Origin of the sequence: Azospirillum brasilense (genome assembly GCF_008365405.1) — a bacterium.
Lineage (GTDB): Bacteria > Pseudomonadota > Alphaproteobacteria > Azospirillales > Azospirillaceae > Azospirillum > Azospirillum brasilense_D.
Genome location: NZ_QOKV01000010.1, coordinates 55515 through 110348, shown reverse-complemented (window position 1 = coordinate 110348; position 54834 = coordinate 55515). Strand labels below are relative to the sequence as shown.

The window sequence follows — 54834 nt, the reverse complement described above, 5'->3', positions numbered from 1 at the left end:
CGCGCCGGACATCTGCCACTGCACGTCGGTCAGGGTGGCGAGTTGGAAGACGATGGCCTTGGTGCCTCCGGCCAGACCGGCCAGGGCGGCGGACAGGACGAAGGCCATCAGTTTGTAATGGTCGGTGCGGTAGCCGAGCGACACGGCGCGCGGCTCGTTCTCGCGGATCGCCTTCAGGACCTGCCCGAAGGGCGAATGCACGGTGCGCCAGATCACCACGAAGCCGAACAGGAACACCGACAGCACGGTGTAGTACATCGCCATCGGCTGGCTGAGGTCGATCACTCCGAACAGATGCCCGCGCGGCACCGCCTGGATGCCGTCCTCACCGCCGGTGAACTTGAGCTGCAAGGCCATGAAAAAGACCATCTGCGACAGGGCCAGCGTGATCATGGCGAAGTAGATGCCCTGCCGCCGGATCGCCAGCGCCCCGAAGGCCAGTCCGAGCGTCGCGGAGAAGGCCGTTCCCAGCAGGATGCCGAGTTCCGGCGGCAGTCCCCAGACCTTCACCGTGTGGGCGGTGATGTAGGCCGCTCCGCCGAAGAAGGCGGCGTGGCCGAAGCTCAAGAGGCCAGCGAAGCCGATCAGCAGGTTGAAGGCGCAGGCGAACAGCGCGAAGCACAGCACCTTCATCACGAAGACGGGGTACAGCACGTACGGCGCGGCGATCAGGACCAGCAGCAGCACGGCGAGGGCCAGCAGGCCCGGCGTCGCCGGTCGTCCGGTGGCGGGAGCCGCGGTGTCGCGGCGGACGGCGTGGATCTCGGTCGCCATGGGTCACCTCTCCCGCCCGAACAGGCCGGCGGGCTTGATCAGCAGCACCACGGCCATGATGACGAAGACGACGATGTTGGACGCCTCCGGATAGAACACCTTCGTCAGGCCTTCCAACAGCCCGAGACCGTATCCGGTCAGCACCGCCCCCAGAATCGACCCCATGCCGCCGATGACCACCACGGCGAAGACGACGATGATGAGGTTGGAGCCCATCAGCGGCGACACCTGATAGATCGGCGCCGCCAGCACGCCGGCCAGCCCGGCCAGCGCCACGCCGAACCCGTAGGTCGCCGTGATCATCAGCGGCACATTGATGCCGAAGGCCTGGACCAGAACCGGGTTCTCGGTTGCGGCGCGCAGGTACGCGCCGAGCTTCGTCCGTTCGATGGCGTACCAGGTGGCGAGGCAGACGACCAGCGAGGCGACGACGACCCAGCCGCGGTAGTTGGGCAGGAACATGAATCCAAGATTCTGCCCGCCGCGCAGCAGGTCGGGGATCGGGTAGGGCTGGCCCGACACGCCATAGAAATGGCGGAAAATCCCCTCCACGATCAGCGCGAGGCCGAAGGTCAGCAGCAGGCCGTAGAGATGGTCGAGCTTATAGAGGCGGCTGAGCAGCGTCTTTTCCAAAAGCACGCCGAAGGCACCGACCACCAGCGGCGCCAGCAGCAGCGCCCACCAGTAGCCGATCCCCGCCGTGGTCAGCAGCAGCCACGCCACGAAGGCCCCCAGCATGTAGAGCGCGCCGTGGGCGAAGTTGATGACGTTCAGCATGCCGAAGATGACCGCCAGCCCGAGGCTGAGCAGCGCGTAGAAGGACCCGTTGATCAGCCCCAGAAGAAGCTGCCCGAACAACGCCTGGGGCGGGATGCCGAAGATGGTGGACATGTGTGGTTCGCCTCCGGCCGTTCTCCGACCGTTTTGCGCGGCGGGTGATCGCCCCGGCCCCCGGCCCCGCACGCGGCGGCGGAAGGAACGCCGGGGCGGGCGGGAATCAGCCCGGCAGCTTGCAGCCGCTTTCCGCCAGGGTGGCGAAGGCCTCGTCGCCGGGGATGGTGCGGATGATCTGGTAATAGTCCCACGGCCCCTTGGACTCGCTGGGCTTCTTCACGCGGGCCAGATACATGTCGTGGACCATGCGCCCGTTCGGCAGGATCTTGCCATTCTTGGCGAACATGTCGTTGACCGGCATCTCCTTCATCTTGGCGGCGACGGTCGGCCCATCGTCGGTCCCCGCCGCCTCGATGGCCTTCAGGTAATGCTTCACCGAGGAGTAGCTGCCGGCCTGCACCATGGTCGGCATCTTGCCGGTCTTCGCCTTGTACTTCTCCGACCAGGCGCGCTTCTCGTCGTCCATGTCCCAGTAGAAGCCGGTGGTCAGGACGAGGTCCTGCGCGACCTGGAGCCCCAGCGCGTGCACGTCCGACAGGAAGATCAGCAGCCCGGCCAGCTTCTGCTGCCCGCTCTGCGTCAGGCCGAACTCCGACGCCTGCTTGATCGAGGTGATGGTGTCGCCGCCGGCGTTGGCGAGGCCGATGACCTGGGCGCCCGACGATTGCGCCTGCAGCAGGAAGGAGGAGAAGTCCGCCGTGTTCAGCGGCGCGCGCACCGCGCCCACGACCGTGCCGCCGGCCTTCTTCACCTGCGCCGCCGTGTCGGTTTCGAGCTGGTGGCCGAAGGCGTAATCGGCGGTCAGGAAGAACCAGCTCTTGCCGCCCTCCTTCACGATGGCCTGACCGGTGCCGACGGCCAGCGCGCGGGTGTCATAGGCCCAGTGGAAGCCGGTGGGCGAGCAGGCGTCGCCGGTCAGACGCGAGGTCGCCGGACCCTGCATCAGAAAGATTTTCTTCTTCTCGCGCGTCACCTCCTGCACCGCCAGGGCGACGCCGGAGTTCGGCACGTCGACGATGACGTCCACCCCGTCGCGGTCGATCCATTCGCGGGAGAGGTTGGACCCGATGTCCGGCTTGTTCTGATGGTCGGCCGCGATGACCTCGATGGGCTTGCCCAGAACCTTCCCGCCCGCCTCCTCCACCGCCATGCGGACGGCGACCGCGGAGCCTTCACCGCCGAGGTCGGCGTAGAGGCCGGAGCGGTCGTTGAGGACGCCGATCTTCACGACGTCGCCCGAAACCTTGCCCTGCTGGGCCTGCGCGGAACCGACGGCCAGCGCGGCGAGCGCCGCTCCGGCAAGCAGACGTGCAATCATTCCATTCCTCCCGGTTCGAATTCGAACGTTTCTGCTTGTTGATTCAGACACCCAGATACGTGTGCAGCTTCTCCATGTTGGCGGCGAGCTGGTTGTTCGGGATCATGTCCACCACACGACCTTCCTCCATCATGTAATGGCGGTCGGCAATGGTGGCGGCGAAGCGGAAGTTTTGCTCCACCAGCAGGACGGTGAAGCCACGCTGCTTCAATTTACGGACGGCCACCCCGATCTGTTCGATGATCACCGGCGCCAGCCCCTCCGTCGGTTCGTCGAGAAGGATCATCGTGGCGCCGGTGCGCAGGATGCGCGCGATGGCCAGCATCTGCTGCTCCCCGCCCGACAGGCGGGTGCCCTGGGTCGAGCCCCGGCCCTGCAAATTGGGGAACAGCTCGTAGATCTGCTGGACCGTCATGCCGCCGTCCTTGACGACGGGCGGCAGGGTCAGATTCTCGTCGACGTTCAGCGAGGCGAAGATCCCGCGCTCCTCCGGCACATAGCCGATGCCGAGGCGCGGGATCCTGTGCGGCGCCATGCCGATCAGTTCCTGCCCCTGGAAGCGGATGGCGCCGGTCCGCTTGCCCACGATGCCCATGATGGAACGCATGGTGGTTGTCTTGCCGGCGCCGTTGCGGCCCAGCAGGGTCACCACCTCGCCCTGGCGGACCTCCAGGTTCACCCCGTGCAGGACGTGGCTTTCGCCGTAGAAGGCCTGGAGATCGGAGATTTCCAGCATCGCGGCCTTCACCGCAGCGCCGTCAGGCATGACCGCTCCCCATATAGGCTTCGCGGACCTTCGGGTGGCGCGACACGTCGGCGTAGGGGCCTTCGGCCAGGATCTCGCCGCGGGCCAGCACGGTGATCCAGTCCGACAGGTTGGAAACCACGGACAGGTTGTGCTCCACCATCAGGATCGTGCGGTTGGCCGAGACCCGCTTGATCAGCGCCGCGATGCGGTCGATGTCCTCGTGCCCCATGCCGGCCATCGGCTCGTCCAGCAGCAGCATCTCCGGTTCCAGGGCCAGCGTCGTGGCGATCTCCAGCGCACGCTTGCGGCCATAGGGAAGCTCCGCCGCCGGCCGGTGGGCGTAACCGGTCAGCCCGACATCCTCCAGCAGTTCCATCGCCCGCCCGTTCAGCCGGTCGAGCACCGATTCCGATTTCCAGAAGTGGAAGGAGTTGCCGAGCGGCCGTTGCAGCCCGACGCGCACATTCTCCAAAACCGACAGATGCGGGAACACCGCCGAAATCTGGAAGGAGCGGATGATGCCAAGGCGCGCCACGTCCGCCGGCTTCACCGCGGTGATGTCGCGCCCGTTGAACAGGATGCTTCCGTTGCTGGGCTGAAGGAACTTGGTGAGCAGATTGAAAACGGTCGTTTTTCCGGCCCCGTTGGGACCGATCAGCGCATGGATGGACCCCCGTTTCACCCGCAGGCTGACGTCGCGGACGGCGACGAAGCCCCGGAATTCCTTGGTCAGTCCGCGCGTCTCCAGAATGACGTCACTTGCCATATCCTCCCCATTCCCTGTTTTCAGCGGCCCGTCGCGAGACCGCCCGTTGTTTGGTTCAGGTTTTCAGCAATCTGTCACACGTACAGCTTACGGAAAGAACTTAATTCCGTCCATCCGGAAGCATCGAAGGCGTGACAAAGCATGGCCGGATGGCGGAGCCGTCGGCAAAAGGGGGCCGTGGGAGGCCGAAACGCGGACATGAAAAAAGCGGCCACGCAGGGCCGCACACCGACTCGCGGCACGCCGCCGGACTCAAGGCCGGAGGCGTGCCTTTCTCTTTCGACGCAGGAGCCGGAAACCGCGGTACCGATACGACTCAGGCGGTCGCGGATCAGGCCGCCGAGGTCAGCGGAAAGCCGCTGTAGTCGAGCGACGCGGACCAGAAGCGTTCGAGCTTGCGCAGGGTCTCGTTCGCCTTGACCAGCTCCTCGTCGCTGAAGCCGGCCTTCTCCAGCGCCGTCAGGTGGCGCTCGAACATGCGGCTGATCTTCTCGCGGAGATCAAGGCCCTTCTCCGACAGGCGGACGCGCACCGACCGGCGGTCGTGCGGCGAACGCTCCTGCCCGAGATAGCCGTTCTCGACCATCTTCTTCACGTTGTAGGACACGTTGGAGCCGAGATAATAGCCGCGCGCCGTCAGTTCGCCGACGGTCATCTCGTCTTCGCCGATGTTGTAGAGAATCAGGCTCTGGACGTTGTTGATGTCCTGGATACCGAGCCGGTCAAGCTCGGTCTTCAGCACCTCGAGAAAGTGGCGGTGAAGCCGTTCGATCAAGAGGATGCTTTCATAATAGGGTTTGCGCACCGCGGTCTCCTTTGGCTCGTACCGGACATGGGCCGACCTGTGGCCTTTCCGGGGTCCTTAAGGGGAGATTAACCGATCATTGTCCGGCAATCACCTCAATAATGCCCCAAAAGCACAGCCCGGGTTGTAGAACAGCCTGGCTCTGCGGAATACCCCCGTCCTGCCGTGCCAAGCCCCGTCGCGCGCCAGGATGTGCCTGGAATCCAGGCACCCCGGCGGCGTTCCCGCCCGGCGAACCGGGCGGCAAGCCGACCCGTCTCATCCGACCCCCGACAACAATGGTCAGGCCACAACAACGGTCAGGTTTGAGACAAGTCCCGCAAGGATTTCCCCGATACTAACGCAGAAACGCGCGGAATGTGCCCGTATCCGTGCACGTTCAGAGTGCAATAAAGGGGAGCGGGCCTCTTCATTCGGTAAAGTGCAAATCCCCGCCAACGGGCTCGGCGAAGTAACCGGCCACCTCTTCAGCCGTCACTTCGGCCAAAGAGGCCGGCGACCAGCGCGGATTCCGGTCCTTGTCGACCAGCGCCGCGCGGATACCTTCGTAGAAATCATGGTGGGCGAGGAAGGCGAGGCTGAGGCGAAGCTCCTGGATCATGCAGCCGTCGAAGTCCAACTTGGCGCCGCGGCGCAGCGCCTCCAGCGTCACCTTCAGGCTGGTCGGCGACACCCGGTTCAGCGTGGCGAGCTGGCCGGCGGCCCACTCCGTGCCTTCGGCCTCCAGGGCGGCGACAATGGCCTCCACGCCGTCATGGGCGTAGCAGCGGTCGATGGCCGCGCGGTTGGCGGCGACCGGCGGTTCCCCGGCTTCCTCACGATGGCGGGCGACCGCCTCGTCGGCCGGCACGCCGTCGGCCAGCTCGGCGATCAGGGACTCCAGCTTGGCGCTGGGGACGAAGGCGTCGGCGGCGGCGACTTCGATCATGTCGGCCGCCTTCAGACGGTCTCCGGTCAGGCCCAGCCAGATGCCGACCTGTCCGGGCAGGCGCGGCAGGAAGTAGGTGCCGCCGACGTCCGGATAAAGCCCGATCCCCGTCTCCGGCATGGCGAACATCGTCCGCTCGGTCACGATTCGGTGCGATCCATGCACCGACAGGCCGACGCCGCCGCCCATGCTGATGCCGTCGATCAGCGCCACATAGGGCTTCGGGCAATTGTGGATCAGGCGGTTGAGGATATACTCCTCGCTGAAGAAGGCGCGGATGGGCGCACCGTCGCCCTCCCCCGCCTTGGCGGCCTTGCCCGTCTCGTACAGGTTCACCACGTCGCCGCCGGCGCAGAAGGCCTTCTCCCCGGCGCCCTGCACGACGATGGCCTTGACCGCCGGATCGGCCGTCCAGGCGCGCAGTTGCGGGTCGAACAGACGAATCATATCCAGCGTCAGGGCGTTCAGCGCCTTCGGGCGGTTCAGCGTCACCAATCCGATGGAGCCGCGGCGTTCGAACAGGATCTCGGCGAACTGGATCTCGGCAGGGTCGCTCATGGTTCCGGTCGTTTCCATTTGTTCGTTTGTGGGGCGAATTGATCGGTTTCGGGCGATGATACGGGCGGCGGGCGGCGTGTCAAACCGCGGTTTCGCAGCGCAGCGTCGCGGAACACCGCCCCGGCTTCAGCCGTTGCCGCACCCACAGTCATGAGCGGGACAGTTCCATGATGGCAGCCTCAGCAGCGCAAGCGTCACGTCGGGAGGGACCGGGCCGCAAGACGGCCATCATCCTCAACCGGTCCGCGGGAACGCTGGCCGGACAGCCGATCGACGACACGGTGGCGGCGATCCGAAGCGCCTTCGAGCGGCATGGGGCGGAAGTGTCGCTGACCGCGGTGGAGCCGGCCGATTGCGAATCGGAAATCCGCAAGGCCATCGACTCCGAGGCGGAGCTGGTGATCGTGGGCGGCGGCGACGGAACCATCCACACCGCGGTCAACATGATCCTGCCCACCGGCAAGATCCTGGGCATCCTGCCGCTCGGCACCATGAACCTGCTGGCGCGCGATCTGAAGACGCCGCTGGACCTCGACGAGGCGTACGAGGCCCTGGCCGCCGGGGAGGTGAGCAGCATCGACGTGGCGGAGGTGAACGGCGAGGTCTATCTGAACAGCTCCGTCCTCGGCTTCTACCCCCAGGTGGTCCAGGAGCGCGAGGAGAAGCGCAAGCGGCACCGCCTGCTGAAATGGCCGGCGATGGCGCTCGCCATGGTCCGCACCTTCCGGCGGCTGCCCCTGCTGGACGTGCGGATCGATTGGGGCGACGGGCCGCGCCGCGTGCGCACCCCGATTCTGGTGGTCTCCAACAACCCCTTCGACGGCGAAGCGGGCAGCATGCTCCTGCGCCGCGACCGGCTCGATTCCGGCAAACTCGGCGTCTATGTGGCGCGGCAGCGCGACCCGTGGGGGCTGCTGCGGCTGATGGGGCGCACCGTGCTCGGAACTTGGCAGCAGGATGAGGAGTTGGAAACGCTGACGGCCACGCAACTGACGGTGCACAGCCGGCGGCGGCGGCTGAAAATGGTCAACGACGGCGAAATCCTGCAGATGGAGCCGCCGCTGAACTACCGCATCCGCCACAAAGCGCTGAAGGTTCTGCTGCCCAAGGCGGCCCCCGAGGCGAACGGAACGGCGGACGGCGCGTGACGGGAATGACTGCCGGGGAGGTGTCGTGAAGAAGCTCGCCCACATCTCGGACCTGCATTTCGGACGAATCGACCCGCTGGTGGTCGACGGCCTGCTGGCCGACCTGACGGCGGCGCGGCCCGACCTGATCGTCATCTCCGGCGATCTGGTCCAGCGCGCCAAGGCCCGCCATTTCCTGGAGGCGCGGGCCTTCCTGGAGAAGCTGCCCTTCCCCTACCTGGTGGTGCCGGGCAACCACGACATCCCGGTCTACAACGTGGTGCGCCGCTTCCTCGACCCATTCGGCAACTACAAGCGCTACATCACAAGCGACCTCAGCCCCTTCCACATCGATTCGGAAATCGCCGTGCTGGGGATCAACACGGCGCGCTCGGTCATCACGGATTTTTCCGAAGGGCGCATGAACAAGGCCCAGATCAAGCGCGTGCGCGAGGTGTTCTGCGAGGTGCCGGACACCGTCTTCAAGGTGCTGTTCACCCACCACCCCTTCCTGCCGCCGCCCGACGCGCCGAAGACGAAGCTGGTCGGGCGGCACAAGCTGGCCCTGCCGGCGCTGGAAAGCTGCGGAGTGGATCTGCTGTTGGCCGGGCATCTGCACCGCGCCTATTCCGGCGACATCATGACCCACCACACCCAGGTGGCCCGCTCCATCCTCGTCGCCCAGGCGTCCACCGCGACCTCCACCCGCCTGCGCAACGAGGCCAACGCCTACAACCTCATCGCCATCGAACCGCCGCGCGTCACCTTCGAGGTGCGGTCCTGGGAGGGGGCGGCCTTCACCGGCGGCCTCGTCTCGCAATGGCGAAAGGATGGGCACCGCTGGGTCATGGAGATGCAGGACTCGGGATTCAGACCTGTGAGCGGTGCGGCTTGAGTCGCGGCGGCCATGCGGCGTAGGATCGCGCCGCAAGTTTTAAGAGCACATCAGGTCCCTCGCATGTCCGCTTCGCATTTCCGGTCCCCGGCGTCCTTCCCGCGCACCCGGCTCCGCCGCAACCGCGCCGACGCCTGGACCCGCCGCCTCGTCGCCGAAAACCGCCTGACCGTGGACGACCTGATCTGGCCGGTCTTCGTCATCGAGGGGCAGAACCAGCGGGTGCCGGTGGCCTCCATGCCCGGCGTCGAGCGGCTGACCATCGACCTGCTGACCGAGGCGGTGGCCGCGGCCGGCGACCTCGGCATCCCCTGTGTCGCCCTCTTCCCGGTCGTCGGCGCCGAGGGCAAATCGGAGGACGCGGCCGAGTCCTACCGCCCCGACAACCTGATGAACCGCACCATCCGCGCGCTGAAGGCCGCGGTGCCGCATGTCGGCATCCTGGGCGACGTGGCGCTCGACCCCTACACCACCCACGGCCACGACGGGCTGATGCGCGACGGCTATATCCAGAACGACGAGACGGTCGAGGTTCTGGCCCGGCAGGCGCTGTCGCAGGCCGACGCCGGCGTGGACATCGTCGCCCCGTCGGACATGATGGACGGCCGCATCGGCCTGATCCGCGACCGGCTGGACAGCCATGGGCATGAGTTGGTGCGGCTGTGCTCCTACGCCGCCAAATACGCCTCGGCCTTCTACGGCCCGTTCCGCGACGCGGTGAATTCGGGCGGTTTCCTGAAGGGCGACAAGAAGACCTACCAGATGAACCCCGCCAACACCGACGAGGCCCTGCACGAGGTCGCCCTCGACCTGCAGGAAGGGGCGGACATGGTGATGGTGAAGCCCGGCCTGCCCTATCTGGACGTCATCCGCCGGGTCAAGGACACCTTCGCGGTTCCGACCTTCGCCTACCACGTCTCCGGCGAATACGCGATGCTGCGCGCCGCCGCGCAGAACGGTTGGCTGGATTACGACAAGGCGCTGCTGGAAACCCTGACCGGCTTCAAGCGCGCCGGTTGCGACGCGATTCTGACCTACGGCGCCGTCGACGCGGCGCGGCGGCTGCAGGAGGGTTGAGCCTCCCGCGCGAGGCCGCGCTCCGGCGCGGCCTCCGCTCGCTCTTCCGTTACTTCGGCGTGCCCTTCCACACCTGGAACTGCGGCGTTTCCAGCAGCAGGTCGGCGTGGCCGAAAGCCGTCTTGAACAGCTTGCCGACGCCCGCCGTCCGCTGAGTCACGGCGACCAGCGAGCCGCGCAGCTTCAGATACTGCTTGGTGCCGGCGACCAGGGCCTCCAGCATCCCGAAATCCTCGTCCTTGCCGCGGTGGAGCGGCGGGTTCGAAACGATCAACCCGAAGCGTTCCCGCGCGCCGAGCCCGGCCAGCCCGTCGCTCAGCACGCATTCCGCGTCCGGCACGTTCTGGCGGGCGGCGTGCAGGGCCACCGCGTCGATGTCGAGCAGGGTCAGCCGGGCGTCCGGCGTGCGCTCCCGCACCGCCCGGGCGATCACCCCGGCGCCGCAGCCGAAGTCCAGGACGGCGGTGCCGGCCGCGATCTCCGGCAGGACCTGGAGCAGACATTCCGTGCCGGTGTCGAGCCGGCCATGGGCGAACAGGCCGGGGTAGGACACCAGATCGAGCGCGTCGTCACGCCCCGGCAGCGGCAGCGCGACGGTCTCCCGCCAATCCTCCAGGTTGCCCTTGGCCGAATCGTTGGTCCGGCGGGTTTCCAGCAGGCGGGCGCGGCGCTTGATGGTCAGCGTCTCCACGCCGTCCGCCAACCCGTCGAAGCGCTTCGGCGCCGAGGTGATGCCCTCGTCGTTGCTGCCGGCGATCCACAGCGGCGCCCCCGCCGGCAGGCGGGCGGCCAGGGCGTGCAGCGCCATCTCGAAGGCGGCCCAGCCGCGCGGCAGGCGCAACACCGCGCCGTCGAAGGCGCCGTCCGCCGGCCAAGCAGTGGCCGGCTTGCCGTCTAGCCCCAGGCGGTGCCAGGAAACGACCTCCGCCCCGCCCTCGGCCAGGGCCTCTTCCATGGCGCCGTCGGTGTCGCCGGCCACCAGGATGCGGCCCTGCGGGCGGCGGTCGGCCAGGGCCTCCGCGGCGACGCCGGCCACTGTGGAATCGCGGTCGGTCGCGCGGTTGGACAATCGGCTCACAGGCTCTTTCCCTTTATCCCCTGGTTCCTCAACCCTTGTCGCGCATCAGGCGCGCCTTGTCGCGCTGCCACGACCGTTCCTTCTCGGACTCGCGCTTGTCGTGCTTCTTCTTGCCCGTGGCGAGGCCGACCTCGACCTTGGCGATGCCGCGGTCGTTGAAATAGACGGTCATCGGGATCAGAGTGATCCCCTTCTGCTTGATGGCGCCCATGAGCTTGCTCAGCTCGCGGCGGTGCACCAACATCTTGCGCGGGCGCTTGGTCTCGTGCTGAAGCCAGCGTCCCGCCTGCCCGTATTCCGGGATGTAGGCGTTGAACAGGTACAGCTCCCCGTTCTTGAGGCCGGCGTACGCCTCGTTGATGCTGGCACGGCCGCCGCGCAACGACTTCACCTCGGTGCCGGTCAGGATCAGACCGGCCTCCATGGTGTCTTCGATGAAATAGTCGAAGCGTGCGCGGCGGTTCTGTGCCGCCATGCGCCTTGGTTCGGGCTCGCGGGCGGCCACGGATCCTCCTTCCCTGGGGCGGGGTGCTGCCGTCCCTTAGGACAGCAGCCCGGCCTTCTTCATCGCGTCGCGGACGATGGTCCGCGTGCTTTCCGACGCGGCGACCATCGGCAGGCGAACCTCGTCCGAGGATTTGCCGAGCAGGCTGGCGGCGTATTTCACCGGCGCCGGGCTCGTCTCAACGAACATGGAATCGTGCAGCGGGGTCAGCAGGTCGCGGTACTTATAGGCGGTGGCGAGATCGCCCTTGCGCCAAGCCTCTTGCATCGCGGCGCACTGGGCCGGCGCGATGTTCCCCGTCACCGAGATGCAGCCGACGCCACCCTGCGCGTTGAAGGCCAGCGCCGTCGCATCCTCGCCCGAGAGCTGGATGAAGTCGGGACCGACCTCCTGCAGCAGGCGGACCGGGCGGGCGAGATCCGCCGTGGCGTCCTTCACGCCGATGATGTTCGGCAGCTTGGCGAGGCGGGCCATCGTTGCCACCGACATATCCACGACACTGCGGCCGGGAATGTTGTAGATAACGATCGGCAAATCCGCCGCGTCATGGATCGCTTTGAAATGCTGGTACAGACCTTCTTGCGTCGGCTTGTTGTAATAGGGCGTGACGACCAGCGCCGCGGTGGCGCCGGCCTTCTTGGCGTGCTGGGTCAGCGAGATCGCCTCCTCGGTGGAGTTCGACCCGGTGCCGGCGACGACCGGAACCTTCCCGCCCGCGGCCTCGATGCACAGCTCGACGACCCGGTTGTGCTCCTCGTGGGAGAGGGTCGGCGACTCACCCGTGGTGCCGCACGGCACGAGACCGTGGGTGCCCTGCGCAACCTGCCACTCGACGAAGGACTGGAAGGCGGCCTCGTCCACTTTCCCGTTTTTAAACGGGGTCAAAAGAGCGACGATGGAACCGTACAACATGCCTGCCACCTCCGACGGACTTCAAGAAAAGTGTCGCGCACCTTAGCCGCACCCGTTCCCCCGAGCAAGAGCGCCCGGATGATCATCCGACATGCCGCCCGTTCCGCCACCCGTTCCGCCATTGCCGCCGCCCTGCTGGGGCTGATCGTGCTGGCCCAGCCCGCCGGGGCGGCCAGCCTGACGGCGCAGGACCTCGCCGTCTACCGGCAGGCCTTCAAGGCGGCCGACAACGACCGCCACGACGAGGCGCTGCGCCTCGCCGCCCAGGCGTCCAACAAGCTGCCGGCCAAGGTGATCCGCTGGATGGCCCTGGCGACTCCCGGCGGCGGCAGCTTCGACGAGATCGCCGCCTTCATCCGCGAGAACGGCGACTGGCCCAACCAGGCGCAGCTCCGCCGCCAGGCGGAAAAGGCGATGCCCATCGACCTGGACGAGGACCGGGTGCTCGCCTGGTTCAAGCAGTACCCGCCCCTGTCCAACGAAGGCTTCATGCGCCACGCCGACACGCTGCTGGCGACCGGCAACGCCGAGCGCGCGGTGCGGATGGTGCGCGACCGCTGGGTGGAGGCGAACTTCACGTCGGCGGACGAGGAGCAGTTCCTGGCCCGCTACCGCTCGCACCTGCGTCCGCAGGAGCACAAGGCACGCATCGACCGCCTGCTGTGGGAGCGCCAGGAAGCCGCGGTGCGCCGCATGCTGCCCTTCTTCGACGAGGCTTACGACCTGCTGATCGAGGCGCGGATCGCGCTGGACGGCGACGCCAAGAACGCCGACGCGGCGCTGGCCCGCGTCCCCGCCTCGCTGCGCAACGACCCCGGCCTGCTGTTCGACCGCGCCCGCTACCGCCGACGCAAGGGCGACGACGCGGGCGCGCTGGAGATCATCGCCCAGGCGCCCAAGGACATGGGCCGCCCTCAGGCCTGGTGGACGGAGCGCCACATCCTGGCCCGCCGCGCCATGGTGAACGGCGACCACAACCTCGCCTACCGCTTGGTGACGGCGCATGGGCAGACCGAGGGCAGCGGCGCTGCGGAAGCGGAGTTCCTCGCCGGCTTCCTGGCGCTGCGCTTCCTCGACGACCCGTCGAGCGCCTTCAACCACTTCCACAAGCTCTACCGCTCCGTCGGCGCGCCCATCAGCAAGGCGCGCGGCGCCTACTGGTGCGGGCGCGCGGCCGAGGCGCTGGGCCAGACGGCGCAGGCCAAGGACTGGTACACCAAGGCCGCCCAGTACGGGACGACCTTCTACGGCCAGCTTGCCGCCCGCCACGCCGGCAACGGGCGCATCGCCCTGCCCGCCGAACCGCGGGTGTCGAACGCCGACGCCACCGCCTTCGAACGGCGGGAGGTGGTGCGCGTGACCAAGCTGCTGGCCGAAATCGAGGGCAACACCGACGAGCGGGTCACCGCCTTCCTGCGCCGCATCAGCCTCGACGCCAAGGAGCCGGCGGATTACGTGCTGGCCGCCAAGCTGGCCCGCGAGGTCGGTCGCCGCGACCTCGCCGTCGCCGCCGCGAAGGACGCCGCGCAGAACGACGTGTTCCTGGTGGAAGCCGGTTATCCGATGATCGAGAGCCGCCCGTCCGCCCCGGAAATCGCCCTGGTGCACGCCATCATCCGGCAGGAGAGCACCTTCAACACCCGCGTGGTGTCGTCGGCCGGAGCGCGCGGCCTGATGCAGCTCATGCCCGGAACGGCGCAGCTGGTCGCCGGCAAGCTCGGCGTCAAGCACGACACCGCGAAGCTGATCAGCGACCCGGACTACAATGTGCGGCTCGGCTCGACCTATCTGGCGGACATGATCGACCGCTTCAACGGCTCCTACATCATGGCCATCGCCGCCTACAACGCCGGCCCGACCCGCGTGCGTCAATGGATCGACACCTACGGCGACCCGCGCGGCGAAGCCATCGACGCCGTGGACTGGCTGGAATTGATCCCGATCTACGAAACCCGCAACTACGTCCAGCGGGTCATGGAGGCCATGCTGGTCTACCGGGCGCGCATCCAGGGCGCCAAGGCCGAGCTGAACCTGGACAAGGAAATCCGCCGGTAAGTGGCGAACGATCCCTCTCCCGACCCGGGAGAGGGATCGATACGCTTCGATCAAAGCCGAATATTCGAAAGTCTCAAAAGCCGGCTCATCTCTGTCACATACCAAAATCGAAATCGTCCAAATTTCGTCATTTTCGTCTGAAGTGGTAACTCTTCTTCCTGTCCGGAAGATGAATTGCATTTAATTCTCTATTAACCACAAGCCGACAGAATTCTCATGCACGGACGGACCGTGTTTCTCTTTATTCCGTGATTGGGAGCCTACCATGCCAGCACCGATGGTCGCCGATGAAGTCCGCCAGGCGTGCCGCATCCACGCGCGCCTTTTAGACGCCTTCATCACCTTGACGGAACAGGAACTGGCGCAGCTCGCCCCCGGTTTCGCCGAGGAAAGCCTGATGGAATCGCTGGAGAAGATGCGGGCCGCCCGCAAGAGCTACGGCGCCCTGGGCGGTGTCGTTGCCTTGGAAGTGGTGGCGTCAAACGCCGCCTGACCAATAGGCCTTCCGTTCGGCGGACTTTCGATTGGGAACAGGGGACCGCTAGTCCTGCGGCGAGTCCCCGTTGCCCGCACCACCGGACTGCCGACGCTGCACCTCGCGCCATTTGGCAACGTTCCGGTTGTGATCCGGCAAGGTCTTCGCAAAGACATGCCCGCCGCCGCCATCGGCGACGAAATACAGGAAGTCGTGCTTTTCCGGATGCAGTGCCGCCTGGATGGACGCCCGCCCCGGATTGGCGATTGGCCCCGGCGGAAGCCCCGCCGCAACGTAAGTGTTGTAGGGTGACTCGAACTTCCAGTCGTTGCGGGTCAGGGCCCGGCCCAGTTCCCCGCTGCCGTCGGTCAACGCGTAGATCACGGTCGGGTCCGACTGGAGCTTCATGCCGGTTTCCAGACGATTGACGAAGACGCCCGCCACTTTGGCGCGCTCCGCCGCGACGCCGGTTTCCTTCTCCACGATGGACGCCATGGTCAGCGCCTGCTGCGGAGTCTCGTAAGGCAGGTCCGGACCGCGATTCTTCCAGGCGTCGTTCAGCGCCTGGGTCATCGCGTGCTGCATCCGCTCGACCAGGGCCGAGCGCGAATCGCCGTAGGAATAATGATAGGTTTCAGGCAGTACGGCGCCGTCCTTCGGAACCGTCTTCAACTCGCCGGTCAGCGCCGGCTCGGCATCGAGAAGCGCCACCACCTGGGCGGAGGTCAGCCCTTCCGGCACCGTGAAGCGGCGAACCACGGTCTTGCCCTGGCGCAGCATCTCCAGCACGCCGTCGACGCTGATTCCCGCCGGGAAGGCATACTCCCCGGCCTTCAACGGCCCCTGGAGCTTGGCCGCGAAGAGGAACAGGATCGGGGACTCGACGACCCCCGCATCCTCAAGCGTCAGCGCGATCGCTTCCAGCCCGCTGCCTCGCGGAATGACCACCGTCTCGGCATGCTCAAGCGGTCCGGGGGCCATCACACGGAGGGCACCCCAGAACACCAACCCGCTGCCCGCGGTGAGGACGGTCAACGCCCCCGCCGCGACTCGGAGGCCCCAACCCATCGGCGGTCTCCGCGATGCTTCGCCGTTCAGGCGAATTCCTTGAAGATCAGGGAGGCGTTGGTGCCGCCGAAGCCGAAGGAGTTCGACAGCGCAGCCCGCACGCGGCGCTCCTGCGCAACCTTCGGAACGAGGTTGACGCCGAGGCAGCTCTCCGATGGGTTCTCAAGGTTCAGCGTCGGCGGAACCAAGCTGTGGTTGATCGCCTTGATCGAGTAGATCGCCTCGACCGCACCGGCGGCCCCCAACAGGTGGCCGATGGCCGACTTGGTGGAGGACATGGCGAGGTTGTCCATCGCAGCACCGAACAGACGCTTCACCGCGCCCAGCTCGATCTCGTCGCCGAGCGGCGTCGAGGTGCCGTGCGCGTTGACATAGTCGATGTCCGACGGGTCCATCCCAGCCCGCTTCAGCGCGTTGCGCATGGCACGGAACCCACCGTTGCCGTCCTCCGCCGGAGCGGAGATGTGGTGGGCGTCGCCGGACATGCCGTAGCCGACCACCTCGGCGTAGATGTGGGCACCGCGCTTCTTGGCGTGCTCCAACTCTTCGAGGACGACGACGCCGGCGCCCTCGCCGATCACGAAGCCGTCACGGTCCTTGTCGTAGGGACGCGACGCCTTTTCCGGCGTGTCGTTGAAATTCGTGGACAGGGCGCGCATGGCGGCGAAACCGCCGACGCCCAGCCGGCTGACCGCCGCTTCCGTGCCGCCGGCGACCATCACGTCCGCATCGCCCAGCATGATCAGACGCGAGGCGTCGCCGATGGCGTGAGCGCCGGTCGAGCAGGCCGTGACCACCGCGTGGTTCGGACCCTTGAAGCCGTGCTGGATGGAGATGTGACCGGACGCCAGATTGATGAGGCAGGCCGGAATGAAGAAGGGGGAGATGCGGCGCGGGCCCTTCTCGGCCAGGGTGACCGCACCCTCGGCGATGCCCGGCAGACCGCCGATGCCCGAGCCCACCATGACGCCGGTGAGTTCGCGCTCCTCCTCGGTCTGGGGAACCCAGCCGGAATCCTTGATCGCTTCGTGGGCGGCGGCGATGGCGAAGATGATGAAATCGTCCATCTTCCGCTGGTCCTTCGGCGGAACGAAGGCATCAGGGTTGAACAACCCGTCGCCATCCCCGCGCGGGACCTGCCCGGCAACTTTCGAGGCCAGATCGGAGGCGTCAAAACCCGTGATGGCGCGGATGCCCGATTGGCTGGCGGTCAAACGCTCCCAGTTGAGCCTGTGGCCGACACCGAGCGGCGTGACCAGACCAAGGCCGGTAACGACGACACGTCTCATGGGGTATTCCTTGACCTTTCCTCGGAAAACTCAGCGACGGCCAGGCCACTTTGGAAAGCTGCCTGGCCCTCTTGCGCCAGCGCCTGATCAGGCGGCGGCGTTCGCCTTGATGAAGTCGATGGCGTCCTTCACCGTCAGGATCTTCTCGGCGGCGTCGTCCGGAATCTCGCAGCCGAACTCTTCCTCGAAAGCCATAACCAGCTCGACCGTGTCGAGGCTGTCGGCGCCGAGATCGTCGATGAAGGAGGCGTTCTCCGTCACCTTCGACTCCTCGACCCCGAGGTGGTCCACAACGATCTTCTTAACGCGCTCGGCGACATCGCTCATTTTTTAAGACCTTCCAATCCTTGAGACCGCTCGGGCGAATTCGGCCGGCTCAACACGCGGCTGCGTGCCTTCCTGCCACAAAAAGCCCCGTCCGATAACACATTTTTACAGCCTTGACCAGCGCCCGCGGGAGCCGGTCCGAACCTGTGGTTCAGGCAGCGAATCCGCCTCAGATCATGGCCATACCGCCGTTGATGTGCAGCGTCTGGCCGGTGACATAGGCGGCCTCATCGCTCGCCAGGTACACGACTCCGGCGGCGATTTCCCCCGGCTCGCCCATGCGGCCGGAAGGAATGGCGGTGAGCAGCTTGTCCTTCTGCTCGGAATTCAGGGCGTCGGTCATCGCCGTGGTGATGAAGCCCGGCGCGACGCAGTTCACGGTGATGCCGCGCGACGCGACCTCCGCGGCCAGCGACTTCGACATGCCGATCATGCCGGCCTTGGAGGCGGCGTAGTTGGCCTGGCCGGGGTTGCCGGTGACGCCGACGATCGAGGTGATGCCGATGATGCGGCCCCAGCGGCGCTTCATCATGCCACGCAGCACGGCGCGCGACAGGCGGAAGGCGGCGGTCAGGTTGACGTCCAGCACCGACTGCCAGTCGTCGTCCTTCATGCGCATGGCCAGTTGGTCGCGGGTCAGGCCGGCGTTGTTCACCAGGATGTCGATCTGGCCGAGCGCGGCCTCCGCGTCCTTGGCGAGCTGCTCGGTCCCGGCGGCGTCGGCGAGGTTGCCGGGCACCACCAGAACGCGGTCGCCCAGTTCGGCGGCGAGCGCCTCCAGCGGGGCGACGCGGGTGCCGGACAGGGCGACGGTGGCGCCCTGCGCGTGCAGCGCGCGGGCGATCTGCGCCCCGATGCCACCCGAGGCGCCGGTGACCAGCGCCTTCTTTCCGGTCAGGTCGAACATGGAATGCCTCACAGGGTCTTCAGGAACGATTCGACGTCGGCCGGACCCTGCACGGAGGCGCCGGCCAACTCCTTGTCGATGCGCTTGGCGAGACCCGACAGCACCTTGCCGGAGCCGAGCTCGACCAGCGTGTCGACGCCCTGCTCCTTCATATAGAGCACGCTCTCGCGCCAGCGAACCATGCCGGTCACCTGCTCCACGAGAAGGCGGCGGATCTCGTTGGGGTCCGACACGGCCGACGCGGTCACGTTGGCGACCACCGGAACCGCCAGCGCGTTGATGGTCACGTTGGCCAGGGCCTCGGCCATGGCGTCGGCGGCGGGCTGCATCAGCGGGCAATGGAAGGGCGCGCTGACCGGCAGGCGCACGGTGCGCTTCAGCCCGCGCTCCGCCGCGATCACGATGGCGCGCTCGATGGCCTCGGCGTGGCCGGAGATCACCACCTGCCCCGACGAGTTGTCGTTGGCGACGGTGCAGACCTCTTTCTGCCCCGCGGGGGTCTTGGCGGCGTCGGCGGCGATGGCCTGGGCCTGCTCCAACTCGGCGCCCAGCAGGGCGGCCATGGCGCCCTGCCCGACCGGCACGGCCTTCTGCATGGCTTGGCCACGCAGCTTCAGCAGGCGCGCGGTGTCGGCCAGGGTGAAGGCGCCGGCGGCGCACAGGGCCGAATACTCGCCCAGCGAATGGCCGGCGACGAAGGCCGCGTGCTTGCTCAGGTCGAGCCCGCCCTGCTCCTTCAGCACCCGCATGACCGCGACGCTGACGGCCATCAGGGCCGGCTGGGCGTTCTCGGTCAGCGTCAGGTCGGCCTCGGGGCCTTCGAACATCAGGCGGGACAGGCGCTGGTTCAGCGCGTCGTCCACCTCTTCAAAGGTGAGCCGCGCGACCTCGAACGCCTCGGCCAGCTCACGGCCCATGCCGACGGCTTGGCTGCCCTGGCCCGGAAAGACGAACGCCCTGGTCATGCTGTTTGGGAACCCTAGTAAAAAGGCGCGCCACCCGCGGCGCTGCCGTTGAATTCGGCGACAGTCATACCCGGCCTTTCGGGCAAGTCAAGCGATGCTCAACGTTGAAGGGCTGGAATTGGTGCCTTTCTGTTGCTTTTCCGGCGTTTTTTCATTGCTGCAATGCAAAGACGAACGGAGAGGACGGCCTGTCCATGGCCTGCCGAAGACGACATCGCCGGAATCGCGGGCCGGCCGATGTTTCCGCTTGTCGGGATAGGGCTTTTGTGCATACTGCGCCGCTTCATAACTCCTTGCCGGTGGCTCGCGTGCCGTCGGCTAGGCCCGGGCGGCTGATCCTGTCCATAGGGGATGGGGCGCAGCGCCGGACCATGAACAGCCATGGGGAGTATAATGGCTCTTTACGAGTGCGTGCTGATCGCGCGCCAGGACATCTCGGCCGCCCAGGCCGAACAGCTCGGCGAGCAGTTCGCCCAGATCATTCGCGACAACGGCGGCCAGGTCGCCAAGACCGAATACTGGGGTCTGAAGACGCTCACCTACAAGATCAAGAAGAACCGCAAGGGTCACTACACCCTGTTCAACCTTGACGCCCCCGCCGCCGCCGTCCTCGAGATGGAGCGCAACATGGGCATCAACGAGGACGTGCTGCGCTTCATGACCGTCCGCGTCGATGCGCTGGACGCCAACCCGTCGGTGATGATGCAGAGCCGCGGCGAGCGTGGTGACCGCGGCGATCGCGGCGATCGCGGCCCGCGCCGCTTCGACGATCGTGGCCCGCGCCCGCCGCGTCGCCAGGAGCCCACCGTTGCCGAAGGGGAGAACGCCTAAATGTCCGACAAGCAGACCTCGGGCGCTCCGGCCCGCACCGGTGGCGGTCCCCGCCGTCCGTTCTTCCGCCGCCGCAAGACCTGCCCGTTCTCGGGCGCAAACGCCCCGGCGATCGACTACAAGGACGTCAAGCTCCTGTCCCGCTTCATCTCCGAGCGTGGCAAGATCGTGCCGAGCCGCATCACCGCGGTTTCCGCGAAGAAGCAGCGCGAACTCGCCCGCGCCATCAAGCGCGCCCGCTTCCTGGCCCTGCTTCCCTACGTGGTGAAGTAAGGACCGAAGCGGACAACAGGCAAAGGCAATCCCATGGCCTCGCCCCTGGCCGCCCCTCTGGCGGCTGCCATCGGTGTCGGCGTGGTCAGCGCTTTCTTCTACCTCGCCGTTCTGTTCGGCGGGTTCGGAGCGCTGATCCTGGGCTATCTGGCGCCGCTGCCATTGTTCCTTGCGGGACTGTGGCTCGGCTCCACCGCCTCCCTTCTCGCCGGTGCGGCGGGGACGGTGGCGGTCCTGGCGGTGTCGTCCAGCCTTCTGGTGTCTCTCGCCTATCTGGTGACCGCGGCTGTCCCGGTCATCCTGGTGGTGCGGCAGGCGCTGCTGGCGCGGGCGGCTCCCGACGGGAGTGTGGAATGGTATCCTCCGGGCCGGCTCCTGATGGCGCTGACCGGCATGGGACTGGCGGGCCTTCTGGGCGCCGCGGTTCTGACGCTCGATCAGCCCGGCGGGCTGGAGGGAGCGGTGCGGGAAACGCTGGGCCGCATGGCGGACCAGATGTTCTCCGCGCAGGGCCAGCAGGCCCCGGACCCGCAGGACATCTGGATGGCCGAGGTGTTGCCGGGCTTCGCGGTGATCTCATGGCTCGTCATGACGATCGTCAACGGAGCCCTGGCGCAGGGCGTCCTGATGCGGTTCGGCCGCAACAAGCGCCCCGCCATGCGGCTGGACGACCTGGAACTGCCGCGGTGGCTCGCCACGGCGTTCCTGCTGGCCATGGTGGCGGCCTCGCTGGCGTCGGACCCGGTCGGGTTCCTCGCGGTCAACGCCGCGCTGATCCTGGCCCTGCCATTCGCCTTTGCCGGGCTTTCGGTGGTTCATGTGTTCGCCCGAAGCCGGTCGGCCAAGCTGCCGATCCTCGTCGGGTTCTACATGTTCCTGTTTCTTTTCGGTTGGCCGATCGTGCTGATGGTCGGTCTTGGCATGATCGAGCAATGGATTGGGCTGCGTCGCCGTCTCCGGCCCGCCGGCCCCGATCAGGAGGACGAGTGATGGAAGTTATTCTGCTGGAGCGGGTCGAGAAGCTCGGCCAGATGGGCCAGGTCGTGAAGGTGCGTCCCGGCTTCGCCCGCAACTATCTGCTGCCGCAGAAGAAGGCCATGCGCGCCACCAAGGCGAACATGGCGTTCTTCGAGAAGCAGAAGGCCCATCTGGAGGCCGTCAACCTGGAGCGCCGCAAGGACGCCGAGCAGGTGGCCACCAAGATGAACGACGTGTCGGTCGTCGTGATCCGTCAGGCCGGCGAGACCGGCGTTCTGTACGGTTCGGTGACCCCGCGCGACGTCGCGGACGCCCTTGACGCCGCCGGCTACAAGGTCGACCGCAAGCAGGTGTCGATCGAGACCCCGATCAAGACGCTGGGCCTGTTCAAGCTGCGCGTCGTCCTGCACCCCGAGGTGAGCATCTCCGTCACGGTGAACGTCGCCCGCTCGCAGGAAGAGGCTGAACTCCAGCGCTCCCGCGGCGGCATGGTCACCGCGGCCGACCTGCGCGACGACGAGGACGAGATCGAGGAGGCCCCCGAGGCCCCCGAGGCCGAGGTTTCCGAGGAGGGCTGACCGCCCGCTCAACGAGACCAGTCCGCTCGTCCGGAAGCCGCCCGCCCCCGAAAGGGGCGAGGCGGCTTTTCCGCTTTCGGCGCCCCGCATCATCCGGCCCTCCCCCATCCGGATGCGCCCGACGCCCCGTTCCCTGCCCCGTCCGGCGGGTTGCCTCTCCCCGCTCCGAACTCCGACTCTCGTTCCCGGTTGATTCGCTTGCGGCGAACATCCGAACCGAGTCGCGTTCGACGGACGTGGAGATGCCCGATGCTGCTTGCCCGCCTGCTCAGCCCGGCCCTGACCACCGGTGCTCTGGACATCGTCGGTGCCGATGGGCGGAGGCACCGGGTCGGGGTCGGCACCCCGTCCCTCACGTTGCGCCTGCACGACAGGGCGTTGCACCGCGACCTCGTGGTGAATCCGCGGCTTCGATTCGGCGAAGCCTACATGGACGGCCGCCTGACCATCGAGGGTGGCTCCGTCTATGATTTCCTGGCGCTGCTGTGCGCCGGGCCGGACAATGTCCAGGGCGCGCTGGGCAGAATCCGGGAAGCCCTCTCCCCCGCGCTGCGGCTCTTCCAGCAGAGCAATCCCCTGCGGCGGTCGCGGCGCAACGTCGCCCATCATTACGATCTGTCGCGGGCCTTCTTCGAATTGTTTCTCGACCGCGACCTGCAATATTCCTGCGCCTACTTCCCCACCACCGACGCCGGGCTGGAGGAGGCGCAGGAGGCCAAGAAACGGCACGTTGCGGCGAAGCTGCTGCTTCGGCCCGGCATGCGGGTGCTGGACATCGGGTGCGGCTGGGGCGGCATGGCGCTCTATCTCGCCCGCATGACCGGCGCCCAGGTCACCGGAATCACCTTGTCCCGCGAGCAGCTCGCCGTGGCGCGGGAGCGGGCGGCCCATGCCGGGCTGGCCGGTCAGGTCCGCTTCGAGCTGCGCGACTACCGGCAGATGGAAGGACGCTTCGACCGCATCGTCTCGGTCGGCATGTTCGAGCATGTCGGGGTGCCCTATTATCCGGTCTTCTTCGCAAAGCTGCGCGACCTGCTGGCCGAGGACGGGGTGGCGTTGCTTCACGCCATCGGACGGTCGGATGGACCGGGGTCCACCAACCCGTGGTTCCGCAAATACATCTTTCCCGGCGGCTACTCGCCCGCCCTGTCGGAGGTGATCCCGGCGGTGGAGAAGGCCGGGCTGTGGAACACCGACGTCGAAATTCTGCGCCTTCACTACGCCGAGACCCTGCGCCACTGGCGGGAGCGCTTTGCGGCCCGGCGGAAGGAGGTCCTCGACATGTACGACGAACGTTTTTGCCGAATGTGGGAGTTCTATCTGGCCGGGGCGGAAATCAGCTTCCGCCACCAGGGACATATGGTCTTCCAGATGCAGTTGGCCCGCTCGCTGGGCGCCGTTCCGCTCGTTCGCGACTACATGCATCGCACTGAAGCAGCCTTGGCCGATGCGGTGCCGCCACCCTTGCGCACCGGCCGGACGATCGGCGCCAACAACGCTTGACCAGCGGCGTTCGCGCCACATCGACACACAGAGTTTGCCAAGGTCCAACACCTTGATGTGACGTTTGAATTTGCCGTTGCCCCCAGCTTTCACCGGCTGTGGATGAAAGTTACTCACAGGATTGTGGGTATTCTTAACCCGATCGCACAGCTTTGCGTGCCGCCCTTTGCTAAAGTGCCGCCATGGATGACAAGACCACCCAGCTTTTCGAGCCGCGCCCCCTCGACGGCGGGCTGTCCCGTGCCGGTGCCGCGAAGCCGACGGCGGAATACCGCACGCCGCCGCACAACGAGGAGGCGGAACAGGCGCTCCTCGGCGCCATCCTGGTGAACAACAAGGCGTATGAGAAGGTCGGCGAGTTCCTGCGCGCCGAGCATTTCTACGACCCGGCGCACCAGCGCATCTACTCGGCCATCGCCAAGATGGTGGAGCGCGGCCAGATCGCCAATCCGGTGACCCTGAAGGCCTATTTCGACAACGACGTCGAACTGGCGCCGGACGGCGGCGCCGGCTATCTGGCGCAGCTCGCCGCCAACGTCGTGACGGTGGTCAACGCGGGCGATTACGGCAAGACGATCCACGACTTGTTCCTGCGCCGGCAGTTGATCGAAGTCGGCACGGACATGGTGAACGAGGCGTACCAGCACGACCTCGACATCGACGCCATGGACCAGATCGAAACGGCGGAGAAGCAGCTGTTCGACCTCGCCTCGACCGGCGACGTGCGTGGCGGCTTCATCGCTTTCTCCGAGTCGCTGAAGGCGGCCATCGCCACGGCGGAGACGGCCTTCCGCCGCTCCAGCCACGTCACCGGCGTCACCACGGGCCTGCGCGACCTCGACCGCAAGCTGGGCGGCCTGCACCCCTCGGACCTCGTCATCCTCGCCGGGCGCCCCTCCATGGGCAAGACGGCGCTCGCCACCAACATCGCCTTCAACGCCGCCAAGGCGCACATGCGCACCAACGGCGGGGAGGGCGCGCCGGTCGGCTTCTTCTCGCTGGAAATGTCGGCGGAGCAGCTCGCCACCCGTATCCTGGCCGGCGAGGCCGAGGTATCGGGCGACAAGATTCGCCGCGGCGAGATCAAGGACAGCGACTTCCCCAAGTTCGTGGCGGCCAGCCAGGAACTCAGCCGTGTCCCCTTCTTCGTGGACGACACGCCGGCCCTGACCATCGCGGCGGTGCGCACCCGCTGCCGCCGGCTGAAGCGCACGCACGGGCTGGGCATGGTGGTGGTGGATTATCTCCAGCTGCTGCGCGGCGGCTCGACCAAGGGCAACGAGAACCGCGTGCAGGAAATCTCGGAGATCACCCGCGGCCTGAAGGCCATCGCCAAGGAGCTGGAGGTGCCGGTGCTGGCGCTGTCCCAGCTCAGCCGCGCGGTGGAAATGCGCGAGGACAAGCGGCCGCAGCTCGCCGACCTGCGCGAATCGGGCTCCATCGAGCAGGACGCCGACGTTGTGATGTTCGTTTACCGCGAACAGTACTATCTTGAGCGTGCCGAGCCGGCCCGCCGGCCGGAGGAGTCGGAGGACAAGTACAACGACCGCTACGCCAACTGGCAGAGGCGCGCCGCCGAGGTGCACAACACCGCGGAGGCGATCATCGCCAAGCAGCGCCACGGCCCGATCGGCAGCGTCCGCATGTTCTTCGACGGCCAGTTCACCAGATTCGGCGACCTCGACACGACCCATGACTTCGGCCCCACTGAGTGATCCGCTGGCCCGCGCCGGCGCCGTCCTGACCATCGACCTCGGCGCCGTGGTCGCCAACTGGACGCAGCTCCGCGACCGGGTGGCGCCCGCCGAATGCGCCGCCGTGGTCAAAGCGAACGCCTATGGCCTGGGGGTGGACCGCGTCGTTCCGGCGCTGGCTGCCGCCGGCTGCCGGACCTTCGTCGTCGCCCAGTTCGAGGAGGCCCTGGCCGTCCGCGCGGTGGCGCCGCCGGAGGCCCGCGTGCTGTCGCTGGGCGGCCTGCCCGCCGGCACCGCGCCGGACTTTACGGCCCACCGTATCCTGCCGGTTCTGAACCATCTGGGCGACATCGCCGGGTGGCAGGCCCACGCCAAGACGCAGGGAACGGCCCTGCCCGCCGTCGTCCACATCGACACCGGCATGAACCGACTCGGGGTCGGTCCGGACGAGCTGGACACGCTGGTCGGTGATCTCTCCCGGCTGGAGGGAGTGGATGTCCGGGTGTGGATGACCCACCTCGCCTGCGCCGACGAAGACTCGGTGATGAACAGCCAGCAGCTCGGGCGCTTCCGCTCGGCGATCGGGCGCCTGCCCGCGGCCGCGGCGAGTTTCGCCAATTCCTCCGGCATCTTCCACGGAACGGCCTTCCATTTCGACCTCGTGCGGCCCGGGTGCGCGCTCTACGGCGTCAACCCGACGCCCGGTGCCGTGAACCCGATGCGGGACACCATCCGGCTCGACGCCCGGCTGCTTCAGGTGCGCAACGTTGACAGCCCTATGACCGTTGGCTACGGTGCCACGCACCGCGTTGCGGCGAGAGGAAAAATCGCAACCATCGCAGTGGGTTATGCCGACGGATATCTGCGCTCGCTCAGCGGGTGCGGCCATGTCTTCGTCAATGGCGTGGCCGCTCCGGTGGTTGGGCGTGTTTCGATGGATCTGGTCACGGTGGACGTCAGCCACCTTCCCGACGAGGCGGTGACGCCCGGCGGGCTGGTGGAACTGATCGGCCCGAACCGCCCGGTGGACACCGTGGCGAGCGAGGGCGGAACCATCGGCTACGAGATCCTGACCTCGCTGGGCGCGCGTTACCACAGGGTCTACCGCGACCCGCCGCCGCCTGAGGTCGCTTGATGGGTTTCCTTGCCGCCACCGGACGGGCCTTCCTGATCTTTCTGGAAGCCACCGGAAAGCTCGCCATGTTCACCGGCGCCGCCTTGTCGCACTGCGTGCGTCCGCCGTTCTACCCGCGGCAGATCCTGCGGCAGATGATCGACATCGGCTACTACTCGCTGCCGGTGGTCGGGCTGACCGCGCTGTTCACCGGCATGGTGCTGGCGCTGCAGAGCTATTCCGGCTTCTCCCGCTTCCAGGCGGAGGGCGCCATCGCCACGGTGGTCGCCCTGTCGGTGACGCGGGAGCTGGGGCCGGTGCTGGGCGGCCTGATGGTCGCGGGACGCATCGGTGCCGCCATGGCCGCAGAGATCGGCACCATGCGCGTGACCGAGCAGATCGACGCGCTGTCGACCCTGTCGACCAACCCCTTCAAGTATCTGGTGGCGCCCCGCCTGATCGCCGGGCTGGCCATGCTGCCGCTGCTGGTGCTGGTGGCGGACATCATCGGCGTGTTCGGCGGCTTTCTGGTCGGCGTCTACCGGCTGGACTTCAACCCGGCCTCCTACATCGGCCGGACCTGGGAGTTCCTGGAACCGGTCGACGTGATCTCCGGCCTCGTCAAGGCGGCGGTGTTCGGTTTCATGGTGTCGCTGATGGGCTGTTACCACGGCTACCATTCGCGTGGCGGCGCCCAGGGCGTGGGTGCGGCGACGACCAACGCGGTGGTGTCGGCCTCCATCCTGATCCTGGTGTGGAACTACCTCATCACCGGCATCTTCTTCTCGACGAAGTGAGCGCAGAGCAATGAGCGAGTCCATGTCGCAGGTTCCCCCCGCTCATCCGCCGAAGATTTCGCTGAAGAACGTGCACAAGGCGTTCGGACCGAAGGTCGTGCTCAACGGCATCGACCTGGAGGTCGGGCGCGGCGAGTCGCTGGTCGTCATCGGCGGGTCGGGCACCGGCAAGTCGGTGATGCTGAAGTGCATCCTGGGCCTTCTGTCCCCGGACAGCGGGTCCATCCGGGTCGACGGCGAGGAGACGACGAAGCTGCGCCCGCGCGAGCGGGAGAAGCTGCTGCACAAGTTCGGCATGCTGTTCCAGGGTGCGGCCCTGTTCGACAGCCTGAAGGTCTGGGAGAACGTCGCCTTCGGCCTGATCCAGGGCGAGCACATGCCGCGCGCCAAGGCCAAGGACATCGCCATCGCCAAGATGGGCGCGGTCGGCCTTGGCCCGGAGGTCGGGGAACTGTTCCCGTCGGAGCTGTCGGGCGGCATGCAGAAGCGCGTCGGCCTCGCCCGTGCCATCGCCGACGAGCCGGAGATCATCTTCTTCGACGAGCCGACGACCGGCCTCGACCCGATCATGGCCGACGTGATCAACGAGCTGATCGTGAAATGCGTGAAGGACCTCGGCGCCACCGCCGTGACCATCACCCACGACATGGCCTCGGCCCGCAAAATCGCCGACCGCGTCGCGATGATCTACCAGGGCCGGATCATCTGGACCGGCCACGCCAACGACATCGACCATTCCGGCAACCCCTACGTCGACCAGTTCGTCCACGGCCGGGGCGAAGGGCCGATCAAGATGCAGGTGCGGGCGCTGTAAGGCGCCGCAACGCCGGTTCGTGCAAAATTAACCTGCCGCCCGGTAGGGTCGGCCACAAAGCACGCCGGCCACCACGGGCCGGCGCCCCATCGGAGAGACGAGTATGGCGGACATCACCACGAACGGACTGGCCTTCGCGAGCTTCATGCTGAGCGCCAAGATTCTGGAGACGCTCCAGGCCAAGGGGCTGCTGACCAACGAAGAGACGGTGCAGACCATCAAGAACGCCCACGAGCAACTCCTCAAGAACGACAACCAGCTGTCGCTCGAAGCCGCCGACGCGCTCGCCCATTTCTTCGCCGGCCCGACCGACGGGAAGTGACCGTCACGGCGCCGGACGCGCCGCCGACCGCGCGAGGTTATCGCGCAGCTCCGGCAGCAGGACGGCGCCCAGCAGGGCGACGACCGGCAGCAGGGCGTAGTCGCCCTCTGCCGCCGCGGCGATCAGGTCCGCGCGGGTCAGCAGTTCCAGCCGCATCTCCTCCAGATCGCCGGAATCCGGCTCGGCCACTTTCCGGGCGTTGCGGGCCTGGAACAGGTGGCAGACGCAGCCACGCTGGTTGGCCTGCACCACGTAGGAGCCGAGCGCGGTCCACTCCTCCGCGACATAGCCCGTCTCTTCCAGCAGTTCCCGCTTGGCCGCCGCCAGGGGCGCCTCCCCCGGATCGATCCCGCCCGCCGGAAAGGTCTGGGTGACGCGGCGCGGGCCGTGCTTGTATTGGCGCAGCATCAGGACACGCCCATCCGCGTCCTCGACGAACATCTGAACAAAGTCGCCCTGTTCAACCTGGTAAAAGTTCTCGACCCGCTGGCCGTCCGGGGTCTCGATGGTGTCGGCGTGCACCCGGACGAAGGGGCCGGCATCGAGCAGGGTGCGGCGGTCCAGCACGGTCCAGGGCTTCAGGTCGCCCCCGCTCATGCCGCAGCGGCTCCGGCCGCGGTTTCGTAGGGCGGCTGGGTGTAGCCGGCCGGCGACAGGGTGAAGATCTCGCAGCCCGTTTCGGTGATGCCGACCTGATGCTCGAACTGGGCGGACAGGGAGCGGTCGCGGGTGACGGTGGTCCAGCCGTCCGACAGGATCTTCACGTCCGGTTTGCCGGCGTTGAGCATCGGCTCGATGGTGAAGACCATGCCGGGAACCAGCAGAACCCCGGTGCCGCGCTTGCCGAAATGGTCGACATGCGGCGCGTCGTGGAACACCCGGCCGATGCCGTGCCCGCCGAAGTCGCGCACCACGCCGTAGCGATGGGCTTCCGCCAAGGTCTGGATGGCGTGGCCGATGTCGCCCAGATGGTTGCCCGGCTTGGCCTGCGCGATTCCGGCCATCATCGCCTTGTAGGTGATGTCGACCAGCTTGCGCGCCTTCACTCCTATCTTCTCGCCGACGAAGAACATGCGGCTGGTGTCGCCGTACCAACCGTCCAGGATCACCGTCACGTCGATGTTCACGATGTCCCCGTCGACCAGCGTCTTGTCGTCGGACGGAATGCCGTGGTTCACCACATGGTTCGGCGAGATGCAGCTCGCCGCCGGATATCCGTGATAGCCGAGAGTCGCGGGGATGGCGCCATTGTCCCGCATGAAGGTCTCGATCAGACGGTTCAGATGGCCCGTGCTGACCCCCGGCACCACCTGGGGCGTGATGTGGTCGAGCGTCGCCGCGGCCAACCGCCCGGCCTTGCGAAGTGCCTCGAACTCCTCCGGGCCGTGCAGCGGGATCTTCCGCGCGTCCTTGTCCGCCACCGTGTCACCTCACATCCGTTGTTCATCGTGGTTCCGGGACAGAACCTACCACCGGAACAGCCGAGAAAAGCCCCAGCTTTTTATCACCTCTGCCATAGGATTTAGAACGTCACCTTGCTATATGTGGGGCGCTGCCGCTCCAACCAATCGCTAGACCTTTGGCAAAGCCAACCACCCGCTACGTCTGCCAGGCCTGCGGCGCCTCCTTCCCGAAATGGGCGGGTCGCTGCGACGCCTGCGGCGAATGGAACACCCTCGTCGAGGAAGCCGCTCCGGAGGCTGCCCCCAAGGGGTTGGGCGTGGCGCGCGGGCGCCGGCTGGACTTCGTGGGGCTGGCCGGGTCCAGCGAGGCACCGCCGCGCCGCATGACCCGCATCGAGGAGTTCGACCGCGTCTGCGGCGGCGGCCTCGTCCCCGGATCGGCGATCCTGATCGGCGGCGACCCCGGCATCGGCAAATCGACCCTTCTCCTCCAGGCCATGGCCCGGCTGTCGCAGGAACACCGCTGCGCCTACGTCTCCGGCGAGGAGGCGGTGGACCAGGTGCGGCTGCGCGCCGTCCGCCTGGGCTGCGCCGCCGCACCGGTCCAGCTCGCCTCGGCGACCAGCGTGCGCGACATCGTGGCCTCTCTGGACGGCACGGACGGGCCGGAGGTGGTCGTCATCGACTCGATCCAGACCATGTATGTGGACAATCTGGACAGCGCCCCTGGCACCGTCGCCCAGGTCCGGGCCTCCGCGCAGGAGTTGATCCGCGTCGCCAAGCGGCGCGGCTGCGTCCTGCTGCTGGTCGGGCACGTCACCAAGGAAGGCACCATCGCCGGCCCCCGCGTGCTGGAGCACATGGTGGACACGGTTCTCTATTTCGAAGGCGAGCGCGGCCACCAGTTCCGCATCCTGCGCGCGGTCAAGAACCGCTTCGGCGCGACGGACGAGATCGGCGTGTTCGAGATGACCGATGCCGGGCTGGGCGAGGTCGCCAACCCCTCCGCCCTGTTCCTGGCGGAACGGCGCGGCGACGTGTCGGGGGCCGCGGTCTTCGCCGGCATGGAGGGCTCCCGCCCGGTGCTGGTCGAGGTCCAGGCGCTGGTCGCCCCCTCCCCGCTCGGCACGCCGCGGCGCGCGGTGGTCGGCTGGGATTCGGCGCGGCTCGCCATGGTGCTGGCGGTGCTGGAGGCGCGCTGCGGCGTGCAGATCGGCGCCAACGACGTCTATCTGAACGTCGCCGGCGGTCTGCGCATCACCGAGCCAGCGGCGGACCTCGCGGTCGCCGCGGCGCTCGTCTCCTCCCTGACCGGGGAACCGGTGCCCGCCGACGCCGTGGTCTTCGGCGAGGTCGGCCTGTCGGGCGAGGTGCGCGCCGTGGGCCAGAGCGACGCCCGGCTGAAGGAAGCCGCGAAGCTGGGGTTTTCAACGGCGATCTTTCCGGCTAGACGGAACGGCAAGAAGCCGGGGCGCGGCGACACCGGCCTGAAATCGGTCGAGCTGCAACAGCTCAGCGAATTGCTGCCGCTGTTCCAGGCCGGATCGGGACCCCGTCCGCCGCGCGGCCGGGATTGATACGAGACTCTAGAGCGAAAGCGCACGAGGCGTAGCGGCGTTATGGACACCTTCCCGATCAACCCGGCGGATCTGGCCGTCATCGTGGTGCTTCTGCTGGCGGCCCTGCTGGCCTTCACCCGCGGCATGGTGGCCGAGGTGCTGTCGGTCGCCGCCTGGGTCGGTGCGGCGCTGATCACGCTGAACGCCCTGCCCCACGTTCTGCCCATCGCGCAGACCTACATTCATGTCGAGATGGCCGCCTACGCCGCGTCGGCGGTGGCGCTGTTCGTCGTCAGCCTTGTGGTTTTGACAATCCTGGGCCGCGTCGTGTCGCGCGGGGTGCAGAATTCCGGCCTTTCGGCGCTCGACCGCTCGCTGGGCTTCGTCTTCGGCCTGCTCAAGGGTGCAATCCTCGCCTCCGTCGCCTATCTCTTCTTCGTCTGGCTGGTGCCGAACCCGGCGGAACACCCGACGTGGCTGCAGAACGCCAAGACCCGGCCGATGCTGGTGTCCGGCGCCGCCATGATTTACGAGGTGATGCCGGACTCGCTGCGCAAGGACGGGCTGGGCCAGATGGACATGGCGCGGGAGCGCGCGCGGCAGGCGGTGGAGGCCAAGCAGGCCCTGGACCGCCTGTCTACTCCGGTTCCCGGCGCGCCGAAGACCGGTGGTGCGTCGCCATCCGATACCGGCTATAAGGACCGGGACCGCGGCGACCTTGAGCGACTGATCCAGAACGCACGCTGAACGCCGCATGGTGCAGAGTGCCTGTGAGTAACGCCCCGCTGGCAAAGAGGCCGCCGGGGCAATGCCCTTTGGTGATGCTGTGTATGACGAGGATCTTCCGATGCTGACGACGCATCCGTTCGACGACGACAAGCTGCGCGAGGAGTGCGGCGTGTTCGGCATCCACAGCCATCCGCAGGCGGGGGCCATCACCGCGCTCGGCCTGCATGCGCTGCAGCATCGCGGCCAGGAAGCCTGCGGCATCGTCAGCCACGACGGCGACCGCTTCCATCTGGAACACACGCTCGGCCTCGTCGGCGATCACTTCTCGTCGGAAGCGATCATCGGCAAGCTGAAAGGCCCGCAGGCCATCGGCCATGTCCGCTACGCCACCACGGGCGACACGACGATCCGCAACGTCCAGCCGCTCTACGCCGATTTCGAGTTCGGCGGCTTCGCGCTGGCCCACAACGGCAACCTGACCAACGCCCACACGCTGCGCCGCCAGCTCGTCCGCCGCGGCTGCCTGTTCCAGTCCACCACCGACACCGAGACCATCGTCCATCTGATGGCCATCGCCCGCGGCGGTTCGCCGGTGGACCGGCTGATCGAGGCGGTGCGGCAGGTCGAGGGCGCCTTCTCCCTGGTGGCGCTGACCCCGAACGAGGTGATCGGCGTGCGCGATCCGCTGGGCGTCCGCCCGCTGGTCCTGGGCAAGCTGGGCGACACCCACATCGTGACCAGCGAGACCTGCGCCCTGGACATCGTCGGCGCCGAGTATGTGCGCGACGTCGAGCCGGGCGAGATGGTCGTGCTGAACGACCAGGGTGTGCAGAGCCTGCGCCCCTTCCAGCCGCAGGGCCGCCGCTTCTGCATCTTCGAATACATCTACTTCGCGCGGCCCGACAGCGTGATGGAGGGCTCCTCCGTCTACAACGCGCGCCAGCGGATCGGCGCCGAGCTGGCCCGCGAATCGGGCATCGACGCCGACGTGGTGGTCCCGGTGCCCGACAGCGGCGTGCCGGCGGCCCTCGGCTACGCCACGCAGAGCGGCGTGCCCTTCGAGCTGGGCATCATCCGCAACCATTATGTCGGCCGCACCTTCATCGAGCCGACTGACCAGATCCGTCACCTGGGCGTGAAGCTGAAGCACAACGCCAACCGCGCCATGATCGAGGGCAAGCGGGTGGTGCTGGTGGACGACAGCATCGTGCGCGGCACGACCTCCAAGAAGATCGTCGAGATGGTGCGGGCCGCCGGGGCGAAGGAGGTGCACATGCGCATCTCCAGCCCGCCGACCTCGCACCCCTGCTTCTACGGCATCGACACGCCGGAGCAGAGCAAGCTGCTCGCCCACCGCATGTCGGTGGAGGAGATGCGCGAGTTCATCCAAGCCGACAGCCTCGCCTTCATCTCGCTGGACGGCCTCTACCGGGCCATGGGCGCGGAGCGCCGCGACCCGAAGAATCTGACCTTCTGCGACGCCTGTTTCACCGGCGACTATCCCATCGCGCTGACCGACGCGCTGGATCACCCGCCGGTCGAGGCGAACGTCCGCATCCGCGCCTGACCGCCTGACCACCGCCGCGACGGGCCGGCCGCAACCCAGCGGACCGGCCCGTTCGCCAATCCCGCTACCGAACATCGTCGAGTCGCCGCCATGTCCCGTCTTTCCGGCCGCACCGCCCTCATCACCGGCGCCTCGCGCGGCATCGGCGCCGCCATCGCCAAGCGCTTCGCCGCCGAAGGCGCCCACGTCATCCTCGCCGCCCGCACCGTCGGCGGACTGGAGGAGACCGACGACGCGATCTTCCAGGCCACGGGCCGCAACGCCACGCTGGTCCCGCTGGACCTGCGCCAGTTCGACAAGATCGACCAGCTCGGCTACTCGATCTTCGAGCGCTTCGGGAAGCTCGACATCCTGGTCAGCAACGCCGGCGTCCTGGAAGCGCTGGGGCCTGTCGCCCATTACGATCCGAAGCTGTGGCAGCGCGTGATGGACGTGAACGTCACCGCCAACTTCCGGCTGATCCGCTCCTTCGACCGGCTGCTGCGCGCGTCCGATGCGGGGCGCGCCGTCTTCGTGACGTCGGGCGCCGCGAACGCGCCCTACCCCTACTGGAGCCCGTACGGAGCCAGCAAGGCGGCGCTGGAGATGATGGTGAAGACCTACGCGATGGAAATCGCTTCGTCGAACCTGCGCGTCAATCTGGTCGATCCCGGCATCGTGGCGACCAAGCTGCGCATGCAGGCCTTCCCTGGCGAGGACCAGACCAAGCTGGCCCAGCCCGACGATGTGACCGAAGCCTTCGTGGAGCTGGCGGAAGCGTCCTGCACCCGCCACGGCGAGGTGGTGTCGGCACAGGGGTGACTTGCGGATCTCTCCTTTTCACGCGCCTGAGGCTGACCCCGGCATGACACCCGAACAAATCCAGGCCCGCGTGCTCTACCGCGATGGGCTCATGCTCATCATCGACAAGCCCGCCGGCCTGCCCGTTCACGCCGGGCCGGGCGGCGGTCCGAATCTGGAACGCCATTTCGACGCCCTGCGTTTCGGCTTTCCGAAGCCGCCGGGCCTCGCCCACCGACTGGACCGCGACACCTCGGGCTGCCTGATTTTGGGGAGGCATCCGAAGGCCCTGCGCAAGCTGGGGAAGCTGTTCCAGGACGGTAAGGTCGACAAGACCTACTGGGCGGTCGTCGCCGGCAATCCGCCCGAGGAACAGGGACGGATCGAACTGCCGTTGAAAAAGGTGACCAACAAGAGCGGCGGCTGGCGCATCGTCGTGGCCGACGACGGGCAGAGCGCCGTCACCGACTACCGGGTCCTCGGTCGCGGCGAGGGCACCACATGGCTGGAGTTGAAGCCCCACACCGGGCGCACGCACCAGATTCGTGTGCATTGCGCCACGGCGCTGGGCTGCCCACTGCTGGGCGATCCGCAATATGGCGGTCCGGAGGGGCACCCGCTGCATTTGCAGTCGCGGGCCATTTCGCTGCCCCTCTACCCCTCCCGCGAGGCGGTCGGCGCGGTGGCGCCGGTTCCGCCCCACATGCGCGCGGCGCTCGCCGCCTGCGGTTTCGAAGGAGACGACCCGGCCTGACGGCCGGGACGCCGGGCTGTTACGCCCGCCACTCGGCGCGCTTCTCCGTGCCGGTTTCCGTCTCGTGCACCATGAAGCCGACATAGCCGGCCACGATGGCGAGCACGGCGTGCAGCCAGATGTCGTTGCCGTGCAGCGGCACCAGACCGAACAGGGTGTTCAGCCCCGGGATGAAGCCAAGGACGGTCAGAACGGCGTAGGCCACGGCCACGCTGCGCAGATAGCTGCGCGAGGCCAGACGGCTGGAGAAGTAGGCGAAGAAGCCCCACAGGCCGAACAGAAGATGCACGATGTTGTGCAGCAGGTTCACCGGGAACAGCCCGAGCAGATAGCCATGGAAGGATTCGACGGCAAGGGTCATGCCTTCCGGAGGCGGGCTCAGGAAGGTCGGAATAAAGCCCAGTATGCCGATGGCCGTAAAGGCCGCGGCATAGACCAGCGTCACGTTGCGCCACCACATGTGTCTCTCCGTTGGCAGACAGGGGATGAAACCGCCTTACCAACAGAGGGTTTAGAAGCAGCGTTCCCTTAATTCGGCCGCAGTCTCAGGCGGTCACCGCCTCCATGGTCACGGCCTTGACCGGGCACACGCCCACGCAGTCGCCGCAGCCGGAGCAGCCACCCTCCTCGACGATCGGCAGCCAGCGGCCGCGCCCCAGCGGACGGAAACGGATCGCGCCGCGGTCGCAATGGTCGCCGCACATCCGGCAATCGGTCCCGATATAGGACAGGCACGCCGCGCCGATACGCGCCTCCAACGCTTGCGGTGCCGCCGATGGTGTTTGGGGCCTCGCCGGTTCGGACCGGAAGCGCCCTCGGAAAAGATCCGCGCGACTGACCGCCATGATGGCCGCCCTCTCCTTCCTTTTCCGCTGTGTCGTCCTTGCTGCATTCGCGAATGCCGAGCATCGGCGATGGCGGTACACTGACCTTTCGTGCACCACCCGACCTTGACCGTCGTCAAGGTCCGCACCGCACCGGAAGGAAGGACGGCATGGTCCCCATCGGCAACACCACGGCGCGCTGGATGACGCTTCGTTACGGGCTGGCGCTCGGGGTGATCGCGCTGTGCACGCTGGCCGGCTTCATCATGACCGAGCGGGTCATCGACCAGCACGCCGACATGCTGGAGGTCGTGAACATTTCGGGACGCCAGCGCATGCTGTCCCAGCGTACCGCCCTGCTGGCGGAGCAGCTCCGCAACGCCCCGACCGACGCCGAGCGGCGCGCGCTGACCGCTCGGCTGGCCGAGGCGACCGACATGTTCGAGAACGCCCATCGGCGCCTGACCGGCGCCGACGAGGGGCCGGCGATGGGCAAGGACGTGCGGCGGCTCTATTTCGACGGGCCGGAACCGCTGAACGATCTGGTGCTCCGCCACATCGCCGCGCTCCGTGCTGTGATCGCCGCCGGCCCCGCCGGCCTGCCCCGCGCCATGCCTGAGGCCGACCTCGTCACCCATCAGGCGCTCGGCCCGCTGCTGGCGGGGCTGGAGGACATGGTGGCGCGCTACCAGGAGGCGGGCGAGCGTGGCTTTGCCACCCTGCACAATCTGGGCTTCGCCGCCCTGATCCTGACGCTGCTGACCCTATGCGCCGAGGTGCTGGTGATCTTCCGCCCGATGGTCCGGCAGGTGCAGCGCCAGTTCGCCGACATCACCCGCATGACTCAGGCGCTGGAGCAGACCAACGTCACTCTGGAAGCCCAGGTGCGCGCCCGCACCGCCGAGCTGCACACCGCCAAGGTGGCGGCGGAACAGGCCCATCTGGCGAAGTCGCGCTTCCTCGCCCACGCCGGGCACGACCTGAAGCAGCCCCTCCAAGCCATCAACATGTTCACCGGCATGCTGGAACGGCAGCTCGACAAACCCCGCGCCCTGGCCCTGGTGAAGGATCTGCGGCTGGCCCAGCGGTCCATGCACGACCTGTTGAACGCCATCCTGGACATCTCGAAGCTGGAATCCGGCGTGGTCGAGCCGAAACCCGCCGACGTCGCCTTGTCTGCCCTGTTCGACCAGTTGGAAGCGGAGTTCACCGGGATCGCCGAGGATAAGGGGCTGCGGCTGCGCATCGTGCCGACGGACCTCTCCGTGCGGACGGACCCCTTCCTGCTGGAACGCATCCTGCGCAACCTGCTGACGAACGCGGTGCGCTACACCGAACAGGGCGGCGTGCTGATGGGTTGCCGGCGCCGCGGCGGCACGGCATGGATCGAGGTCTACGACACGGGCCGAGGCATCGCCGAGGCCGACCGCCGGCGCATTTTCGAGGAGTTCGTCCAGCTCGATCGGCCCGACCGCGACCGCAGCGAGGGAATCGGGCTTGGCTTGGCCATCGTCGACCGGCTGGCCCGGCTGCTCGGCCACCCGCTGGAGCTTCGCTCCGTCGAGGGGCGCGGAACGGTGTTCTCCGTGGGAGTCCCCTTGGTCCCCAGCTTACACGAGACGGTCGTGGCCTGATTCCTTGACCAGAAGCACCGCCTGGGTCCGGCTGCCCACCCCGAGCGCCTTCAGCACGCCTGTGACGTGTGTCTTGACGGTGGACAGGTTCAGGCCCAGACGCTCCCCGATCTCCTGGTTCGATAGGCCCTGAGCCAACAGGTCCAGGACCTCCAACTGGCGGCGGGTCATGCCGTCGAAGACGCTCGGCTCATGCGGCTTCGCGATGGCCGGCGCCTGGGCGATTCCCGGCATGCCGAGCACCGGCGGCACGTAGGAGCCACCGGCCATGACCAGACGCAGGATGTTCACGACCAGCACGTCGTCTGTGGATTTCGGGATGAAGGCCCGCACCCCGCGCGACAGCACGGCGCGCATCTCGTCCGGCGAGTCGATCATCGAGAAGACGACGACCGGCACCGGCGCCACCCGCTTCACCACCGCCTCCACATCGTCCAGCCCACCGAGGCCCGGCATGCGCAAATCCATGATGATGAGGTCGTAGGGTCCCTGGTCCAGCAGCTGGATCAACTGACCGAAGCTGGTCGCCGCCGCCACGCTGGCCTGTTCGTCCAGCTCCCCGACCAGATGGGTCAGGCCACTGCGAACGATGGAGTGATCGTCGGCGATCAATACCTGCATGACAACCCTGCTTCGGCGGAGGCGGCTGGTGGGGACGACCCAATGGGACAGGGTCCGCTGGGACCGGGCCGGACTCGGTCGTCTCAAACCAAAGTGCGGCTTCCGGTATGAACCTCATACGCCGACGGGAGGTTTCATGCCACAATTGATGCATGATTCCGCAATGCCGCGCGTGCTTCTGCCGCAGATGCGAAAAAGGCGCCGCGGAGGCGGCGCCCTTCTCTCGCTCCTGATCACGCCGATCGGCCCCGAAGGACGCCGGCGGCCCGCCGGATCACTGCACGCGGATGAGTATCTGCGCGCGGCGGTTCGACGGCTCGCGGACGTTCGCACCGGTGTTCACCAGGAGCTGGGTCTCGCCCTTGCCCTCGACGGTGATCTGGTTGGCGGCGACACCCTTGCCGACCAGCGCGTTCTTCACCGCGTCGGCGCGGCGCAGCGAGAGCCGCTGGTTGTAGGCCGGCGAGCCCGAGGTGTCGGTGTGGCCGACCACATGGATGCTGACCGCCCGCACCTGACCGGCGGAGGCGGCGGCATCGCCGATGATCTTGTCGGACGCCGCCGTGATGTTGGCCTTGTCCCAGTCGAAGAACACCAGATACTCCGACTGCGGCTGCGCCTGCACCGGGGCCGCCGGAGCGACGGCCGCCGCCGCCGGGGCCGCCGCCGGGGCGCCGAAGGTGTAGCGAAGACCGGCCATGACGGTGTGGTTCTGATACTCGCCCTTCACGGTGGAGCTGGCGAGGCCGGCCGGGCCGCCCAGATCGAACTTCGGATCGAGCGTCGCGAAGTAGCGGTAATCCAGCGTCAGGGCCAGGTTCTGGCTCAGGGCGTAGGACACGCCGGCGATGCCCTGATAGGCGAACACCCAGTCGCGGTCATCGAAACCGCCGAGGTCCAGACGGACCTGGGCGATACCGGCGCCGACGCCGATGTAGGGCGTGAAGGCGGTGCCCGTGTTGATGTCGTACAGCACGTTGCCCATGAAGGCGAGCGAGCTGGCCTTGCCGCCCAGACCGTTCACCGCCGCGTTGGCGCTGTCGGTGCTGTCGATCGCGTTGCGCCAGCGCCACGCGAACTCCAACTCGGCGCGCGGGCCGGCGGCCGTCGCGTAGCCGGCGGAGATGTCGCCGATGCCGCCCAGCTTGAAGCTGGTGCTGGCGTCCGTCGGGGTGTTCTCGAAGCGCAGATCGGCGTCGCGCGTCCAGTTCACGCCGGCGCCGGCGCCGACGTAAAAGCCCTCGGTCGCGGCCATGGCGGCGGTCGGCAGCATCGCCGCGAGCGCCGTTCCGAGCAGAATCCCACGCAGAGTCATTTTCTTCTTTCCTTTGTGCACGGCGTTGCCGGGGCTGTCGAAGCGAACCGTTCGAAAGGCGGATGTCTGAAGACTCCAGCCTTCATCGGGCAAGCCCGCCGCATTCCGTCGGCGGTTGAAGCGTCATGACTTCGAGATATCAGCAACCACCCACCGTCACAAGTCCTCTGCGACAAGATGAACAGAGATGTTGCATTTCTGCATTACCCGAACGTTCGTCACACTCTTCATATTCCTTCGAGAACAAAGCAATCGCTCGCCGAATTCTTCCTAATCCCATTGGGTGAGGCGCATGACTTTTGGGGTATTTTTGCAGTTAGCACAAACAATCCAGACACACGAAAGCACCCCGCCTTCGGCAGGAGCAGCACACCCACGGAGTCACTGACAAGAAGCCGACGGAACCGGCGCCGGCGTCCCGCTCAATCCTGCGGTTCGGCGACCGTTTCGAACTGGGTGGGGTCAAGAAGGGCGGAAACCGCCAGGGTTTTCAGAGTCTTGTGGTCGTCGGACCGCTGAAGTTGGGCGTGCTGGGTGCCCAGCCCATCCTTGCGGATGGCGATCACCTGCCAGATGCCTCCGCCGGGGCCCAATTTGCGGAACATCTGGCCTTCGACGACTTCGCGCTTTCTGCGCATATCCGATCTCCAAAACCCAAAAACGTCAAACCCGCCAACCTCGCGGATACGGCAGGCCATTCAAACACCAAACCGCCCCCGGTTGGCGAGTGTCCGTTGTGCGCGCCACGCATACCGAAGCCGGGATGTAGCGGTGCTGCAACAACCGTCTTCGCACCTGCGGAACAAACCGCCGACCCGCCGTGTTGATGCCGTCATGAAAATCGATCACGACGTGCTCCTGTTCGCGACCCGCCTCGTGGAAGAACTGGGCGAGTCCGCCATCCGCATCAGCCGCGTCCGCCTCGTCGAACTCACGGCTGCGAACAACCTGCGCGCCGCCGCCTTCTGGCGCGACGTGATGAACACCTCCGAGAGGCTTCTGGCGGAGCGCTCCCCGGCTTTGGCCCCTCCTCCGACATCCCCTCCAATGGCTCCTTCGATGACGGCGCAGCCGGCCACCCTCTGAACCACACCGCAGACACCACGCCACGCAAAAGGCCCGGCGGTTTCCCGCCGGGCCTTTGCACGACTTCATTTCCCTGAGGAAACCAGATCGTACGTCCGGGACGTTGGCCCCGGCTTACTTGACCCCAGCTTACTTGACCTGGGCGTACTGGCCGTTGTTCCAGCGGTACCAGACATAAGCCGGCGAGGTCACGTCGCCCTTGGCGTCGAAGCCGATCTTGCCGATCACTGTGTTGTAGCTGTTCTTGCGCAGAACGTCGGCGATCTTGGCCGAGTCGGTCGAGTTGGCCTGCTTGGCCGCCTCCGCCCAGATCTGCAGAGCGGCGTAGGTGTAGAGGGTGTAGCCCTCCGGCTCATAGCCGGCCTTGCGGAACTTCTCCACGGCTTCCTTGGCTTCCGGCATCTCGCGCGGGTCCGGGCCGAAGGTCATCATGGTGTTCTCGCCGGCCGGACCGGTGATCGCCCAATACTCGTTGGTCACCAGCGCGTCGCCCGACACGATCGGGGCGTTCAGGCCCTGATCCTTCATCTGGCGGGCCAGCAGACCGGCTTCGGTGTGGTAGCCACCGACATAGACGACGTCGACGGCTTCCTGCTTCAGCTTGGACACCAGCGCCGAGTAGTCCTTCTCACCCGCCGTGTAGGCTTCGTAGACCTTCTCCTTCTGGCCGCCGGCGTTCAGCGCCTTCTGCGTCTCGTCGGCGAGTCCCTTACCGTAGGCGGACTTGTCGTGCAGGATCGCGACGTTCTTACCCTTGTAGTTGTCCAGCAGATACTTGCCGGCGATCTGGCCCTGCTGGTCGTCACGGCCGCAGACGCGCAGCACGTTCTTCAGACCCTGCTCGGTCAGCTTCGGGTTGGTCGAGGCCGGGGAGATCTGCAGGACGCCTTCCTCGGCATAGACCTGCGAGGCCGGGATCGAGGAGCCCGAGCAGAAGTGACCGGCGACGAATTTCACGCCCGCCTTGGCGAGCTGGTTCGCCACGGCGACGGCCTGCTTCGGGTCGCAGGCGTCGTCGCCCACTTCCAGCTTCAGCTTCTGGCCCAGGACACCGCCGGCGGCGTTGATGTCGGCAACCGCCTGCTCCATGCCCTTCTTCATCTGCTCGCCGAAGGTGGCGTACTGGCCGGTGATCGGGCCGGCGGTCGCCACCGCGATGTCGGCCTTCGCCACCGAGGCGGTCATAGCGGTCGCCGCAACCGCAACGAGGAGGGAAAGCTTGTAGTTCATAGTTTCGTTGGCTCCCTGTTATGAGTCGTACGCCGGCCCCGCCGGGGCCTTTTCACCGGTCCCCCAAGGGCTGGGGGCGCCGGTGCCGACAAGGTTCCACTATAGTCCGATCATCGCCAAGTGCGACAGTTTCACCCGCGTCCTGGTCGCGATCGGACCCATGGAATTCGCAATCATTCGGCGAGCGTTCCGCCGACGCGCTCGCGCCAGCCGAAGGGTCCGGAACGCTCATACAGCCAAGGATACTGGGACACCATCCGGCGCGCCATCGAAATGCGGTACGTGGTCAGGGTGATCGCGCCGATCACCAGGGTGTGCACCACGAATCCATACACCGACAGGAGCTGGCCACCGAACAGGCCCCAGACCAGGAACCGGTCGCCCAAGCCCAGCAGAACGGAGTAGGCGATGGCGCTCGACACGGGCTTCCAGCCCTCGGCCAGGGTCTGGCCGGTCAGAACGCCGCAGCCGCCGAACACCAGGACCGTCAGGCCCAGGAACACCGGCAGAGAGGACCCGAGAACGCCGTCCATCAGTGACCTCCCTCCAGATAGGCCGAGCGAACTTCCTCGTTCGCCAGCAGTTCGGCACCGGTCCCCGACATGGTGACCTTGCCGTTGACCATCACATAGCCGCGGTGGGCGAGCTTCAGCGCGTGGAAGGCGTTCTGCTCGACCATGAACACGGTCATCTTCTGCTCGCGGTTGATGTCCTTCACCGCCTGGAAGATCTGTTTCACCACCAGCGGGGCGAGGCCCAGGGACGGTTCGTCGAGAAGCAGCAGCCGCGGCTGGCTCATCAGCGCGCGGCCGATGGCCAGCATCTGCTGCTCACCGCCCGACATGGTGCCGGCGCGCTGGCTGATGCGTTCCTTCAGGCGCGGGAACAGAGTCAGGACCCGCTCCAGCTCGTTGGCGAAGCTGCCCGGCTTGGCGGTGATGGACCCCATCTGCAGGTTCTCCAGCACGCTCATGCGCGGGAAGATCCGGCGGCCTTCCGGCGACTGGGCGATGCCCAGGCGGACCAGCTCGTAGGTGGGCATCTGCGTGATGTCCTGCCCTTCGAACGTGATCCGCCCCATGCGGGCGCGCGGACTGCCGCAGATGGTCATGAGAAGCGTGGACTTGCCGGCGCCGTTGGCGCCGATCAGCGAGACGATCTCGCCGGCCCCGATCTCGATGTCGACCCCCTTCAGCGCCTCGATGGCGCCGTAGAAGGTGTGGACGCCCGATACCTTCAGCATGGCTCAGGCCCCCTCCCCGGCTCGCTTGGCGACCTCCGGCAGGTCGGCCTTGATCTCCGGCGGCAACTCCTCGTCCTCTTCCTCGCCCAGATAGGCGCGGATGACCGCCGGGTCGTTCTTGACGAAGGCCGGATCGCCGTCGGAGATCTTCCGCCCGTAATCCAGCACCACGACATGGTCGGAAATGCTCATCACCACGCTCATGTCATGCTCGATCAGCAGGACGCCGATCTTGTGCTCGTCGCGGATGTAGGTGAGCAGATCGGCCAGTTCGCCCGACTCGCGCGGGTTGAGGCCCGCCGCCGGCTCGTCCAGGCAGAGCATCACCGGCTCCGTGCACATGGCGCGGGCGATCTCCAGCCGGCGCTGGGCGCCGTAGGGGAGATTGCCCGCCTCCCAGTCCGCGAACTCGAGCAGGCGGACGCGGTCCAGCCAGTATTTGGCCAGATCGACCGCCTCCCGCTCCGTCCTGGTGTAGGACGGCAGGCCGAGCAGGCCGGCGATGGAGAAGCCCGAGGCGCGGATCAGCTTGTTGTGCTGGGCGACGATCAGGTTCTCCAGGACGCTCATGCCGCCGAACAGGCGGATGTTCTGGAAGGTGCGGGCGACGCTGGCCTTCTGCGAGATGCGATAGCCCGGCATCCGCTCCAGCAGGAACTCCTTCCCGTTGGCGTGGCGCAGCGTCAGCCGGCCCACCGTGGGGGTGTAGAAGCCGGTGATGCAGTTGAACAGCGTGGTCTTGCCGGCGCCGTTCGGGCCGATGATCGCGGTGATCTCGCCGTTGTTGGCCGAGAAGGAGACGTCGTTGACCGCCACCAGCCCGCCGAAGCGCATGGTGAGGTGTTCGACCGTCAGCAGGGGCGTGGTGGTCATGGATTGTGTCGTCATCACTTCGCGCTCCCCCCGGCAATACCCTGGCCGCCGGCGGCGGCGGTGCCCGCGGCGGGGCCGCCGGCTCCACCCTTGGGGCGGCCGTGCAGGAGGATGGTCGGGTCGCGGTGGGCCAGCAGGCCGCGCGGACGCCACAGCATGATCAGCACCATGCCCATGCCGAACGCCAGCATGCGGTAGTCGGCCAGTTCACGGAAGGCTTCCGGCAGGCCGATGACCAGAAGGGACGCCACGACGACGCCGATCTGGCTGCCCATGCCGCCCAGCACGACGATGGCGAGGATGATCGCCGATTCGATGAAGGTGAAGCTCTCCGGGCTGATGAAGCCCTGCCGGGTGGCGAAGAAGGACCCGGCGAAACCGCCGAACATCGCCGCGATGGCGAAGGCCGCCAGCTTCATGTTCGTGCGGTTGATGCCCAGCGAGGCGCAGGCGATGTCATCCTCGCGCAGCGCTTCCCAGGCACGGCCCAGCGGCAGCTTGCGGACGCGCATGGTGAACAGGTTCACGACGAGCGCCAGCACGAGGATCAGATAATAGAGGAAGATGATCCGGTGCAGCGGGCTGAACTCCAGGCCGAACATCTCGTGGAAGGCCGCGGTACCCTCCGCCGGAGTCCGCGTGAAGTCGGCGAGGCCGAAGAAGCTCGGGCGCGGAATGCCGGAGATGCCGTTGGGACCGCCGGTGAATTGATACCAGTTGATCAGGATGATGCGGATGATCTCGCCGAAGCCCAGCGTCACGATGGCGAAATAGTCGCCGCGCAGGCGCAGGACCGGGAAGCCCAGCAGAACGCCCGACATCGCCGCGAGGAAGCCGGCGAGCGGCAGGCAGACCCAGAAGCTGAAGCCGAAATAATGGGCCAGCAGCGCGTAGGAGTAGGCGCCCACCGCGTAGAAGGCCACGTAGCCGAGGTCGAGCAGGCCGGCGAGGCCGACCACGATGTTCAGCCCCCAGCCCAGCATGACGTAGGTCAGCAGCAGGATGCCGATGTCCAGCAGCTGGCGGTCGGCCAGCGGCGTGAACGGGAAGGCCAGCGCGACGACGACGGCGATCGGACCGAGCCAGCGGGACGCGTGCTGCACCTGCGCCGCGATGTGGTCCATCCGCTTGTCGCGCTCCGCCTGCGACAGCTTGGAACGGCCGGTGCGGATCGCCAGGATGGCGCGGATCGCGATGACCGCGCCACCGGCGATCAGGATGACCCGCAGGGCCTCCGTCGGCATGGCGATGAAAAAGCCCGCGGCGGTGGCGGCGGCGGCCAGCACCAGGACGGTGACGGCGTGGCCCTCGCGGATCAGGCAGAGGCCGAGACGGCCGAGGAAGACCAGTCCGACGGCGGCGGCCACCTCGTTCCAGCGGGTCTCCAGCCCGAGGCCGGTGGGACGGTCCACCGTGCGCAGGCCGACCAGCGGGATCGTCAGGAGAAGGGCGACGAAGGCGGTCATCGCCGCCTCCTTCAGGATCGCGGGCCAGGCGATGGCCCGCGGCGAAGACAGGGAAATCGCGGTCATGGCCTCACACCTTCTCGATTTCCGGACGGCCCAGCAGGCCGGTCGGACGGAAGATCAGGACGAGCACGAGAATCGTGAAGGTCGCCACGTCTTTCCATTCGCTGCCCATGTAGCCCGACCAGAAGGCCTCGATCAGACCGATGACCACGCCGCCCAGCATGGCGCCCGGCAGCGAGCCGATGCCGCCGAGCACCGCGGCGGTGAAGGCCTTAACGCCGGCCAGGAAGCCGATGTAGAAGTCGATCACGCCGTAGATCAGCAGGACCATCATGCCCGCCACGGCGGCCAGGGCGGCGCCCATGACGAAGGTCAGCGAGATGACGCGGTCGACGTTGACGCCCAGCAGGCCGGCCATCTTCTTGTCCTGCTCGCAGGCGCGCTGGGCGCGGCCGAGCGAGGTGCGGGTGATGAGCTGGGTGAAGCCGTACATCAGCGCGATCGTGATGACGATCGTCGCCAGACGCACATAGCTGACCGACACCGCGCCGTCCATCATGGTCAGGTTGCCCGGCAGGATCGGCTGCAGCGGCTTGCTGCGGGCGCCCTGTAGGATCTGAACGTAGTTCTGCAGGAAGATCGACATGCCGATCGCCGAGATCAGCGGCGCCAGACGCGGCGAGCTGCGCAGCGGGCGATAGGCGATGCGTTCCACCGTCCATCCGTAGACGGCGGTGAACAGCATCGACGCGACCAGCATGACGAGAAGGGCCAGCGGAACCCAGGTGATCCCCAGGCTGCCGATGGCCAGGAAGGTGATGAGGGCCACGAAGGCGCCGATCATATAGATCTCGCCGTGGGCGAAGTTGATCATGCCGATGATGCCGTACACCATCGTGTATCCGATCGCGATGAGGCCGTAGATGGCGCCCAGCGACAGGCCGTTGATCAACTGCTGAAGAAAATATTCCATTGTCTTACCTCGCCTCGGCGCGATGCGCAGGCTTCGGCGAGCGAGACAAGCGCGCTCGTACACCAGTCACGTGAAGTGCCACTCCCCGAATTGGCTTACCCGGGCTCTTGAGCGCGGGGCCAAGATTGTTGTGTGAGCGGAACGTTAGCCCAGCGGCTCTCAACAGAGCAAGAGGGCAAACCCGCACTCTATATGCGGTAATACCAATTTTCCGAGAATTTGCAATATCGATTCATGTCAGTTCCGTGAAGTTTGCGCTTGCCTTCTACCATAGCGAATGCATCGCATGAAAAAAGCCCTCTCCACCATGGTGAAGAGGGCTTCGCAACAACTGTGCCACTGCTGCGATGCATGATGCCGGATCGCCTATGACCTCCGGCATCACCATCGATACTGGCCGGTCAGCGCTTGGCGGAGACCACCTGGGTCTTCGCCGGGGCCTTGGGCTTTCCGGGGGCCTTGGCCGTCGCCTTGCCGGTCGACTTGGACGGCGCCGCCGCGCTGCCGCCGCGCGAGGCCGGGGCCTGGGCGACGTCGTAATTCACGTCCGGGTTGCTGACGACCTGAACGTCGCACAGCGGCTTTGACGACAAATGCATCAGGCCGGCGCTTTTTTCATCGCCGGTCAGGACGCGGATGTCGTCCGCCGTCAGGTCCATGGCCGCTTTGGAACGGTCCACGAAGTTGGCGCAATAGAGCCCGGTGCCGATCACCGCGGCGCGGCGGCTGACCTCGTTCGCCAGCTCGGTGCGGAACATGTCGAACTGCCGCGTCGCGTTGCCGCCGCCCTTCTTGCGGAAGTGGTCGATCATCGACGCTTCCGAATTGGAGATCAGCGAGCGGTTCTTGATGGTGAAGTCCTGGTACAGGTTGAACGGCTTCTTGTCCGGATTCACCTGCTGGCAGGTCAGCCCGACCACCATCATCTCGGTGTGCATGCGGATGGTCTGCTCCGCGGCATGCTCCGCGCGGCTGTAGCAGGCGCCGGGCTTGGTCGCGGCGCTCTTGGCAGCCGTGCTTTTCGCGGCGGCCGGCTTCGCGGTGGCCTTCGCAGCCGTTTTTTCAGCAGCCGGCTTCGCCGCCTCCTTGGCGACGGCCGGCAGCGCGGTGCCGGCGAACAGCACGGCGAGGCCGACGGCGGCGGCGCTGCGCAAGGTGAAGGAAGGAATGCGATGGGCGGCGCGCTGGCGATTCATCGTTGGTCCGGCTCCGGTGGCCCTGATTGACGGGCGGAATCCGACGGATCACGCCCTCTCCTTCGCTGGTTCTACAAGATCCCGACAGACGGTCAACCCATATCGCCGGAGCAAAGACCATTTGTCCCAGCCTGTGGCGCGAGAGTCGCCAGAGAGGTCGGATGGTTGCTTGGCTTGCGGGTCGCCGGTCTTTCCCAGTATTGCAACAGTCCCGGCGTCCGTCTGTGACGCGGGCCACACATCAGGGCAATTTTCCCCATGAAGCGCACCGACCTTCCTCCTTCGCTCATCCGCATCGGCATCGACCTCGGCGGCACAAAGACGGAAGGGATCGCGCTCGGCGCGGCCGGAGAGGAGCGCGCCCGCTTCCGCGTCCCTACACCACGCGGCGACTACGACGCGACGGTGCGGACCATCGCCGATCTGGTGGCGCAACTGGAGCGCGCGACGGGATCGGCGGACGCCACCGTCGGGGTCGGCATTCCCGGCACCATCTCCCCGGCGACCGGGCTGGTGAAGAACGCCAATTCGACCTGGCTGATCGGCAAGGCCTTCGACCGCGATCTCGCCGCGGCGCTCGAGCGGCCGGTGCGGATCGAGAACGACGCCAACTGTCTGGCGGTGTCGGAGGCGGCGGATGGGGCCGGGGCCGGCTGCGGCGTCGTCTTCGCGGCGATTCTCGGCACCGGCTGCGGGGCGGGAATCGTCGTGGACGGCCGTCCGCTGGGCGGCCGCAACGCCATCGGCGGCGAGTGGGGGCACAACCCCCTGCCCTGGCCCACCGACGAGGAGCGGCCCGGACCGACCTGCTACTGCGGCAAGTCAGGCTGCCTGGAGACCTTCGTGTCCGGCCCCGCGGTCGCCGCCGACCACCGCCGGATCGCCGGGGCGGACCTGACGGTGGAGGCCATCGCCGCGCAGGCGGAGCGCGGCGGCGCCGCCGCCCGCGCCACCCTCGGCCGGCTGGTCGACCGGCTGGGGCGCGGGCTGGCGGGGATCGTCAATGTCCTGGACCCGGACGTGATCGTGCTGGGCGGCGGGCTGTCGAACCTGGAGTTCCTCTACACCGCCCTTCCCCCGGCCATCGCCCGCTGGACCTTCTCGGACAGCGTGGACACCCCGGTCCGCCGCGCCGTCCACGGCGATTCGAGCGGGGTTCGGGGGGCTGCCTGGCTGTGGCGGCCCGAGGAGGCCGCGGCTACCGCTCGAAGGTGTATTCCGGATTGAGCGTCACCTCGCGCGGGGTGCCCGGCACATTGTCGCCGCCACCGCCACGCCGAGCCGCCGTTGCCGCGCCGCGCCCGTCGCGGACCGGGGGCGTCAGCGAGTTGGTCCGGGAGTAGGAGGGGGTGGCGCGGGCCGGATCGGTGCCGTAGCCGCGCGAGCCGGCGCGGAACTGCTCGCCGTTGCCCATGGCGCCCCAATGGGACGGCCGCGCCCCGGGAATCGGTTGGGCCTCTTCCATGCGGCGCATGTGAGGGCCGGTCGGGACCATCTCCTCATACACCCAGGAGGGGTATTCCTGCCTCTGCGCTTCGGCGGGTGCGGCAAAGGCCAGCACCGCGAGGGTCGCTACAGTCATCGTTCGAAGCATGACACGGCGGCCTTCCATCCTTTTGCGTGTGGAGGACGGATTCCGCCGGATGCGGCCGCGCATGTCCAGGGAGGAGGCGGGTTACTCAGCCCGCACCCCCATTCGGCAACCTCTAGCCGGAGGACACCCCATTCCGGCATGTTCAGGGGCGCGGCGCACCATAAAGCGTCAGGGTCAGCCGCTTGCCGGTGTTGTAGTTGAAGCCGGTGAAGCGGCCGAGCGGCTCCGGCTCCGCCCCCTTCAGAGCGGCGCGGAACTGCGCCTCCTCCCGGTCCGTCACCAGAGCCAGCCCGCAGGACGGGTTCTCCGCCAGATGAGCGGCGGCGCCCGTTCCATGGGTCAGGCGCGTGTCGGTTCCCAGCAGGAAGACGAGGCTCGGTTCCGAATAGCCGGCGGAGGCGACCACGCTGTCCGTGCAGGGGCGCACCGCCGCGACCGTCCGCGCGGCCTGCCGGCTGATCCACACGCCGTCGATGCCCGGCAGGACCGCACCATAAGTGCCCGCGTACAGCACCGCCGCCGCCGCCAACCCCGCCGAGAAAGCCGACGTCTCGCGACGCTGGGCGAACAGGCGTACGGCCAGCGCGTACAGCACCAGCACCACCGGCAGCATGGCGACCGCCACCGGATCGACGCGCCCGTCCACCAGATAGGGGATCACCGCGACCGCGACCGTCAGGGCGCCGAAGCCAATGGCCCCGAGAGCGGTGGCGACCGAGAACAGACCCCACCGCGGCGCGTCGGCACGGCGCAGGAAATGCTCGCGCGCCGCGGCGGCGGTCAGGATGGCGATGGCCGGGAAGACCGGCAGCGTGTAGTGCAGCAGCTTGGTCGGCACCGCTTCGAAGACCAGCCAGCTCGGGATGATCCAGGCGACGCAGAAGCGCACGGCGTCCGCCACCGGCCCGGTGCCCTTGCGATGGCGCCACGCCCAGGGAACGGCCAGCAGCGCGATGAAGGACCAAGGCGCGAAGGTCACCCAGAAGGTGCCCAGGTAATAGCCGGGCGGCAGGCCTTTCGCCTCCTGCCCGCTGACCACCTTGCCCATCATGTCGTGGCCGACCGATTCCGCGAAGAAGGCGCCCTTGGTCTTGACCGTGATGGCGATCAGCCAGGGCGCCGCGATGGCGACCACGATGGCGAGGCCGACCAGCGGGCGCAGCCGCTTCAGCCAGCCGGCCCGGCGGTCGAGCACCGCCAGCACCAGCGCCGTCGTGCCGGACACCAGCAGGACGATGGGCCCCTTGATGAGAATGCCCACGCCCGCGGCGATCCAGAAGGCGAGCGGCGCCGCCCAGCCGGACCGCTCCGCATGGCGGTTCAGATAGAGGCTGGCCAGCGCCGCCTGCCCGATCACGATGGTCGAGAGCAGCACCGCGTCGGTCTTCGCCATGCGCGCCTCGACGCCCAGCACGACGCAGGAGGCCATCATCAGTCCGGCGAGAAACCCGACCGTGCCGCCGAACATCCGCGCCCCGGTCCAGGCCGTCGCCAGCACCGCCAGCACCGCCCCGATCAGGGAGGGGATGCGGAAGGTCCAGATTTCCTTCGGCATCCCGCTTGGCCCGTCGACCAGCCGCGTCGCCGCGGTCTGCAGCCAGTAGATGCCCACCGGCTTCTTGTGGCGCGCCTCGTCCTGGAAGCGGATGTCCACATAGTCGCCGCTTTCCAGCATCTGGTGGGACGCCTGGGCGAAGCGCGCCTCGTCGCGGTCGAAGGGCGGCAGATCGAAGAAGCCGGGCAGGAACAGCAGGACGCTGAGCACCGCCAGGGCCAGATAGGCCAGGACCGGCAGGCGGCCGGCCGAGGCCTTCGGCACCGCGCTCACGGCGTGCCCGCCGTGTTGCCGTCCGACCCGCCGTTCCGGCGGTTGTTCAAGACGAAATAGAGGTTCCGGAAATAGATGATGAGGCCCAGCCCTTGCCCGAACATGAACACCGGATCACCCCGCTGGATCGAATAGGCCAAGAGAAGAACCCCGCCGCCGATGGAGAAATACCAGAAGAGGTCCGGCACGATGCTGCGCCGGGCGCGCTCGCTGGCGATCCATTGCACGACGAAGCGCATCATGAAGAGCGCCTGCGCAAAAAAACCGACGCCGACCCAGATCAGGTCGGCGGTGCTTTGGCTCTGATACCAGGCGATGGCGCGTTCGAGCATCGGGCGGCGACCGGTCCGGACGGAAGAGGGATCAGCGGTCTTCGACCGCGGGCGACAGCGCGGTGCGCCGCTTCAGCCAATAGACGCCCAGCAGATCGACCACGCCGATCAGCCCGCGGCGCCAATTGGTGTATTTGGACACGCCGCGTTCCCGCGGGCGGTGGTTGACCGGCACGTAGGCCACCGGATGCCCGTGCGACCGGAACAGGGCGGGCAGGAAGCGGTGCATCGCCCCGAAGAAGGGCAGATCGAGGAAGGCGTCGCGGCGGAACAGCTTCAGCCCGCAGCCGCTGTCGGTGCAGCCGTCCTGAAGGAAGGATTGCCGCACCGCGTTCGCGAAGCGCGAGGCCAGCCGCTTGGACAGCGTGTCCTGCCGCTTCTTGCGCAGACCGCCGACCAGGACCGGCGCATCCGGACCGCCCTTGGCGGCCAGGGCGAACAGGGCGGGGATGTCGGCGGGATCGTTCTGGCCGTCGCCGTCGAGGGTGGCGATCCACTCCCCGCGCGCCGCCTTGACCCCGGTGCGCACGGCCGCGCTCTGCCCGGACCGGCGGACATGGCGGACCAGCCGCAGACGACCCGCGGCGACCACGGGCGCGAGGCGCGTCAGCGTGTCGTCGCTGGACCCATCGTCCACATAGATCACCTCGAAGGCGCGGCCCAGCACGTCGGCGGGCGACAGCGCACGTTCGATCTCTTCGAGAAGGGGAAGGACGTTTTCGGCCTCATTGAAGACCGGAACCACGACCGACAGCCGCACGGGCGGACGGCCCTCGGAATCTACGCTCACTGGATTAATCCCATTCGCCAAGTGGCGGGCAAATTACTCCCGCCGCCCGGCAAACGGTAGAGGAAAAGGTTGGGACAGCCCCTGGGGACAGCCTCCGGCTGCCCTCAGCCCCTGCGGTCCTCGATGGGCATCGGCACGTAGCGCAGGTCGCCGTCGCGGCTGAGCAGCATCAGCACGGTCTTGCGACCCTGGCTGCGCGCGTCGTCGACCAGACGGTTCAGATCTTCCGGTGTCTTCACCGGTTCCTGCCCGGCCTCCACGATGACGTCGCCGGCCTCGATCCCGCGCTCGCTGGCGGCGCTGGCATCGCCGACTTCGGTCACCACCACGCCGTCGACATCGGGATTGATGGAGAAGCTGTCGCGCAGGCCGGGGGTCAGTTGCGACAGGGTCAGGCCGAGGACCTGCTTGCTGTCGACCGTCGTCTCCGGACGCGGCGCCCCGCTCGACCCGGACAACGCGACCTGCTCCTGCGGCTCCAACTCGCCCACCGTCACGGTCAGGGTTTCGGCCTTGCCCTCGCGCACCAGTTCCAGCGGCACGGCGGACCCGATCTTGGTCGCCGCGACGACACGCGGCAGTTCGCGCATCTGCTCGATGGACTCGCCGTTGAAACGGGTGATGACGTCGCCTTGGCGGACGCCGCCCTTTCCGGCCGGGCCATCCGGAGACACGCTGGTCACCAGGGCGCCCGCCGGCTCCTGCATGCCCAGGCTCTCGGCGATGTCCGGAGTCACGCCCTGCACCTGGACGCCCAGCCAGCCGCGGCGCACTTGGCCATGATCGCGCAACTGTTCGATGACCGGACGTGCGATGGAGGATGGGATGGCGAAGCCGATGCCCACCGACCCGCCGGTCGGCGAATAGATGGCCGTGTTGATGCCGATCACCTCGCCGTTGAGGTTGTAGAGCGGCCCGCCGGAATTGCCGCGGTTGATCGAGGCGTCGGTCTGCAAATAGTCGTCGTACGGCCCCTGCTGGATGTCGCGCTGCCGCGCGGACAGTATTCCCGCCGTCACCGATCCGCCGAGACCGAAGGGATTGCCGATGGCGACCACCCAGTCGCCAACCCGCAGCGCCTCGCTGTCACCCCAGGGGGCGGAAACCAACGGCTTCTTGCTGTTGACCTTGAGGACCGCAAGATCGGTCGGCCCATCCACGCCGACGAGTTTCGCGGGCAGTTTCGTACCGTCGTGCATGGTGACGGAAATCTCCGCCGCCTCGGACACCACGTGGCTGTTGGTGACCACGAAGCCCGCCGGGTCGATGATGAAGCCGGACCCCAACGCCGCGGTCGGGCGCGGCGCCTGTTGCTGCTGTTGCGGCTGGCCGCGCTGGCGGTCGCGAAACTCGCGGAAGAACTCTTCAAAAGGCGAACCGGGCGGAAATCCGGGACGTTCCGGTCCGCGCGGTCCCGCCTGTGGACCGTCCTGCGGCGCCGCCTGGGTGGTGGATATGAAAACCACGGCGTCCAACTGCTTCTCGGCGAGTTCGGCGAAGGTCGGGGGAGCGTTGGGCGGCAGAGCGGACGCCAGCGGCGGTGCCGCCGGCGCCGGTGGTGCTCCACCCGCATCCTGTGCAAACGCCGGTGCCGCCAAGACGAGAAGGACAGTGACAAGACCCGCGGGCGCGGCGGACGCCGCCAATCGCGATGCGGATCCAAACGTCAATCCGGACATCAATCCGGCTTGGCGCTGGACGAAGCCGGACAAGGGCCGGAATCGATCGATGGAATGCGGCATGTAGGAAACTCCGCCAGTCGGACAGCGCGCGCCTTAGCGATGGGCGCCTCATGTCAACAGAACGCTCCGCAACGCATTCCGGACCGCCATGGTTTTTCAAACCTCTTTGCAACCGCTTCCTGTACGACCGGTTCGTGAAATACAGTTTTTAAAATTTTCGCCCGCGGATATTCCTATGCGGTCCGCGCAAGCAGCCGCCACAAGGCAATCCAGCTTTCGGACTGAGGCTCCGGCATTCCGCCTAAGCGCAATTTTTCCATGTGGCGCAAAGTTCTTCTGGCATTTTCCCAGCAAGTTCCCGATATTCATCCGTACCGACAACATCGCACGCAAAAACGGCTCCTGACGTGATGCTTGTGCACGCGCCCGCGTGCCGATGCGTCAGTAGGCGCGCGATACGGCCCAAGCAGCGTACGCATGACTCAAAATTCACTTTGGCAACCGAGCGACATAATGAACGCAGAAACCGGGTCCGAACCGGAGGCTCCGAAGAAGCGCGGACGAATCCCCCAGTCGGCATGGCCGCAGATTCTTGAGCGTTACCGTTCCGGCGCAACCCTTTCGGCAATCGCGCGTGAATTCGAATGCACGCCGAGCGCCATTTCCTACATCATCCGCAAGGCCGAGGCGGCCAGCGACAAGGATGCCCCGGTCGAAGAAGGCGCGCCCACCGAGGCCGCCGGCGACGCCACGGCGGAAGCGCCGGCCGGCGACGCGCTGGCGGAGGAACCGCCGCCCGCTCCGGTTGCCGCTCCGGACGCTCCGGCACCAGCCAAGCTGGCGCGCCGCGCCACGGCCCCAGCTCAGGCCCCCCAAAACGCGGCTCCGCCGGCAACACCGGTTGCCGCACCCCAGCCCACGCCGGTTCAGCCGTCCGCGCCGGCACAAACCGAGACGTTGCGCCTCAACCGGCCGGA

General features: G+C 67.2%; 58 protein-coding genes (2 of these 58 running past the window's edge). 24 read left to right on the top strand and 34 right to left on the bottom strand.

What is annotated here, in order from left to right; genetic code table 11:
• The 7 genes from DS837_RS16880 to DS837_RS16850 form a co-directional block, all read right to left on the bottom strand.
• Positions 1-774 carry the 5' portion of a branched-chain amino acid ABC transporter permease gene (locus DS837_RS16880; RefSeq protein WP_149165825.1) on the bottom strand. Its footprint begins 210 nt before the window's first position, so 774 of the gene's 984 nt are visible here — the first part of the coding sequence; the start codon lies at positions 772-774; the stop codon falls past the left edge of the window.
• A 3-nt stretch (positions 775-777) separates the two neighbouring features.
• Positions 778-1665: a branched-chain amino acid ABC transporter permease gene (locus DS837_RS16875; RefSeq protein WP_149165824.1), complete on the bottom strand. Its 888-nt coding sequence runs from the start codon at positions 1663-1665 to the stop codon at positions 778-780.
• 106 nt (positions 1666-1771) lie between these two features.
• Positions 1772-2986, bottom strand: coding sequence for an ABC transporter substrate-binding protein (locus DS837_RS16870; RefSeq protein WP_149165823.1), 1215 nt, complete (start codon positions 2984-2986; stop codon positions 1772-1774).
• Between the two features lie 43 nt (positions 2987-3029).
• On the bottom strand, positions 3030-3752 hold the full coding sequence (locus DS837_RS16865) for an ABC transporter ATP-binding protein (protein WP_149165822.1): 723 nt from the start codon (positions 3750-3752) through the stop codon (positions 3030-3032).
• On the bottom strand, positions 3745-4500 hold the full coding sequence (locus DS837_RS16860) for an ABC transporter ATP-binding protein (protein ID WP_149165821.1): 756 nt from the start codon (positions 4498-4500) through the stop codon (positions 3745-3747). Before DS837_RS16860 ends, DS837_RS16865 begins: the two co-directional genes overlap by 8 nt.
• Positions 4501-4831: 331 nt before the next feature.
• The gene (locus DS837_RS16855) at positions 4832-5305 is read right to left on the bottom strand and encodes a MarR family winged helix-turn-helix transcriptional regulator (protein ID WP_014240398.1); all 474 of its coding nucleotides are present in this window, start codon (positions 5303-5305) and stop codon (positions 4832-4834) included.
• A gap of 409 nt (positions 5306-5714) precedes the next feature.
• A complete protein-coding gene (locus tag DS837_RS16850; protein WP_149165820.1) occupies positions 5715-6791 on the bottom strand; it encodes an enoyl-CoA hydratase/isomerase family protein in 1077 nt (358 codons plus the stop codon).
• Positions 6792-6958: 167 nt separating this feature from the next.
• Here DS837_RS16850 and DS837_RS16845 point away from each other — a divergent pair, with 167 nt between their 5' ends.
• The 3 genes from DS837_RS16845 (at position 6959) to hemB (ending at position 9890) form a co-directional block, all read left to right on the top strand.
• The gene (locus tag DS837_RS16845; protein ID WP_149165819.1) at positions 6959-7939 is read left to right on the top strand and encodes a diacylglycerol/lipid kinase family protein; all 981 of its coding nucleotides are present in this window, start codon (positions 6959-6961) and stop codon (positions 7937-7939) included.
• Between the two features lie 25 nt (positions 7940-7964).
• Positions 7965-8813 carry a metallophosphoesterase family protein gene (locus tag DS837_RS16840; protein WP_149165818.1) on the top strand — a complete coding sequence of 283 codons (849 nt, stop codon included), beginning with the start codon at positions 7965-7967 and terminating at the stop codon, positions 8811-8813.
• Between the two features lie 63 nt (positions 8814-8876).
• Positions 8877-9890 carry a porphobilinogen synthase gene (gene hemB, locus DS837_RS16835; RefSeq protein ID WP_149165817.1) on the top strand — a complete coding sequence of 338 codons (1014 nt, stop codon included), beginning with the start codon at positions 8877-8879 and terminating at the stop codon, positions 9888-9890.
• Positions 9891-9939: 49 nt separating this feature from the next.
• On the opposite strand, the gene DS837_RS16830 is transcribed toward hemB, so the two are convergent.
• The 3 genes from DS837_RS16830 to dapA form a co-directional block, all read right to left on the bottom strand.
• The gene (locus DS837_RS16830) at positions 9940-10968 is read right to left on the bottom strand and encodes a class I SAM-dependent methyltransferase (RefSeq protein WP_149165816.1); all 1029 of its coding nucleotides are present in this window, start codon (positions 10966-10968) and stop codon (positions 9940-9942) included.
• Positions 10969-10996: 28 nt separating this feature from the next.
• The gene (gene smpB, locus DS837_RS16825; protein WP_145686347.1) at positions 10997-11443 is read right to left on the bottom strand and encodes an SsrA-binding protein SmpB; all 447 of its coding nucleotides are present in this window, start codon (positions 11441-11443) and stop codon (positions 10997-10999) included.
• 66 nt (positions 11444-11509) lie between these two features.
• Positions 11510-12385 carry a 4-hydroxy-tetrahydrodipicolinate synthase gene (dapA, locus tag DS837_RS16820; protein ID WP_149165815.1) on the bottom strand — a complete coding sequence of 292 codons (876 nt, stop codon included), beginning with the start codon at positions 12383-12385 and terminating at the stop codon, positions 11510-11512.
• 78 nt (positions 12386-12463) lie between these two features.
• Here dapA and DS837_RS16815 point away from each other — a divergent pair, with 78 nt between their 5' ends.
• A complete protein-coding gene (locus DS837_RS16815) occupies positions 12464-14440 on the top strand; it encodes a lytic transglycosylase domain-containing protein (RefSeq protein ID WP_149165814.1) in 1977 nt (658 codons plus the stop codon).
• Positions 14441-14705: 265 nt separating this feature from the next.
• Complete coding sequence (locus DS837_RS16810; RefSeq protein WP_149165813.1) at positions 14706-14933, top strand: hypothetical protein; 228 nt, start codon at positions 14706-14708, stop codon at positions 14931-14933.
• 48 nt (positions 14934-14981) lie between these two features.
• On the opposite strand, the gene mltG is transcribed toward DS837_RS16810, so the two are convergent.
• The 5 genes from mltG to fabD form a co-directional block, all read right to left on the bottom strand.
• Positions 14982-15983, bottom strand: a complete 1002-nt coding sequence (mltG, locus tag DS837_RS16805; RefSeq protein ID WP_149165812.1) for an endolytic transglycosylase MltG — start codon at positions 15981-15983, stop codon at positions 14982-14984.
• Between the two features lie 26 nt (positions 15984-16009).
• Positions 16010-17272, bottom strand: coding sequence for a beta-ketoacyl-ACP synthase II (gene fabF / locus DS837_RS16800; protein WP_149165811.1), 1263 nt, complete (start codon positions 17270-17272; stop codon positions 16010-16012).
• An 87-nt stretch (positions 17273-17359) separates the two neighbouring features.
• Positions 17360-17599: an acyl carrier protein gene (locus DS837_RS16795; protein WP_014240383.1), complete on the bottom strand. Its 240-nt coding sequence runs from the start codon at positions 17597-17599 to the stop codon at positions 17360-17362.
• Positions 17600-17768: 169 nt separating this feature from the next.
• Entirely contained in the window at positions 17769-18506 is a 738-nt protein-coding gene (gene fabG / locus DS837_RS16790; RefSeq protein ID WP_149165810.1) for a 3-oxoacyl-[acyl-carrier-protein] reductase, read from the bottom strand.
• Positions 18507-18514: 8 nt separating this feature from the next.
• Positions 18515-19471 carry an ACP S-malonyltransferase gene (fabD, locus tag DS837_RS16785; RefSeq protein ID WP_149165809.1) on the bottom strand — a complete coding sequence of 319 codons (957 nt, stop codon included), beginning with the start codon at positions 19469-19471 and terminating at the stop codon, positions 18515-18517.
• Between the two features lie 393 nt (positions 19472-19864).
• On the opposite strand from fabD, the gene rpsF reads away from it, so the two are divergent.
• The 10 genes from rpsF (at position 19865) to DS837_RS16730 (ending at position 28375) form a co-directional block, all read left to right on the top strand.
• A complete protein-coding gene (rpsF, locus tag DS837_RS16780) occupies positions 19865-20302 on the top strand; it encodes a 30S ribosomal protein S6 (protein ID WP_035673612.1) in 438 nt (145 codons plus the stop codon).
• Positions 20303-20575, top strand: coding sequence for a 30S ribosomal protein S18 (gene rpsR, locus DS837_RS16775; RefSeq protein WP_014240379.1), 273 nt, complete (start codon positions 20303-20305; stop codon positions 20573-20575). It abuts the gene before it with no gap.
• Positions 20576-20608: 33 nt separating this feature from the next.
• Complete coding sequence (locus DS837_RS16770; protein WP_149165808.1) at positions 20609-21565, top strand: DUF2232 domain-containing protein; 957 nt, start codon at positions 20609-20611, stop codon at positions 21563-21565.
• Positions 21565-22131: a 50S ribosomal protein L9 gene (gene rplI / locus DS837_RS16765; RefSeq protein ID WP_149165807.1), complete on the top strand. Its 567-nt coding sequence runs from the start codon at positions 21565-21567 to the stop codon at positions 22129-22131. Before DS837_RS16770 ends, rplI begins: the two co-directional genes overlap by 1 nt.
• 249 nt (positions 22132-22380) lie before the next feature.
• The gene (locus DS837_RS16755; protein ID WP_149165806.1) at positions 22381-23634 is read left to right on the top strand and encodes an SAM-dependent methyltransferase; all 1254 of its coding nucleotides are present in this window, start codon (positions 22381-22383) and stop codon (positions 23632-23634) included.
• Between the two features lie 182 nt (positions 23635-23816).
• Positions 23817-25349, top strand: coding sequence for a replicative DNA helicase (locus DS837_RS16750; RefSeq protein ID WP_149165805.1), 1533 nt, complete (start codon positions 23817-23819; stop codon positions 25347-25349).
• A complete protein-coding gene (alr, locus tag DS837_RS16745; protein WP_149165804.1) occupies positions 25327-26463 on the top strand; it encodes an alanine racemase in 1137 nt (378 codons plus the stop codon). Before DS837_RS16750 ends, alr begins: the two co-directional genes overlap by 23 nt.
• Positions 26463-27239 carry an MlaE family ABC transporter permease gene (locus DS837_RS16740; RefSeq protein WP_014240372.1) on the top strand — a complete coding sequence of 259 codons (777 nt, stop codon included), beginning with the start codon at positions 26463-26465 and terminating at the stop codon, positions 27237-27239. The genes alr and DS837_RS16740 overlap by 1 nt, the downstream gene beginning before the upstream one ends.
• Before the next feature lie 22 nt (positions 27240-27261).
• Complete coding sequence (locus tag DS837_RS16735; RefSeq protein WP_035673597.1) at positions 27262-28053, top strand: ABC transporter ATP-binding protein; 792 nt, start codon at positions 27262-27264, stop codon at positions 28051-28053.
• A gap of 103 nt (positions 28054-28156) precedes the next feature.
• Positions 28157-28375 (top strand): hypothetical protein, encoded by a 219-nt coding sequence (locus DS837_RS16730; protein WP_035673594.1) that lies wholly within the window; start codon positions 28157-28159, stop codon positions 28373-28375.
• A gap of 3 nt (positions 28376-28378) precedes the next feature.
• On the opposite strand, the gene DS837_RS16725 is transcribed toward DS837_RS16730, so the two are convergent.
• Together DS837_RS16725 and map are read right to left on the bottom strand one after the other, a co-directional pair.
• The gene (locus DS837_RS16725) at positions 28379-28972 is read right to left on the bottom strand and encodes an NUDIX hydrolase (RefSeq protein ID WP_149165803.1); all 594 of its coding nucleotides are present in this window, start codon (positions 28970-28972) and stop codon (positions 28379-28381) included.
• Entirely contained in the window at positions 28969-29796 is an 828-nt protein-coding gene (map, locus tag DS837_RS16720; RefSeq protein WP_149165802.1) for a type I methionyl aminopeptidase, read from the bottom strand. Before map ends, DS837_RS16725 begins: the two co-directional genes overlap by 4 nt.
• A 158-nt stretch (positions 29797-29954) precedes the next feature.
• Between map and radA the strand changes: the two genes are divergently transcribed.
• The 5 genes from radA (at position 29955) to DS837_RS16695 (ending at position 35167) form a co-directional block, all read left to right on the top strand.
• Positions 29955-31355, top strand: coding sequence for a DNA repair protein RadA (gene radA, locus DS837_RS16715; RefSeq protein ID WP_149165801.1), 1401 nt, complete (start codon positions 29955-29957; stop codon positions 31353-31355).
• A gap of 42 nt (positions 31356-31397) precedes the next feature.
• Positions 31398-32084 (top strand): CvpA family protein, encoded by a 687-nt coding sequence (locus DS837_RS16710; RefSeq protein WP_149165800.1) that lies wholly within the window; start codon positions 31398-31400, stop codon positions 32082-32084.
• A 100-nt stretch (positions 32085-32184) separates the two neighbouring features.
• Positions 32185-33633: an amidophosphoribosyltransferase gene (purF, locus tag DS837_RS16705; protein WP_149165799.1), complete on the top strand. Its 1449-nt coding sequence runs from the start codon at positions 32185-32187 to the stop codon at positions 33631-33633.
• 90 nt (positions 33634-33723) lie between these two features.
• Positions 33724-34434, top strand: coding sequence for an SDR family NAD(P)-dependent oxidoreductase (locus DS837_RS16700; protein WP_149165798.1), 711 nt, complete (start codon positions 33724-33726; stop codon positions 34432-34434).
• Between the two features lie 43 nt (positions 34435-34477).
• Complete coding sequence (locus DS837_RS16695) at positions 34478-35167, top strand: RluA family pseudouridine synthase (protein ID WP_149165797.1); 690 nt, start codon at positions 34478-34480, stop codon at positions 35165-35167.
• Positions 35168-35186: 19 nt separating this feature from the next.
• Here the strand turns inward: DS837_RS16695 and DS837_RS16690 are convergent, their stop codons facing one another.
• Complete coding sequence (locus DS837_RS16690; protein WP_149165796.1) at positions 35187-35627, bottom strand: DUF4383 domain-containing protein; 441 nt, start codon at positions 35625-35627, stop codon at positions 35187-35189.
• An 85-nt stretch (positions 35628-35712) separates the two neighbouring features.
• A complete protein-coding gene (locus tag DS837_RS32085; protein WP_170295885.1) occupies positions 35713-35871 on the bottom strand; it encodes a 4Fe-4S dicluster domain-containing protein in 159 nt (52 codons plus the stop codon).
• Between the two features lie 290 nt (positions 35872-36161).
• Here DS837_RS32085 and DS837_RS16680 point away from each other — a divergent pair, with 290 nt between their 5' ends.
• Complete coding sequence (locus tag DS837_RS16680) at positions 36162-37625, top strand: ATP-binding protein (protein ID WP_149165794.1); 1464 nt, start codon at positions 36162-36164, stop codon at positions 37623-37625.
• On the opposite strand, the gene DS837_RS16675 is transcribed toward DS837_RS16680, so the two are convergent.
• The 3 genes from DS837_RS16675 to DS837_RS16665 all read right to left on the bottom strand — a co-directional run bounded on the left by DS837_RS16675 (position 37602) and on the right by DS837_RS16665 (position 40199).
• Complete coding sequence (locus DS837_RS16675) at positions 37602-38246, bottom strand: response regulator transcription factor (protein WP_149165793.1); 645 nt, start codon at positions 38244-38246, stop codon at positions 37602-37604. The two genes, DS837_RS16680 and DS837_RS16675, sit on opposite strands and share 24 nt — an antisense overlap.
• A 274-nt stretch (positions 38247-38520) precedes the next feature.
• A complete protein-coding gene (locus DS837_RS16670; protein ID WP_149165792.1) occupies positions 38521-39561 on the bottom strand; it encodes an OmpA family protein in 1041 nt (346 codons plus the stop codon).
• A gap of 422 nt (positions 39562-39983) precedes the next feature.
• Positions 39984-40199, bottom strand: coding sequence for a hypothetical protein (locus DS837_RS16665; protein ID WP_035673571.1), 216 nt, complete (start codon positions 40197-40199; stop codon positions 39984-39986).
• 133 nt (positions 40200-40332) lie between these two features.
• Between DS837_RS16665 and DS837_RS16660 the strand changes: the two genes are divergently transcribed.
• Positions 40333-40647, top strand: a complete 315-nt coding sequence (locus DS837_RS16660; protein WP_247889978.1) for a hypothetical protein — start codon at positions 40333-40335, stop codon at positions 40645-40647.
• Positions 40648-40776: 129 nt separating this feature from the next.
• Here DS837_RS16660 and DS837_RS16655 read toward each other — a convergent pair whose 3' ends face one another.
• The 7 genes from DS837_RS16655 to DS837_RS16625 form a co-directional block, all read right to left on the bottom strand.
• The gene (locus DS837_RS16655) at positions 40777-41877 is read right to left on the bottom strand and encodes a branched-chain amino acid ABC transporter substrate-binding protein (protein ID WP_149165791.1); all 1101 of its coding nucleotides are present in this window, start codon (positions 41875-41877) and stop codon (positions 40777-40779) included.
• A 173-nt stretch (positions 41878-42050) separates the two neighbouring features.
• Entirely contained in the window at positions 42051-42410 is a 360-nt protein-coding gene (locus tag DS837_RS16650; protein WP_149165790.1) for a DUF6867 family protein, read from the bottom strand.
• A complete protein-coding gene (locus DS837_RS16645) occupies positions 42410-43120 on the bottom strand; it encodes an ABC transporter ATP-binding protein (protein ID WP_014240352.1) in 711 nt (236 codons plus the stop codon). The genes DS837_RS16650 and DS837_RS16645 overlap by 1 nt, the downstream gene beginning before the upstream one ends.
• A 3-nt stretch (positions 43121-43123) precedes the next feature.
• Positions 43124-44008 (bottom strand): ABC transporter ATP-binding protein, encoded by an 885-nt coding sequence (locus DS837_RS16640; protein WP_149165789.1) that lies wholly within the window; start codon positions 44006-44008, stop codon positions 43124-43126.
• Positions 44008-45525, bottom strand: coding sequence for a high-affinity branched-chain amino acid ABC transporter permease LivM (livM, locus tag DS837_RS16635; protein WP_149165788.1), 1518 nt, complete (start codon positions 45523-45525; stop codon positions 44008-44010). The genes DS837_RS16640 and livM overlap by 1 nt, the downstream gene beginning before the upstream one ends.
• Positions 45526-45529: 4 nt before the next feature.
• Complete coding sequence (locus tag DS837_RS16630) at positions 45530-46435, bottom strand: branched-chain amino acid ABC transporter permease (protein ID WP_109068303.1); 906 nt, start codon at positions 46433-46435, stop codon at positions 45530-45532.
• A gap of 401 nt (positions 46436-46836) precedes the next feature.
• Positions 46837-47631 (bottom strand): hypothetical protein, encoded by a 795-nt coding sequence (locus DS837_RS16625; RefSeq protein ID WP_149165787.1) that lies wholly within the window; start codon positions 47629-47631, stop codon positions 46837-46839.
• A gap of 258 nt (positions 47632-47889) precedes the next feature.
• Here DS837_RS16625 and DS837_RS16620 point away from each other — a divergent pair, with 258 nt between their 5' ends.
• Positions 47890-48858 (top strand): ROK family protein, encoded by a 969-nt coding sequence (locus DS837_RS16620; RefSeq protein ID WP_149165786.1) that lies wholly within the window; start codon positions 47890-47892, stop codon positions 48856-48858.
• On the opposite strand, the gene DS837_RS16615 is transcribed toward DS837_RS16620, so the two are convergent.
• The 5 genes from DS837_RS16615 to DS837_RS16595 form a co-directional block, all read right to left on the bottom strand.
• Positions 48830-49213, bottom strand: a complete 384-nt coding sequence (locus DS837_RS16615) for a hypothetical protein (RefSeq protein ID WP_145626580.1) — start codon at positions 49211-49213, stop codon at positions 48830-48832. The genes DS837_RS16620 and DS837_RS16615 overlap by 29 nt on opposite strands.
• Before the next feature lie 154 nt (positions 49214-49367).
• Positions 49368-51053, bottom strand: coding sequence for an ArnT family glycosyltransferase (locus DS837_RS16610; protein WP_149165785.1), 1686 nt, complete (start codon positions 51051-51053; stop codon positions 49368-49370).
• On the bottom strand, positions 51050-51385 hold the full coding sequence (locus DS837_RS16605) for a lipid-A-disaccharide synthase N-terminal domain-containing protein (protein WP_149165784.1): 336 nt from the start codon (positions 51383-51385) through the stop codon (positions 51050-51052). The genes DS837_RS16610 and DS837_RS16605 overlap by 4 nt, the downstream gene beginning before the upstream one ends.
• Before the next feature lie 31 nt (positions 51386-51416).
• Complete coding sequence (locus DS837_RS16600) at positions 51417-52175, bottom strand: glycosyltransferase family 2 protein (RefSeq protein ID WP_094306301.1); 759 nt, start codon at positions 52173-52175, stop codon at positions 51417-51419.
• A 104-nt stretch (positions 52176-52279) separates the two neighbouring features.
• A complete protein-coding gene (locus DS837_RS16595) occupies positions 52280-53854 on the bottom strand; it encodes a DegQ family serine endoprotease (protein WP_149165907.1) in 1575 nt (524 codons plus the stop codon).
• A 516-nt stretch (positions 53855-54370) separates the two neighbouring features.
• Here DS837_RS16595 and DS837_RS16590 point away from each other — a divergent pair.
• Positions 54371-54834, top strand: the 5' portion of a protein-coding gene (locus DS837_RS16590; protein ID WP_149165783.1) for a hypothetical protein. It continues 364 nt past the right edge of the window; only the first 464 of its 828 coding nucleotides appear in the window; it begins with the start codon at positions 54371-54373; the stop codon falls past the right edge of the window.

Bases quoted from the DNA above. Each gene is read 5' to 3' on its own strand.
- DS837_RS16810 (WP_149165813.1), top strand. From the start codon at position 14,706: ATGCCAGCACCGATGGTCGCCGATGAAGTCCGCCAGGCGTGCCGCATC.
- DS837_RS16725 (WP_149165803.1), bottom strand. From the start codon at position 28,972: ATGAGCGGGGGCGACCTGAAGCCCTGGACCGTGCTGGACCGCCGCACC.
- DS837_RS16850 (WP_149165820.1), bottom strand. From the start codon at position 6,791: ATGAGCGACCCTGCCGAGATCCAGTTCGCCGAGATCCTGTTCGAACGC.
- DS837_RS16730 (WP_035673594.1), top strand. From the start codon at position 28,157: ATGGCGGACATCACCACGAACGGACTGGCCTTCGCGAGCTTCATGCTG.
- DS837_RS16695 (WP_149165797.1), top strand. From the start codon at position 34,478: ATGACACCCGAACAAATCCAGGCCCGCGTGCTCTACCGCGATGGGCTC.
- DS837_RS16625 (WP_149165787.1), bottom strand. From the start codon at position 47,631: ATGAATCGCCAGCGCGCCGCCCATCGCATTCCTTCCTTCACCTTGCGC.
- DS837_RS16815 (WP_149165814.1), top strand. From the start codon at position 12,464: ATGATCATCCGACATGCCGCCCGTTCCGCCACCCGTTCCGCCATTGCC.
- DS837_RS32085 (WP_170295885.1), bottom strand. From the start codon at position 35,871: ATGTGCGGCGACCATTGCGACCGCGGCGCGATCCGTTTCCGTCCGCTG.
- fabF (WP_149165811.1), bottom strand. From the start codon at position 17,272: ATGAGACGTGTCGTCGTTACCGGCCTTGGTCTGGTCACGCCGCTCGGT.
- DS837_RS16655 (WP_149165791.1), bottom strand. From the start codon at position 41,877: ATGAACTACAAGCTTTCCCTCCTCGTTGCGGTTGCGGCGACCGCTATG.
- DS837_RS16710 (WP_149165800.1), top strand. From the start codon at position 31,398: ATGGACACCTTCCCGATCAACCCGGCGGATCTGGCCGTCATCGTGGTG.
- DS837_RS16680 (WP_149165794.1), top strand. From the start codon at position 36,162: ATGGTCCCCATCGGCAACACCACGGCGCGCTGGATGACGCTTCGTTAC.
- smpB (WP_145686347.1), bottom strand. From the start codon at position 11,443: ATGGCGGCACAGAACCGCCGCGCACGCTTCGACTATTTCATCGAAGAC.
- DS837_RS16650 (WP_149165790.1), bottom strand. From the start codon at position 42,410: ATGGACGGCGTTCTCGGGTCCTCTCTGCCGGTGTTCCTGGGCCTGACG.
- alr (WP_149165804.1), top strand. From the start codon at position 25,327: ATGACTTCGGCCCCACTGAGTGATCCGCTGGCCCGCGCCGGCGCCGTC.
- DS837_RS16690 (WP_149165796.1), bottom strand. From the start codon at position 35,627: ATGTGGTGGCGCAACGTGACGCTGGTCTATGCCGCGGCCTTTACGGCC.
- DS837_RS16870 (WP_149165823.1), bottom strand. From the start codon at position 2,986: ATGATTGCACGTCTGCTTGCCGGAGCGGCGCTCGCCGCGCTGGCCGTC.
- rpsF (WP_035673612.1), top strand. From the start codon at position 19,865: ATGGCTCTTTACGAGTGCGTGCTGATCGCGCGCCAGGACATCTCGGCC.
- DS837_RS16615 (WP_145626580.1), bottom strand. From the start codon at position 49,213: ATGACTGTAGCGACCCTCGCGGTGCTGGCCTTTGCCGCACCCGCCGAA.
- purF (WP_149165799.1), top strand. From the start codon at position 32,185: ATGCTGACGACGCATCCGTTCGACGACGACAAGCTGCGCGAGGAGTGC.
- DS837_RS16645 (WP_014240352.1), bottom strand. From the start codon at position 43,120: ATGCTGAAGGTATCGGGCGTCCACACCTTCTACGGCGCCATCGAGGCG.
- DS837_RS16795 (WP_014240383.1), bottom strand. From the start codon at position 17,599: ATGAGCGATGTCGCCGAGCGCGTTAAGAAGATCGTTGTGGACCACCTC.
- DS837_RS16750 (WP_149165805.1), top strand. From the start codon at position 23,817: ATGGATGACAAGACCACCCAGCTTTTCGAGCCGCGCCCCCTCGACGGC.
- mltG (WP_149165812.1), bottom strand. From the start codon at position 15,983: ATGGGTTGGGGCCTCCGAGTCGCGGCGGGGGCGTTGACCGTCCTCACC.
- DS837_RS16845 (WP_149165819.1), top strand. From the start codon at position 6,959: ATGATGGCAGCCTCAGCAGCGCAAGCGTCACGTCGGGAGGGACCGGGC.
- livM (WP_149165788.1), bottom strand. From the start codon at position 45,525: ATGACCGCGATTTCCCTGTCTTCGCCGCGGGCCATCGCCTGGCCCGCG.
- rplI (WP_149165807.1), top strand. From the start codon at position 21,565: ATGGAAGTTATTCTGCTGGAGCGGGTCGAGAAGCTCGGCCAGATGGGC.
- DS837_RS16735 (WP_035673597.1), top strand. From the start codon at position 27,262: ATGTCGCAGGTTCCCCCCGCTCATCCGCCGAAGATTTCGCTGAAGAAC.
- DS837_RS16860 (WP_149165821.1), bottom strand. From the start codon at position 4,500: ATGGCAAGTGACGTCATTCTGGAGACGCGCGGACTGACCAAGGAATTC.
- hemB (WP_149165817.1), top strand. From the start codon at position 8,877: ATGTCCGCTTCGCATTTCCGGTCCCCGGCGTCCTTCCCGCGCACCCGG.
- DS837_RS16670 (WP_149165792.1), bottom strand. From the start codon at position 39,561: ATGACTCTGCGTGGGATTCTGCTCGGAACGGCGCTCGCGGCGATGCTG.
- fabD (WP_149165809.1), bottom strand. From the start codon at position 19,471: ATGACCAGGGCGTTCGTCTTTCCGGGCCAGGGCAGCCAAGCCGTCGGC.
- DS837_RS16700 (WP_149165798.1), top strand. From the start codon at position 33,724: ATGTCCCGTCTTTCCGGCCGCACCGCCCTCATCACCGGCGCCTCGCGC.
- DS837_RS16675 (WP_149165793.1), bottom strand. From the start codon at position 38,246: ATGCAGGTATTGATCGCCGACGATCACTCCATCGTTCGCAGTGGCCTG.
- DS837_RS16770 (WP_149165808.1), top strand. From the start codon at position 20,609: ATGGCCTCGCCCCTGGCCGCCCCTCTGGCGGCTGCCATCGGTGTCGGC.
- dapA (WP_149165815.1), bottom strand. From the start codon at position 12,385: ATGTTGTACGGTTCCATCGTCGCTCTTTTGACCCCGTTTAAAAACGGG.
- rpsR (WP_014240379.1), top strand. From the start codon at position 20,303: ATGTCCGACAAGCAGACCTCGGGCGCTCCGGCCCGCACCGGTGGCGGT.
- DS837_RS16595 (WP_149165907.1), bottom strand. From the start codon at position 53,854: ATGTCCGGATTGACGTTTGGATCCGCATCGCGATTGGCGGCGTCCGCC.
- DS837_RS16640 (WP_149165789.1), bottom strand. From the start codon at position 44,008: ATGACGACACAATCCATGACCACCACGCCCCTGCTGACGGTCGAACAC.
- DS837_RS16875 (WP_149165824.1), bottom strand. From the start codon at position 1,665: ATGTCCACCATCTTCGGCATCCCGCCCCAGGCGTTGTTCGGGCAGCTT.
- DS837_RS16605 (WP_149165784.1), bottom strand. From the start codon at position 51,385: ATGCTCGAACGCGCCATCGCCTGGTATCAGAGCCAAAGCACCGCCGAC.
- DS837_RS16620 (WP_149165786.1), top strand. From the start codon at position 47,890: ATGAAGCGCACCGACCTTCCTCCTTCGCTCATCCGCATCGGCATCGAC.
- DS837_RS16740 (WP_014240372.1), top strand. From the start codon at position 26,463: ATGGGTTTCCTTGCCGCCACCGGACGGGCCTTCCTGATCTTTCTGGAA.
- fabG (WP_149165810.1), bottom strand. From the start codon at position 18,506: ATGTTCGACCTGACCGGAAAGAAGGCGCTGGTCACCGGCGCCTCGGGT.
- DS837_RS16755 (WP_149165806.1), top strand. From the start codon at position 22,381: ATGCTGCTTGCCCGCCTGCTCAGCCCGGCCCTGACCACCGGTGCTCTG.
- DS837_RS16630 (WP_109068303.1), bottom strand. From the start codon at position 46,435: ATGGAATATTTTCTTCAGCAGTTGATCAACGGCCTGTCGCTGGGCGCC.
- DS837_RS16865 (WP_149165822.1), bottom strand. From the start codon at position 3,752: ATGCCTGACGGCGCTGCGGTGAAGGCCGCGATGCTGGAAATCTCCGAT.
- DS837_RS16665 (WP_035673571.1), bottom strand. From the start codon at position 40,199: ATGCGCAGAAAGCGCGAAGTCGTCGAAGGCCAGATGTTCCGCAAATTG.